The 57,671-nt window shown below is 50.4% G+C and carries 56 protein-coding genes, 1 other RNA gene and 1 pseudogene (1 of these 58 running past the window's edge); 5 read left to right on the forward strand and 53 right to left on the reverse strand.

Going from position 1 to position 57,671, the window contains the following annotated elements; all coding sequences use genetic code 11:
• Positions 1 to 282: 282 nt before the first annotated feature.
• The 5 genes from AN477_RS23125 to AN477_RS26010 all read right to left on the reverse strand — a co-directional run bounded on the left by AN477_RS23125 (position 283) and on the right by AN477_RS26010 (position 4,617).
• Positions 283 to 1,161 carry a hypothetical protein gene (locus AN477_RS23125; protein WP_054971540.1) on the reverse strand — a complete coding sequence of 293 codons (879 nt, stop codon included), beginning with the start codon at positions 1,159 to 1,161 and terminating at the stop codon, positions 283 to 285.
• An 883-nt stretch (positions 1,162 to 2,044) separates the two neighbouring features.
• The gene (locus tag AN477_RS26005; protein WP_083486606.1) at positions 2,045 to 2,422 is read right to left on the reverse strand and encodes a DUF4260 domain-containing protein; all 378 of its coding nucleotides are present in this window, start codon (positions 2,420 to 2,422) and stop codon (positions 2,045 to 2,047) included.
• A complete protein-coding gene (locus AN477_RS23130) occupies positions 2,419 to 3,015 on the reverse strand; it encodes a TetR/AcrR family transcriptional regulator (RefSeq protein WP_054971541.1) in 597 nt (198 codons plus the stop codon). Before AN477_RS23130 ends, AN477_RS26005 begins: the two co-directional genes overlap by 4 nt.
• A 15-nt stretch (positions 3,016 to 3,030) precedes the next feature.
• Entirely contained in the window at positions 3,031 to 3,726 is a 696-nt protein-coding gene (locus tag AN477_RS23135) for an MBL fold metallo-hydrolase (RefSeq protein WP_054971542.1), read from the reverse strand.
• A gap of 546 nt (positions 3,727 to 4,272) precedes the next feature.
• Positions 4,273 to 4,617, reverse strand: a complete 345-nt coding sequence (locus tag AN477_RS26010) for a GNAT family N-acetyltransferase (RefSeq protein WP_169787951.1) — start codon at positions 4,615 to 4,617, stop codon at positions 4,273 to 4,275.
• 195 nt (positions 4,618 to 4,812) lie between these two features.
• Here AN477_RS26010 and AN477_RS23140 point away from each other — a divergent pair, with 195 nt between their 5' ends.
• From AN477_RS23140 to AN477_RS23150, 3 genes are all read left to right on the forward strand, one after another.
• Entirely contained in the window at positions 4,813 to 6,285 is a 1,473-nt protein-coding gene (locus AN477_RS23140; RefSeq protein ID WP_157062143.1) for a spore germination protein, read from the forward strand.
• Positions 6,285 to 7,406 carry a GerAB/ArcD/ProY family transporter gene (locus tag AN477_RS23145; protein ID WP_054971608.1) on the forward strand — a complete coding sequence of 374 codons (1,122 nt, stop codon included), beginning with the start codon at positions 6,285 to 6,287 and terminating at the stop codon, positions 7,404 to 7,406. Before AN477_RS23140 ends, AN477_RS23145 begins: the two co-directional genes overlap by 1 nt.
• A gap of 77 nt (positions 7,407 to 7,483) precedes the next feature.
• Entirely contained in the window at positions 7,484 to 8,491 is a 1,008-nt protein-coding gene (locus AN477_RS23150) for a Ger(x)C family spore germination protein (RefSeq protein WP_169787952.1), read from the forward strand.
• A gap of 330 nt (positions 8,492 to 8,821) precedes the next feature.
• On the opposite strand, the gene AN477_RS23155 is transcribed toward AN477_RS23150, so the two are convergent.
• The 7 genes from AN477_RS23155 to AN477_RS23185 form a co-directional block, all read right to left on the reverse strand.
• Entirely contained in the window at positions 8,822 to 9,181 is a 360-nt protein-coding gene (locus tag AN477_RS23155; protein WP_054971545.1) for a hypothetical protein, read from the reverse strand.
• 49 nt (positions 9,182 to 9,230) lie between these two features.
• Entirely contained in the window at positions 9,231 to 9,536 is a 306-nt protein-coding gene (locus tag AN477_RS23160; RefSeq protein ID WP_054971546.1) for a hypothetical protein, read from the reverse strand.
• A 99-nt stretch (positions 9,537 to 9,635) separates the two neighbouring features.
• The gene (locus AN477_RS23165) at positions 9,636 to 10,043 is read right to left on the reverse strand and encodes an NUDIX hydrolase (protein WP_157062144.1); all 408 of its coding nucleotides are present in this window, start codon (positions 10,041 to 10,043) and stop codon (positions 9,636 to 9,638) included.
• A 230-nt stretch (positions 10,044 to 10,273) separates the two neighbouring features.
• Positions 10,274 to 10,870: a class I SAM-dependent methyltransferase gene (locus AN477_RS23170; protein ID WP_054971547.1), complete on the reverse strand. Its 597-nt coding sequence runs from the start codon at positions 10,868 to 10,870 to the stop codon at positions 10,274 to 10,276.
• Between the two features lie 243 nt (positions 10,871 to 11,113).
• On the reverse strand, positions 11,114 to 11,584 hold the full coding sequence (locus AN477_RS23175) for a hypothetical protein (RefSeq protein ID WP_054971548.1): 471 nt from the start codon (positions 11,582 to 11,584) through the stop codon (positions 11,114 to 11,116).
• A 518-nt stretch (positions 11,585 to 12,102) separates the two neighbouring features.
• Complete coding sequence (locus tag AN477_RS25590) at positions 12,103 to 12,351, reverse strand: DUF4870 domain-containing protein (protein WP_245631944.1); 249 nt, start codon at positions 12,349 to 12,351, stop codon at positions 12,103 to 12,105.
• 564 nt (positions 12,352 to 12,915) lie between these two features.
• Positions 12,916 to 13,917 carry a hypothetical protein gene (locus AN477_RS23185; RefSeq protein WP_054971549.1) on the reverse strand — a complete coding sequence of 334 codons (1,002 nt, stop codon included), beginning with the start codon at positions 13,915 to 13,917 and terminating at the stop codon, positions 12,916 to 12,918.
• Positions 13,918 to 14,113: 196 nt separating this feature from the next.
• On the opposite strand from AN477_RS23185, the gene AN477_RS23190 reads away from it, so the two are divergent.
• Positions 14,114 to 14,491 carry a hypothetical protein gene (locus AN477_RS23190; protein ID WP_054971550.1) on the forward strand — a complete coding sequence of 126 codons (378 nt, stop codon included), beginning with the start codon at positions 14,114 to 14,116 and terminating at the stop codon, positions 14,489 to 14,491.
• 427 nt (positions 14,492 to 14,918) lie between these two features.
• On the opposite strand, the gene AN477_RS23195 is transcribed toward AN477_RS23190, so the two are convergent.
• From AN477_RS23195 to rpsU, 32 genes and pseudogenes are all read right to left on the reverse strand, one after another.
• On the reverse strand, positions 14,919 to 15,557 hold the full coding sequence (locus AN477_RS23195) for a FusB/FusC family EF-G-binding protein (RefSeq protein ID WP_054971551.1): 639 nt from the start codon (positions 15,555 to 15,557) through the stop codon (positions 14,919 to 14,921).
• A 923-nt stretch (positions 15,558 to 16,480) separates the two neighbouring features.
• A complete protein-coding gene (locus tag AN477_RS23200; RefSeq protein ID WP_054971552.1) occupies positions 16,481 to 17,401 on the reverse strand; it encodes a CPBP family intramembrane glutamic endopeptidase in 921 nt (306 codons plus the stop codon).
• A complete protein-coding gene (locus AN477_RS25330) occupies positions 17,398 to 17,826 on the reverse strand; it encodes a VOC family protein (protein ID WP_054971610.1) in 429 nt (142 codons plus the stop codon). Before AN477_RS25330 ends, AN477_RS23200 begins: the two co-directional genes overlap by 4 nt.
• A 21-nt stretch (positions 17,827 to 17,847) precedes the next feature.
• Positions 17,848 to 18,321 (reverse strand): annotated as a pseudogene (locus AN477_RS23210) (GNAT family N-acetyltransferase); the annotation flags it as partial.
• Between the two features lie 52 nt (positions 18,322 to 18,373).
• Positions 18,374 to 19,231 carry an alpha/beta fold hydrolase gene (locus AN477_RS23215; RefSeq protein WP_054971553.1) on the reverse strand — a complete coding sequence of 286 codons (858 nt, stop codon included), beginning with the start codon at positions 19,229 to 19,231 and terminating at the stop codon, positions 18,374 to 18,376.
• Between the two features lie 26 nt (positions 19,232 to 19,257).
• Entirely contained in the window at positions 19,258 to 19,797 is a 540-nt protein-coding gene (locus tag AN477_RS23220) for a histidine phosphatase family protein (protein WP_054971611.1), read from the reverse strand.
• Entirely contained in the window at positions 19,794 to 20,258 is a 465-nt protein-coding gene (locus tag AN477_RS23225) for a hypothetical protein (RefSeq protein WP_054971554.1), read from the reverse strand. Before AN477_RS23225 ends, AN477_RS23220 begins: the two co-directional genes overlap by 4 nt.
• 117 nt (positions 20,259 to 20,375) lie before the next feature.
• Positions 20,376 to 20,624 (reverse strand): hypothetical protein, encoded by a 249-nt coding sequence (locus AN477_RS23230; RefSeq protein ID WP_245631945.1) that lies wholly within the window; start codon positions 20,622 to 20,624, stop codon positions 20,376 to 20,378.
• A 428-nt stretch (positions 20,625 to 21,052) separates the two neighbouring features.
• The gene (locus AN477_RS23235) at positions 21,053 to 21,427 is read right to left on the reverse strand and encodes a VOC family protein (protein ID WP_054971556.1); all 375 of its coding nucleotides are present in this window, start codon (positions 21,425 to 21,427) and stop codon (positions 21,053 to 21,055) included.
• A gap of 77 nt (positions 21,428 to 21,504) precedes the next feature.
• Positions 21,505 to 21,771: a GrpB family protein gene (locus AN477_RS23240; protein ID WP_083486609.1), complete on the reverse strand. Its 267-nt coding sequence runs from the start codon at positions 21,769 to 21,771 to the stop codon at positions 21,505 to 21,507.
• 128 nt (positions 21,772 to 21,899) lie between these two features.
• On the reverse strand, positions 21,900 to 22,409 hold the full coding sequence (locus AN477_RS26015) for a CBO0543 family protein (RefSeq protein WP_425388206.1): 510 nt from the start codon (positions 22,407 to 22,409) through the stop codon (positions 21,900 to 21,902).
• A 905-nt stretch (positions 22,410 to 23,314) separates the two neighbouring features.
• Positions 23,315 to 23,759: RNase P RNA component class A (gene rnpB, locus AN477_RS23555), an RNA gene on the reverse strand.
• Between the two features lie 227 nt (positions 23,760 to 23,986).
• Positions 23,987 to 25,093: a Nif3-like dinuclear metal center hexameric protein gene (locus AN477_RS23255; RefSeq protein ID WP_054971560.1), complete on the reverse strand. Its 1,107-nt coding sequence runs from the start codon at positions 25,091 to 25,093 to the stop codon at positions 23,987 to 23,989.
• Positions 25,094 to 25,171: 78 nt separating this feature from the next.
• Complete coding sequence (locus tag AN477_RS23260; RefSeq protein ID WP_054971561.1) at positions 25,172 to 25,930, reverse strand: tRNA (adenine(22)-N(1))-methyltransferase; 759 nt, start codon at positions 25,928 to 25,930, stop codon at positions 25,172 to 25,174.
• Between the two features lie 43 nt (positions 25,931 to 25,973).
• Positions 25,974 to 26,570, reverse strand: a complete 597-nt coding sequence (locus AN477_RS23265; RefSeq protein WP_054971562.1) for a YdcF family protein — start codon at positions 26,568 to 26,570, stop codon at positions 25,974 to 25,976.
• A gap of 212 nt (positions 26,571 to 26,782) precedes the next feature.
• On the reverse strand, positions 26,783 to 27,916 hold the full coding sequence (locus AN477_RS23270; protein WP_054971563.1) for an acyl-CoA dehydrogenase: 1,134 nt from the start codon (positions 27,914 to 27,916) through the stop codon (positions 26,783 to 26,785).
• A 219-nt stretch (positions 27,917 to 28,135) separates the two neighbouring features.
• Complete coding sequence (gene rpoD / locus AN477_RS23275) at positions 28,136 to 29,263, reverse strand: RNA polymerase sigma factor RpoD (protein WP_054971564.1); 1,128 nt, start codon at positions 29,261 to 29,263, stop codon at positions 28,136 to 28,138.
• Between the two features lie 31 nt (positions 29,264 to 29,294).
• Positions 29,295 to 31,100, reverse strand: coding sequence for a DNA primase (gene dnaG, locus AN477_RS23280; RefSeq protein ID WP_054971565.1), 1,806 nt, complete (start codon positions 31,098 to 31,100; stop codon positions 29,295 to 29,297).
• Between the two features lie 448 nt (positions 31,101 to 31,548).
• Positions 31,549 to 34,242, reverse strand: coding sequence for a pyruvate, phosphate dikinase (gene ppdK / locus AN477_RS23285; protein ID WP_054971566.1), 2,694 nt, complete (start codon positions 34,240 to 34,242; stop codon positions 31,549 to 31,551).
• Positions 34,239 to 35,060, reverse strand: a complete 822-nt coding sequence (locus AN477_RS23290; RefSeq protein WP_083486610.1) for a pyruvate, water dikinase regulatory protein — start codon at positions 35,058 to 35,060, stop codon at positions 34,239 to 34,241. The genes ppdK and AN477_RS23290 overlap by 4 nt, the downstream gene beginning before the upstream one ends.
• 44 nt (positions 35,061 to 35,104) lie before the next feature.
• The gene (gene ccpN / locus AN477_RS23295; protein WP_245631946.1) at positions 35,105 to 35,788 is read right to left on the reverse strand and encodes a transcriptional regulator CcpN; all 684 of its coding nucleotides are present in this window, start codon (positions 35,786 to 35,788) and stop codon (positions 35,105 to 35,107) included.
• A 184-nt stretch (positions 35,789 to 35,972) separates the two neighbouring features.
• Positions 35,973 to 36,770, reverse strand: coding sequence for a DNA repair protein RecO (recO, locus tag AN477_RS23300; RefSeq protein WP_054971568.1), 798 nt, complete (start codon positions 36,768 to 36,770; stop codon positions 35,973 to 35,975).
• 36 nt (positions 36,771 to 36,806) lie between these two features.
• On the reverse strand, positions 36,807 to 36,947 hold the full coding sequence (locus AN477_RS24075; protein WP_157062145.1) for a YqzL family protein: 141 nt from the start codon (positions 36,945 to 36,947) through the stop codon (positions 36,807 to 36,809).
• Between the two features lie 130 nt (positions 36,948 to 37,077).
• A complete protein-coding gene (gene era / locus AN477_RS23305) occupies positions 37,078 to 37,995 on the reverse strand; it encodes a GTPase Era (protein ID WP_054971569.1) in 918 nt (305 codons plus the stop codon).
• Positions 37,992 to 38,519, reverse strand: coding sequence for a diacylglycerol kinase family protein (locus tag AN477_RS23310; protein ID WP_054971570.1), 528 nt, complete (start codon positions 38,517 to 38,519; stop codon positions 37,992 to 37,994). The genes era and AN477_RS23310 overlap by 4 nt, the downstream gene beginning before the upstream one ends.
• A 7-nt stretch (positions 38,520 to 38,526) precedes the next feature.
• A complete protein-coding gene (gene ybeY, locus AN477_RS23315; RefSeq protein ID WP_083486613.1) occupies positions 38,527 to 39,036 on the reverse strand; it encodes an rRNA maturation RNase YbeY in 510 nt (169 codons plus the stop codon).
• Entirely contained in the window at positions 39,033 to 41,147 is a 2,115-nt protein-coding gene (locus AN477_RS23320) for an HD family phosphohydrolase (protein ID WP_054971571.1), read from the reverse strand. Before AN477_RS23320 ends, ybeY begins: the two co-directional genes overlap by 4 nt.
• A gap of 21 nt (positions 41,148 to 41,168) precedes the next feature.
• Complete coding sequence (locus AN477_RS23325) at positions 41,169 to 42,152, reverse strand: PhoH family protein (RefSeq protein ID WP_054971572.1); 984 nt, start codon at positions 42,150 to 42,152, stop codon at positions 41,169 to 41,171.
• A 231-nt stretch (positions 42,153 to 42,383) separates the two neighbouring features.
• Positions 42,384 to 43,595 carry a sporulation protein YqfD gene (locus tag AN477_RS23330; RefSeq protein ID WP_054971573.1) on the reverse strand — a complete coding sequence of 404 codons (1,212 nt, stop codon included), beginning with the start codon at positions 43,593 to 43,595 and terminating at the stop codon, positions 42,384 to 42,386.
• Positions 43,592 to 43,888, reverse strand: coding sequence for a YabP/YqfC family sporulation protein (locus tag AN477_RS23335; protein ID WP_054971574.1), 297 nt, complete (start codon positions 43,886 to 43,888; stop codon positions 43,592 to 43,594). The genes AN477_RS23330 and AN477_RS23335 overlap by 4 nt, the downstream gene beginning before the upstream one ends.
• 1,008 nt (positions 43,889 to 44,896) lie before the next feature.
• Complete coding sequence (locus tag AN477_RS23340) at positions 44,897 to 45,337, reverse strand: GatB/YqeY domain-containing protein (protein ID WP_054971575.1); 441 nt, start codon at positions 45,335 to 45,337, stop codon at positions 44,897 to 44,899.
• Between the two features lie 19 nt (positions 45,338 to 45,356).
• A complete protein-coding gene (gene rpsU, locus AN477_RS23345; RefSeq protein WP_054971576.1) occupies positions 45,357 to 45,536 on the reverse strand; it encodes a 30S ribosomal protein S21 in 180 nt (59 codons plus the stop codon).
• Between the two features lie 153 nt (positions 45,537 to 45,689).
• Here rpsU and AN477_RS23350 point away from each other — a divergent pair, with 153 nt between their 5' ends.
• The gene (locus AN477_RS23350) at positions 45,690 to 46,628 is read left to right on the forward strand and encodes a Na/Pi cotransporter family protein (protein ID WP_054971577.1); all 939 of its coding nucleotides are present in this window, start codon (positions 45,690 to 45,692) and stop codon (positions 46,626 to 46,628) included.
• Between the two features lie 149 nt (positions 46,629 to 46,777).
• On the opposite strand, the gene deoC is transcribed toward AN477_RS23350, so the two are convergent.
• The 9 genes from deoC to hemW form a co-directional block, all read right to left on the reverse strand.
• Positions 46,778 to 48,073, reverse strand: a complete 1,296-nt coding sequence (gene deoC, locus AN477_RS23355) for a deoxyribose-phosphate aldolase (RefSeq protein ID WP_054971578.1) — start codon at positions 48,071 to 48,073, stop codon at positions 46,778 to 46,780.
• Between the two features lie 12 nt (positions 48,074 to 48,085).
• A complete protein-coding gene (mtaB, locus tag AN477_RS23360) occupies positions 48,086 to 49,594 on the reverse strand; it encodes a tRNA (N(6)-L-threonylcarbamoyladenosine(37)-C(2))-methylthiotransferase MtaB (protein WP_083486614.1) in 1,509 nt (502 codons plus the stop codon).
• 5 nt (positions 49,595 to 49,599) lie between these two features.
• Positions 49,600 to 50,499, reverse strand: coding sequence for an RsmE family RNA methyltransferase (locus tag AN477_RS23365; RefSeq protein ID WP_054971579.1), 900 nt, complete (start codon positions 50,497 to 50,499; stop codon positions 49,600 to 49,602).
• Positions 50,496 to 51,536 (reverse strand): 50S ribosomal protein L11 methyltransferase, encoded by a 1,041-nt coding sequence (locus AN477_RS23370; RefSeq protein WP_054971580.1) that lies wholly within the window; start codon positions 51,534 to 51,536, stop codon positions 50,496 to 50,498. Before AN477_RS23370 ends, AN477_RS23365 begins: the two co-directional genes overlap by 4 nt.
• A 192-nt stretch (positions 51,537 to 51,728) precedes the next feature.
• Positions 51,729 to 52,859, reverse strand: coding sequence for a molecular chaperone DnaJ (gene dnaJ, locus AN477_RS23375; protein WP_054971581.1), 1,131 nt, complete (start codon positions 52,857 to 52,859; stop codon positions 51,729 to 51,731).
• Positions 52,860 to 52,978: 119 nt separating this feature from the next.
• A complete protein-coding gene (gene dnaK / locus AN477_RS23380; RefSeq protein ID WP_054971582.1) occupies positions 52,979 to 54,814 on the reverse strand; it encodes a molecular chaperone DnaK in 1,836 nt (611 codons plus the stop codon).
• Between the two features lie 143 nt (positions 54,815 to 54,957).
• On the reverse strand, positions 54,958 to 55,623 hold the full coding sequence (grpE, locus tag AN477_RS23385) for a nucleotide exchange factor GrpE (RefSeq protein ID WP_054971583.1): 666 nt from the start codon (positions 55,621 to 55,623) through the stop codon (positions 54,958 to 54,960).
• 97 nt (positions 55,624 to 55,720) lie between these two features.
• Positions 55,721 to 56,770 (reverse strand): heat-inducible transcriptional repressor HrcA, encoded by a 1,050-nt coding sequence (gene hrcA / locus AN477_RS23390; protein WP_054971584.1) that lies wholly within the window; start codon positions 56,768 to 56,770, stop codon positions 55,721 to 55,723.
• 118 nt (positions 56,771 to 56,888) lie between these two features.
• Positions 56,889 to 57,671, reverse strand: partial view of a radical SAM family heme chaperone HemW gene (hemW, locus tag AN477_RS23395; protein WP_245631947.1) — the 3' portion only. It continues 420 nt past the right edge of the window; only the last 783 of its 1,203 coding nucleotides appear in the window; the start codon falls outside the window, past its right edge — the gene reads right to left on this strand; it ends in the stop codon at positions 56,889 to 56,891.

Below are 57,671 nucleotides of genomic sequence, written 5' to 3' on the forward strand. Positions count from 1 at the left end.
CGATTCGACGTGTCAGTTAATAATTCTGTGAAAAATGTTTCAAATATGAAAGTAAGAATCGAAAAAACCGATAGGGAGTACATGCTTTGCGATACACAGTGACTCTCGTTCCTCGGCTAAACTGCCCAATAGCGACGTTTCAAAGCCGCCAATGGGATCGAATATTCATGCAATACTCGTCAGACGGTGCTCTCAGGTCTGGATACGTAACTTTGTTTGTCAGTTCACTTCATGCATCTCTAAATCACAAATTTAACAAGGTAGAGACAAATACGCCCCTCCCTAGTTCAAGTCTGTTTCTCCCCTGGCATCAAGGTACTGCCATAACACTTGTACTGATTTAAAAGTGTCATCCTTTGACCAATGTCCAAGTTGTCTATATGCCTTTGCCAACTTCTTAGACACATCGGGAAGTGCAGCCTCTGGTATTGTGCCCTTTGACTGAACACCTCTGTATCCACCGGCACTAAACAGATAGCTGACTGCCTTATCGATTCGTCCGGTATCAACGGACTTACCGTCTTCAAGCAGATACGGCAATTTCCACGTCTTTTTGTCTCTCAAGTCGCCTATGTATGCAAATGAGGTATAAGGCAATTTAACACCGTGATGCGACTTAAACAGTTTTGGGTCAGTCGCTTCAATACCGTGCTCAATGTCCCATTTCGTATTTTGGGGAAGCTTAGACAAACCATAGTGTGTAAAGTAAAATGTTTCTTCCGCAGCTTCTTGTGCGTCCACCCTGACCACGACTTTAACATGTATTTTTTCTGAGTCGCGTTCCGCAAGTAGCAGCGACTCTGCATCGAACACAAAAAGGTATTTGGCTTTGTGTCGGTCAGCGTAATTTGCAGCCTGGCGCAAGGCACTAATAAGGACAGCCTCGTTGCCGAATGCACCCCAGTCTTTTGTCTCGATGACAGCCAACTTTATGCCTTGATAGACAAGCAAGAAATCTGCAAAATCCGTTTCTCGATCAATTTGATCCGGCTCATAGCCGAGGACATCAGTGAGTAGTCGTTCGAGGACTGAGCGGACATCACTCTCATTGAGAGAGCGCCCACTTTGGCGATGTCGCTCCGTTGCAGATCGATAGGCACGAAATCCTGCCCATGCCTCACTAATTTGTTGTCTGGTCGATAACTCAATTTTGGTCGCCATGATACCCCTCTCCTCATGTCCTCACTTGTATTTATATGGTATCACAACTATAAAATTAGATTGAGTAGTTATTCAGTTAAGCTGCACCGGGTAGCTTGGGCACCTTGCGGTGCCCTCGCCCCCTCAGAACCGTGCGTGACCCTTTCGAGTCACACGGCTCAAGCCACCTTGCTGGTACGCTTGGTAACCCGTGACGCGGTGTGCGACTCCCCGCATACTCTTTCGAGTGTGACCCGTTGGCTCGTCTCTTGGACGGATAATGGGTTCATAACAGGTCACTCCATTCGCCTCGTGCCACAAGATTCCCAGTTTGGTCACCCCGGGCAAGTCTGCACGCTTTCGCGTCGGGACATTGGCATCACTGCCGTCCCTATCCGCTCCATTACAGAACGGCGTTAGCTTTTTGCCCGATCTTCTACCCCCTGGGGAGTTCCGCTTCACTCACGCTCTGCTTACTGTTCATAGTGAACAGACCCCGTGGGGCTTACCAAGTTTCGCCGACAACCCCTTAATCAGATGTTTAGGTGCCCCGACTCCCGCGGTAGTCCTCGGAACTGCGAATCGGTAAAAAGGGAGTACCGATCCCGACTACTCACCTTTTGGTACAAGCGTATCAGGGAATTTCGCTTGTTCTGCATGACGCGGTTTATAAGGGGTTCACTTTCATTCACCATGCACCTGCAACCTAGCTCCGGACCGAATATCCCTATCAGCCTCGGCTACATTGTCCCGTGAGCTTTGCAAGACGGCGTTACCACCATCCCACGTCACGGTAGGTTCGCGGTCGCAGTTCTGACCGGATGGGTTTTCACCATATGATTATCGACAACTTACATGTCGCAACCCGTTTGTCCAAGAAGGCTAGCAAAAGGTAGCCCACGTTTTAGTCACAAATGTAATTTATCGTTGTGAGTCTGCCTAGACCTGTCCCAGATGAGTTGTCTTGATATTTCAATCCAAATCCTAACGAGCGATCAATCGCTATGTGCGCAGTCCATATCAATCCAAGCATAGCCCAGATCTCATTCTCGAACATTAATCCAATGCCAATACACAACAATGGGAACACGTATGTGTGAAAGAGATTGTAGCATCGTGCCCCTACTCTTGAGCCGAAACAATAACCCAACATAGCCAAATCCGGTAATAGTACCAATTCCAAAAATGTTGACCATGGGAAATGGTGGTCATAGTAAAACCACATACTAACAAAAACGACCACAAGCGACTCCAACCGCAACGATGTTCTCATGTTATTCATTCCAGTTCGCCTGCGCACTGTGCAGCTTGCATTTTCGAATGCAGTCCCAGAAGAAATGTGTCGATGAGAAAACGGTAGCTATCATCCACACTGATGGGCATTTTGAACCCCTCATTTCGTTCTAATGAGATGAATCCGTGCACCATGCTGCGAAAACTGCGTACGGCATGAATGGAGGTGTAGTCGTCCAACCCGTAATGCTGAAAGACTTGAACGACAGTTTCGACTAACCTTCTCGCTGTTTGCTGCCATTGCCCTTCCTGCGGGTCGGAGACTCGCTGAACCGCTTCATATAGCCCCGGATGGGATCGAGCGAACGCCAAATACTCTTCTGCTAAAGCGTAAACGGCATTGTCACCGGATTTTCCAATCGCTGCCCGCGATATTACGGAATTCAGCAGATCACATCCGTGTATGGCGAGTTCAATGCGTAAACCAGGAAGTCCATCGATATGATTGTACAAAGAAGGCGAACGGATCCCCAGCTTCTGAGCGAGAGTCGCCAAGCCGAGGGATTCCAGACCTTGAGAATCGACAATCTCGGTAGCAGCTTTCAGGATGGTTGGCAAATCAATTCTTGTTCGTTGCGACATGTCGATTCCTCCATATTAAAGTCCAAGGGCTCTATCAATGAGCTCCACTGGCTGAGCTATCATGTTTCCATGTCCAACGGCGAGTAATTCGGGTTGATATTCACGTATTTTACGGGCGCTTTCCATACCTAACTCTTTGTTCCAAGTAGCCATAGCAGGAAACGGAAACAAGGGTCTCAGTTGTCCTGTTACAGCAAAACCACCTCTCGTTTGAAAAGCATCCCCGGCAATCAAACACTGCGTTCGCGTATCGAGGAAGGACATTGAACCAGGGGTATGCCCAGGTGTCCAAATAGCAAGAAGCGATCCAACCCTGCTTCCATCATCCAAAAGCACGTCTGGCGTTGTTTTGATGGTATGTGGCTTGGGAACACCTCCTCTAATAGGGGTACCTGGTTCGCTCGGATCAAGCGTCCGATCGCCGGTCAATAAACGAGCGTCACGGCGGGAGATATAGACGGGAACATCCGGAAACATTTGTTTTAGTTTATCCAGTGCCCCGATATGGTCGGAGTGAGCATGGGTGAGAACGATGCGGCGAATTACTTTTTCCACCTTCCTAGCGGCAGCTGCAATTCCATCTGCACTGTTCGGAAGCGCGGCATCGATCAGTGTCAATCCATCCTCTTCCTCCACGAAATAACAATTCACGGGGAAAACACTCGGAAGAAACGTCAATTGATACAAATGTCTCTGTTTAATCATTCGCATTACAGATTCACCTCTGTCTTTCTAGGTTCAATTAAAGCTAACGATGTTTACAATTTAACTAATGATATTAGTTTTGTCAAGGATGTTTGTGTTCTGAATGTCAATCCATAAAGAACTATCAAAACGGCTCGTTATTTCCAGAATATTTGTTGTGCTGTCTTTTAGCGACAGATTGCCTGTTTAGTGTAAATGCGTCGTTATGTAAGAAAACTGGGCTGGTTCATTCCCCAACAGGTATTCTCCATACCTTGTATAGGGGTGAACCATCGTCGTTCATTGATGTTTCACTAGTGCACGTCAGTTGCGACAAGAATGGATTTGCAGTTGTAGCGAGCTGGTGCCAGTCGAGTAAATGCGCTATCCATTGGGTCAGCCTCGTTCGGAAGGAAATTGAGATAGAATCTCTATCAGTTTCACAGGTAGAGTCGCTACTGCAGACTCCTGCCCGATTGCGTCGGAACAGTGGCCGCACTGCCACTGTATATCCATGCAATATGACAGACGATCCTGTGCCACAGTATCGCCTCTGTTAACACGAGACGACTATTAATCGCTTTCTGGATTCAGTGAAAGCCAGTGAGTTGCATTATCTGGCTCATGATCCGTTGAAAATCCTATCGCTCGATAGAACTGGTCTGCCATTGGATTATCTGTTCTTAGGCTCAAGGTCGTATACAACCGTCTTGCTTCCATAATAACGTTGGAAACCAATCGTCGGCCGACACCATATTTCCGAAAATCAGTCTGCACGTATAGCCTGCGAACTCGACCCACGTTACCGAATTGTGAATATGGATCTCGATTCAGTCCGCATATTCCGACAATCTGAGTCAATTGCCGGGCAACGAACAGTGCCTCTCCGTCACGGTCGAACCGATTTGCTCCACTCACATACTCATCGTAAATTCACACGTGTTGGAACACATCGATGCGACTGCGGTATCTCCAATTCATAAATTAATGCATAAATAATGCGCTGTCGGTAATCATAGGTGGTGGAAACGAAACATTCTTGAGCATTTATATATGAAACAACGTGTCCATCTGATTTAGGACAAAATAGCTTACCACCAAGGTGATGCAAAGTTGCGGAGCAAACGAGACAATGGTAATAGAATTGCTGCACATCATAATGCAGCAATTCTGTCCTTACAATCGCTAACAGACATTCTTGTCGGCATAGACGATGCGGAGATCATCAAACAAGAAGCTTTCGGGTCAAGAAAAATTGGACTTATATACATAAGAACATTAGTCGATTTAGAACGATTGAATGAGTCTATTATTAAACCGCTAAAAACTCGTCCGACTGCTCCTCTTCTCCAGTGTGTTGAATCAGCAAACGTTAGCCAGTTCAACACCCTAGAACAGGCTGAACGAAACCTGATGAGTGGTTGTGTACTCGTGAATGACATGATTGAAAACGTGTGGTGGGCGATTAAACTTCCAACGTCATTGGGACGTTCCGTCCAGCCATCTGATACTGAATCTGTTGTGTACGGAGCCAAGGAAAGCTTTACTGAACAACTCGATCAAAACATCACCCTGATCCGGCGTCGACTGCCAGTGGTTGCACTAAAAACGGAGAAATTTTCGATTGGTACACTAAGCAATACATCTATTGTACTGATGTATCTGGAAGGCATCACAAACCCAAATTTTATAAAAATTGCACGTTCTAAAATCAAACGCATTGACTTCGACCAGTTTCTTGCTGACTCTCAAGTTGCAGCATTCATGGATGACAACATCCATTCAGTTTTTCCTCAGTTTCTTTCAACTGACCGCCCCGATCAATGTTCGTGGTCTTTAGGACTTGGCAAGGTCGTAATCCTGGTGGACGGTTCTCCATTTGCCTTAGTTGCTCCAATTACCTTCTTTCACTTATTTCAGTCCCCAGAAGACTATTTTCTTCGGTGGATTGTAGCCAGCCTATTCCGCTCTACCAGGTACGCTAGTTTTCTTCTATCTTCACTCTTGGTGCCTCTGTACGTAGCGTTGACTACGTATAATTACCAAGTGGTGCCTATACAAATCCTTGGCGTGCTACTGGAATCGAGGAGTCGGCTACCTTTCAGCCCGTTTTGGGAAGCATTGTTGATGTTGGTTACGCTACAGATCCTAAATGAAGCAAGCCTTCGAATGCCAACAAAAGCGGGGCAGACATTGGGTGTGGTTGGGGGAATTGTCATCGGTGAAGCTGCGGTTACAGCTGGCTTTGTAAGTAATGTGCTCATCGTTTTAGTCGGCATTTCGGCAATTGCGTCGTTCTTAGTGCCTAATTACCAACTGGCAAAATCTAACACGGTTTTACAGTTCCTACTTCTCATCCTCGCTGCGCTATTCGGTATTTTCGGAATAGCTGTGGGTTTACTGGTAATCCTCGCTCATTTAAATGCCTTAACATCATTACGACAGCCATATCTCGCACCCGTGGCGCCCTTTTTTGCCCGGGAGTGGTCCGATCTCTTCATCCGTGCCCCTCTTCCGTGGCAAAGTACTCGTCCAAAATCTCTAGCTCCACTTCAGAGGTGGCGGATGGGTGGAAGGAAATCGTGATGACTCCACTTTCATTGTTCGATAAAACCACGACCTTTGGCGGTCTATACGTCACCTTATTTGTGAATCGTATCCAAATGCTCTACTTCGTGTTGATCATGCCAGCCGTATTGATCTACCCCTATATGCTCTGGGCAATTCTAGCTGTTGGAGTCTTATCACAGATTAATCTGACACTACTCTCAAAGTGGATATCCTCAACAACAAGACCCAGGGGATATCATGAGTTCGTTGAGCGATTTGGTGAGCTTACAGTTCGAATCTTCGCCCTTATGGGGCTTTTTATCATTCTGATGCGAGTAAGTGTCATTACACTGGGATATGTTCATATCATTCACAAATTCATGTTTCCCACCATGGATAAGAAATGGCTGATCGGATTCATTATTTTGGCAGGATGGTATGTTGCGTCGAAGGGAATGGAGAACACGATACGTTTTGTTGTGATCGCGTTTATCTGCGGAGTTTGGGTCATATTCGGTTATATTCCGTTCTTTTTTCCTCCAGTTGCTAGTCTTCACGATTTATATCCACTCATCCCTCCAGCATGGACCAAACAATCATGGGAGGCACTATTGTTCATCTGGTCATCTTTTTCAGGTCCCGAGTATTTAATATGTTTGCTTCCATGGCTTGAACAGACCCAAAATCCGCTTAAAGCATTATCCATTGCAAACACTATGTCCACATTGGAGTACTTGGTTATTTTCACTGCATCCATACTATTTTTTGGCTCTAGCTATTTAAGCAAATTGAATATTCCTGTCATACATATGATTAGATACATCCAGACCCCCATCTTCGAGCGGGTTGATTTGATTTTGATTTCTTTCCACATGTTCCATTTCGTGTTTGCTATAGGCATCTTACTTCTTTGCTTCTTTGGAGCCACCCGAGTCGCCCTCGGTCTGTCAGATAAGCACCCTAGCAGAGTGGGCTTCTCACTAAGTTTCCTGATCATTTTACTCGGCACGCTTGCTGTAAATAGATGGTTCTGGAAATCAGCATTCGAGGAGAATATATGGACAAAACTGCAGATCTGGGTAGGGGCTGCTACATACACCTTTCTCCCAGTTGTTCTGCTGTTGTCTAATGTTCTTAAGAGGAAAGTGGCAGAATGACAAAGTTTTGTAGGGGATGGACAACGATTGTGATAACGTGGTTCAGTGTACTATTTGCCACAGGGTGCACTCCCTTCGTGAGGACCCATACAATTGAGGAAATTGCCCCTGTGATTCTCTGGTCCGTCAAGGAAGGCGGAAACAATCATCTGAGTATCAGTACCGTGGTTCCACCAATTGTTCCCGAAAAAAAGCAAGTGCTGACGGTTCAAGCTGATCTATTGGAGCAAGGAGGTAAAAGGTTCAATCTGAAATACGACAAGGAATTGGTGAGTGGACAAGTTCGTATGGTGTTTATTGATGAACAACTCGCACGAAAGGGTATTGGGGATCTCATCAACACTATGATGACAGATCCTGACATCTCGCCAAGGCTTTTTATCGTCGTTGTACGTGGGGACTTTGATGGATTTCTAAGACAACAACTCGAGCAACAAAAGCCCCTTGACTACAGCCTCTATCTTGATCTGCGGCATTACGCCAAGGAACAGTCAGAGATCAGTATGGTGGATTTGCATGAGTTTACGAAAAAATTATACTCACCGTTCTCTAGCCCAATTGCTCCCATGTTCAAAGTTGAACCCGATACTTTGACGTATGAAGGAACTGCCGTGTTCAGTCACGATAAATTGTTTACTAGTTTGTCGCAAACGGATGATGAGCTATTCCAACTGGTCCAACGCGATAGCAGAATTTCCACGATAATCCTCCCCGAGTTGTCCATCGCTTTAGGTCATGTACGTTCGCATGTTCAAACGAATTTGAATCAGAATCGCTCTCAAATTTCCATTAGAGTTGACCTCTACGGGAGAATTCAGGAGTACAATGGAACTAAGAACTTAACGAACGCTAATGAACTCGACTCCCTTAACGCCGAAGTCGAGTCATATTTGCAACGTCATACGACGCAACTATTGACCTCTCTTCAGCAACAGAGACTCGACCCTCTTCAACTCGGAACACTAACCCTCCATCCATTTTCACCACCGATGACTGAAGAAGAATGGCTGTACCGGTGGGATAACCTCAAGGTTTATGTCGATTATCATCTTCATCTTGATACACTTACCAATGTTACTGCCTAGTTTGCCAAATCATTGAATCACTCACTCAGGTAATCTCTCTCGTAACCCTTGTGCCTTACTACCGAGAGCAGATTGACTACAAAGATTTGCTATACTGTCTCCTCACAACCGACACAATGTTTGCCCAGCCTTAGCCCAGTGTCACCGATCATTTATCTTTATGGAACCAGACAGTGATTAGCTACCCCACGACCAAAAACCCCAGAACCATGGTTCCGCTGTCCTGTCCACACCAGATAGGCACCAGGTAACTCCCACTCTCTTCAACCATGAGATTGTGGATAAAAACGCAGTCCCTGGAGTGCTTATCAAACAAACCTGCCCGTTAATTCAGGAAGATTTTTGACTTGAATTGAGTTGAACCTGTGTTGCAACAATGTTTATTTCGTCCCCTGAGTTGAGGAGGAGTTTTGTTCTAAATTGCTCCGTCTTCAACTTCCCGTCTTGTTCAGTAGTCAGCGACACACAGTAATATCCTCCGCCCCACGGCTCATTTATGGGTACGTGCAGTTCAGTAACGCCTGAAAAGGTTAATTCGACTTCGCTCTTACTTTCTTGTTCGATCCGTACATCGTGGAGGTACACGACAACCTGGTTATCCTTATAGGAGACTCGAATATCTCCAAGTTCAGCATCATGAAAATACAAGTTGTCGAGAGAAGAATGATTGCTGGAATGGAAGAGTTCCAAAATGCTCAACCTCGCTGTAGTCGTAATCCTTCTTAAACTATGCTGCCCGTTAGTCCTGTAAAAACTTTCGCCAAGATTGGTCACTGTACCCGAACTGGTCTCTACCCGATTCCGTAATGTCGAACCAAAAGTCCTCAAGCAATAGGTCATCGCTGTTTTCGAATGTAACGTTGTCAGGGGAATCAATTATTTTGATTGCACCTTGTCGCAACAGGTCACTTAGCATTTGGCGAATCTCAACACGGGATAGGCGAAATCCATTATGCATCAGCCAGTTTTCTACGTGGAGGATGGTGTTTGCTTCGTGTTGGAACGCACCTAATATGCATTTTTGTAATGCAAAGTCGTACGTCATAATCCATCACCACCTCAATCGTTATTGTACTCTTCTGCCCGAAACTGACATAAGCACACGGTAAGGAAGGTTGCATACTTATCCAATACTCAGATGTGCTTAGGTTTCGCTGTTAGTCAATTGGAGTAGGAACTCTCTATCTTCCGGAAATGCCAAGTTCAACGTCATGAGGTCATTCCAAGATTTCCATGCAACCTGATGAATTAGTCCATCGGGGTCTTGGATGCACGCATTTCCTGCGAAAACGGTGGCTTGAAAATAATGCACTTCAACATTCCACCCGTACGACTGTCCTCGCTTTTCAAAGAGCTCTTTACCAACATGAACCCTATACCCAGTCTCCTCCCACACTTCCCGAGCACAACACTCTTCAAAAGTTTCTCCTGGCTCAACTCCACCAGATGGAACAGACCATTTGGGTTCCTCATCAGGTTTGCCTTGGAACACCATCAGGACTTGGTGATTTTCATTCAAGCAGCAGGCGGCTGCACCACGCCAGAAGTTCACTCATACGTACCCCATTTCTGTCAATGTCGAGGCTTGAATGCGTCTCTTTCCGTCGCTCTACTGCCCAAGTTCAACAGGGGTTCAGCCCCACCATTGCATATTAATACACTCAACAAGGGTACGTATGGACAGATACCCCACCGCAGTATGTTGAAGGACCGCGTCTGCTTTCTAGGTACAATGAGTTCTCAAAAAGATGTCATTTCCTTTGATCGAACACTAGAGAGTAGTTACGGTTGGAACTTCTGATACAAACCTTCGCAAACGACTTTTGGTTCACTGTAGTGTTCGACCTGGTGCTCCTTAAGCTCAATTTCCGTCCATCCACACAGTAGTTGACGGCAATCATCAAGAGAAAAATAGTATCGTTCAATTGTTTGTGGTGCCATCACATGCGGGTCGTGAATTGAATTTAGCCTGAAGAGAAATAAGCCGTTCTGACGGAGTAATCGCGAAATCTCAGTCATGATGTTACTGAGTGTTCGCGGGTCAAAATAGTGCAAGGAAAGGCTTGCAAGAACCATGTCAAACTCTTCATCCGGGAAGGGAAACGGTTGACGCGTATCCCACTGTAAAAAATGTCCTTTTGAGACCTCTTGTTTAGCTAATTCAATAGCGGTCTGAGCGTAGTCCGTCCCTGTTACGTCAAATCCAGATTCAACAAGGAATTGAGTTTGCGCGCCAGTTCCGCACCCAATGTCGAGTATCCGATGCATGTTCGCTTGCTTTAGTTGGGGTACGTATTCTTGAACCCATGGAAAATACGTCCGTGTCAATCGATGAACATTTTTGAAGTGTTTTTCCCACATCACTTTACCTTGATCCAAGACATCGCCCACCTCTCCGTAAACCCCAATCACTAAGAGAGTACAGTACAAATGATGGAAAAAACAATCTGAAAATCTGATAATAAAAACTATATAATGAAGGTGTCATTGGATAATATTTACTAAACCAACCTGCCCTTTGGCCCCGTAAAGCGTACTTACTGAACACTGCATTTTCATGCAGAATTCTTGAACAGTGGCTTATGAGACATGCGCCCCCGTATGTTCAAGAAGTTGCTGTTTTTACATAGTCTTGGCACTGTTCTTCTTTGCTTCAACAAACCTTTTAAGTCCACTTGTCACTGTGATGGGATTTTGCTGAGCAAGCAGAGCAACTTTCATATTTTGACGAAGTATAGCATCTACATAATCATTTTGGTTCACAGGATTCCGAAATTGAATCCATATCTGCCCAGTTGAGAGACCGATGATGGGCTTGTAGGACATTGGTTTTCCTTCTCTTAGCTGAGTTAAAACGTAGTTTATTTCTGACCTATTTTCGGTTGTGTATCGAGTTTGCGTTCCATGTACTGGCTGGTAAACAATGTCCATTTCCATGGGGGTTTTATAAACATTCCAAGACGCAGTCGTTACATCATCTTGCTTGAATGTGAATGGATTGAAATAATAGACACGATGAATGTGCCAGACTACAATGCCGCATAGGATGACCGCTAGCAATCCTAAGCTTAAAGTCCATACTCTTCTCCTCATGAAGACAACCACCTTCCTCAGCTCATAGAGCGTTATTCAGTTCTACTGCCCAAGAGCCCTACAACAACAACGATAAAGGCACTGCATATTCATTCACCGCCGTTGCGCCTGGTCCATTACATTGTGTTCCCATCGATCCAATCACGAAGTACCCTTACACCGTCATTCTTTACGGTCAGGTATCGGGGTCATCATCTCACGGCTGCCACAATTTGGACACGTGATTAAACGGGCACCCATCCGGTGTGGGGCAAATGCGAACGTCAAACCCGAAACCTTAAAAGCACAACCGCAAATTGGGCAATCAAAGTGAACTTTTTTGTTAAAATAAACCATCACAACAGCAACTAATGCGATTATGATAAGAGGAGCAAATGCTTGCATCACAGTAAATGACACCCCCGATTTTTGAATAGCGATATCCCCAGAGTACCATCAGTCTCCATCGATTCTATAGCAGTTTTCTGCTGCCCGCATAGTGAATATGCACTCGTGAGCCAGGTCAATCCCATACCGGATCAGCGAATGAAACGAATCGTCAGAGGATATCGGTAATGTTCCCCATTATAAACTCTGACTGTGGCAATGATGACAAGCACTATCTGAAAGACGGCTAGCGTAAAGAGTAGGAGAAATCCAATCAAGATGAGGCACAACAGACCAGCAATAATTGCATAAAGCAGCAGTGATATCTGGAAATTGAGCGACTCTTTACCCTGCTCGTCAACAAACGGGGATTGATTCCTCTTGATCAGCCAGACAATCAAGGGTCAAAGAACCCAACCCAATGGGACAATCCACCCTGCAAAGGCTGCCAGGTGGCAAGCCATAGCCCAGTCCTTCTCTTGTGGAGTCACAGTATCCCCCTTCCAATAGATAATTTGGCATAGACCGAGGTCCATGATATGGATGATGGATGACATATGCCAACTGTCAACCTAATGATACGTCGAGGTTTTAAAGTCTTCTGCCATCCGGTTACACCTCCACGTGCTGATGGATGAGTCGGCCCGTTGAGGTAGAAGACAATCACCTCACCATGACGTCGAACACAGTCGATCCCGCTGTAATGGGAGAGTTCGGGTCGGCGCCTTGAAACGCGGCATGAACACTCGCTGGGAGAAACGAAAACCCAGATTGCGATATACAACCCAAGCAAGAGCGCCGCAATGACCGCGTACAGGTCAATTCTCGGTACCATTCCGACAACGAGGTTGATTTGTTGTACATGCATGCAGAGTATTTAATCTCAACCTTCGGTAAATCCCTTATAAACAGAAGAACCACCCCCTGCGGTCACCAGCCAATCTAGGGGGTGGTTATCTTTTTGCTTATTTATTGCTGTTAACTACAGCCTCTAGTGCCCTAACTGGGTCACCAGGTCTTTGCAGTTGGTACACTTTGTTGCCTTCCTGCCAGGCAATCGTTGTATCACCGGTCAGTGCAGATACGTTCGAGTTTGTGCTTTCGACAACAATCACGCCTTTGGTCCTCGGTGCCGGAAGCATGTGCGTATGCAAGTACGAGACGACGTTCTTCGCAACCTGTTCTCCATCCTCGTTGTTTGTATAATAGAGCACATCGATGGTCCAATTCCCTTCGTGCCACTGCAATCCATTATTACCCTGTTTGCCTGTGCTCACGTCGGATTGCGCGGTGATGCCGTCACCCAGATTGACCGAACTGGCGTTGAATTTCATGAAACTGAAGTTGCTCTCGATAGTCGTGACCGCATTCAGTGCTTCTGATGAAGTTGGATAGGACTGCTCAGTGATTGGGCTGTTCTGTTGGGTCACCATCTGCCAATCGGACCCATTCCATGTTGCATGCATCATCCAGTACTGGTTGAGAACCTGGTCGATGTAATAAATCGGTACGTACGTTGTTTTAACGCCCGATGCCGGGTCCTTCGCGACGAGCTTCGGAATGTTCATGGACGGGGCGCTTCCGCTTACCAATGTGACTTGCATTTGACCTTTTGGAGCAGTAAGCGGTTGCGCCTCCGGATTCCCAAGGGCAGCGCCTGTGACCCATCCGGATGGGTCACTTACAAACGTTAGCGAAGTTCCGTTCCAACTGGTTTGAAAACCTGCCTTCGTGAGCACCTGTTGCAGGTAGTAAACTGGGACCCATGTTGTTTTCGATCCGCCCCAAGGGTCTTTTGCGATCACATGTTCAGGATTTGAGACATTTTGTCCATTAAGATAAATGTGCGTGGCAGCCATCGTGTTCCCAGACTGTATTGCCGCCATTGCCGGGACCGCCGCCAGCCCGGACGCCAGAGTGACACCTGCCAGAACCAGACCTGATACCGCGTATCTATTGAGTTTCATCAAAGCACTCTCCTCTTGTTTTGGAACTGCATCGGAAACCATGCGCATGTTCATTTGTGTCTTGCTTGTCACATCGAGATAGACGTCGTCAACGCATAAAGGTTACATAAGTTTGCAATGAAAAAATTGGATCACAACATAAAAATGCCTGCACATTGACTGCCATGCTGAATTGCATAGTTGTGGTGGGCTTAACATGGCTGTCGTTTTACGGATACAAGACACAGGGAGCGTCGGAATTGCTGTCCAGGCAGTGAGCACTTCAGATACGCGATTCGATGTTGAAGATTTCTCGGGAACAACGTTTGGGGATGTGCTGAGGCGATTAAGTCGCAAAGGCCATGGACTAACCTTTGTCACGGACAAAATCTTCGTCGGCACCAAGACAGCACGTAAGAAGTTACTGGAAGTGTCCAGACATCAAGCCAGAGAATGTCGCATCGACATGTTTGCAAGAAAGGATGTTGAAGATCTGTGGTGTATCGATGGCTTTTGGACCGTCATAAAAGGTGAAGGGCAGGGGAATAATCATACACGCACGATTCCTCATACGGCTGAACTCAAGCCTGCTTAGTGAGAGATCATCCCTACGTTTCAACCTTTTCCTCAGTCCAAGCACGACGAAGAATTTCATCCACTGTCTCCTGGGGAGTTTGGGTTGAACGGTCAATCCACAATCGTTTCTGCAATACGAGCGTCGAGACCCACACTGCATATTCATTCACGGACCAAAGAACATAGTTTTGGACATGTGCTCCAGTATAGAGGTTACAATAAGGCAAAAGCGTGATCGACAAATTCAAGAGATGGCATTATACAGTTTATGGGTTGAGGTGGTATCAAACAAACCTGCCTTATTGTGCAGCAATGCGTGTATTCCGACCGTTGCACGTATATACGGAATTGTAACTTAGGGCGCTTTGGGACGCCCTAAGTTACGCTACACGCTCTGGACTGCTATAAATCGTGGATAAACATATGGGAGTCTCACTTCTAATAATTTAACGTTGTCGCTGCGCCTGTTCTACAAAAAATACAAGACCTTTAAGCGAGGTCATCGCCGCGTTGCAGGTGATAGTATTTAGACACATGTGGTTTCCAACAGTCGTGTAGTTGGACGCTTTTGCTACGGTGGTAACCAAACCTACGTCCTGCCCGCTATGATTGCACACACAGCAAACTCCAGGACGGTTCAAAGACGTAATCCTGTTTCGGATACCGATCAACTTCCCATTATGTCGGGTCACCACAAACAGAGTATTCGTGGCAATGTCACGCCAGCCAAAATAGGATAACTTACTCCAGTTGACTTCCGCTAAATCCGGAAGCGGAAGCTTTTTGACTTTCGGAAACAGTTTACGGAGATTGTCTGGTTCAAGCACCGGAAATGGAATAACGTACGGTTCGAGACGCTGCATGAACTCACCGATCTCGCTTTGCCCCTTTACGTCTTCCATTCCGTCAAACAGTCTGATTTCTGACGGACCCAACTGCGGAAACATGGATAGTACATTGTCCCGAACGCCCAGTCTGTGAGCTGCATAGACTCTGTAATCACCTGCGAAATAAACGGTCTGAAGCAACTGATTTAATTGAACTCGGATGTAATTGAATTGGTGTGGGCATATAAATTTTTCCATCGTACGTCTGCCTCCTAAAATAGAAAAATCACAGGATAAACCTCCTGTGATACGGACGCAGATTCCCATTCAGATACAATCCAAGGACCAACGCACTCCTATGCAAAGTAAGACCAACAGGACAGAAAGCTCCTGCGGATTCTCCAAGGCGAAACGTTGGTTATCTCTGAAAGTTGACGTTGCGTCACAAAACCCAACTTCCTTGGGGAAAATCAAGGAATAGGTGCGTACCGCTTCTCCACTAAAATCATTGCACGGTGTCGAAGTGTACGTATTCTGTTGGGGCAAGCAACCCGGACGAGACTTGCATGTCCTTGAAATGTGAATGGTGTATAAAAGGGATATCCACGGAAAAAGACATACGTATCCCGTCTGCGTCGTACCAAGTTTTTACGCATAAAGTTCCGCGCAACTCGCTTGGGTTACAAGTAGCAGACGTGAGCCGCCATGCCGATGAATACCTCCCCGAAATGCAATATCAAACTTATGATGCAATTCGCTGTCAATTCCGTCAAGAAATCAAATAATAAAGAGCAATCAGACGGTCGCAACGAAAAGCATCTATGGCTCTCCTTGTCATTGAAAAATACAACATTTGTCGGACGCTGATTGTTGGTTCGTCCATAAGTTATCCATCCAACGGCTGGTACATTACGTATAATTTCGGAACAAAATACCCTCACAAATCTGACCAGGCGGGATATTCTAATCAGATATCTCTACGCCGTCGAAACTTTCGTCAACATCTTCATATGACTTCTTGATCGAGTCAAGTTTTACGGTGGATACATATTCCCCATTGTATTGATACCTAAATTCCAACAACTTATTGTCCTCTACATCAATAACGCGCCGGTCGGTCTTAGTTCTTGCCTGAATGTTACAGAATTCTGCGTCAGTGACCCACGTTTTAGGATTGATTGTTATGCATTCACATCGTTATTTTTCATCTTAGGATTGCCTGAACGCTTTTTCGTCAGACGAGAACAGACTCTGATAACTTCCGCACCTAGAATCCCAATGCAGAAGATTTGAATTTCGCCAGGCATCAACCATGACAAATGGAGCATGAGCATCCACCCTCTACCTGGTGCCTCAAATGGATGAAAATCCATGAAACAATGGAGAAAGCCTACCCAAAGGAGTGAACGACAACGCCATGCGATTACGCCAAGTGTCAAACCGAAGAGAAAGTCCTGTCCCATTGCAACAAAGAACCCCTGTGAAAAAGGTGCTTGTGCGCTAACAAATGCAATTTCCGCCCAATGAAACAGCGCAAACATAAATGCTGAAATGACAATAGCCCATACAATCCCGACCTTTTCTTTCAGTACCCGTATCAAAATTCCCCTGAAAACCCACTCCTCTGACATCGCCGTTATAAAAAAGGTTAAAAGTCCAATCCCATACCTAGCTGTTAATATGATGTTAAACGGAGACATGACTGAAAACGATATGGCTAGGCAGCTACAAATAGCAACCAATCGTAAAGTCCCACGCGCATAGCCGAACACGGGACGAAGTCGAAACGGTTTTGCAACCATGAAATAAAACATCGCAGTGAACAGCGCGTAAATAGAATATTGAGGAATCTCACTAAGCAAGGAATATAAGTCGCCATTTGGATTGAGTGATGAATTTGAAAGTAATCCCTCCGAAAATGGGAAAACCACAAAGAACGCAAGTGCTGATAAGCCAAAAGCAGCAACCGTGTAAGCAATTAAAGTACTTCTGAGCGGTGATCCATAACGCCTGTTCATGCCTATCGTCAACTCCAAGAGTCCTCCTTCAGCATTGTGGAGAACCTTCGCTACTGGCTTCGTCTGCTGTGTTGTATCGCTCATTTCCAGACCTTCATTCGTTGTGCAAGGGTGCCCGTGTAATACTCAAGCTGCGTGCCGTCGGGATCGAGAAAGTTGACGGTCCAGCCGCCTCCCCGTTCAACGGGACCTCGTACAATCGCGGTGTTGCCTGTCCGCAGAACTTCTACCATCGCATGAAATCCGTCTTCGGCGATGGATAGAGCCACATGGTCGACACCGAGTTGGCGTTGCTGTATTGCCAACTCTGCTCGCTCTTGTAAGCAGATCCACGCCATGCCCCACTCCAGGTAGGCGTCCCGCCGACCTTGATGAACAAGCTTCATGCCAAGCATCCCACTGTAAAATTGAAGAGATCGGTTCAAATTCGCTACGTTGATGGTCACGTGGCTGAAGCCCTTCGTTTCGGAGAACAAAGCGTACCCTTCTCCTCTCAGCAGCAAGATCATATGTACTTCATCCCATGATCCCGTTGCTGATTTGAGCGCATTCGGCTCGATTCCATAGGTCTGAAATCCAACCGACTGGTAAAGGGAAATCGCTGCGTCGTTGTCTCGGTTGACACTCAGCCTTAGTTGTTCCAAGCCGTCAAGTTGCCTGGCCCTGCAAACTACCTCCGTTAGCAAGTCCCGACCGACACCCTGCCGGCGAGCATCTGGCGCTACATACATGGCGACAACGTTGCCAATGTGGCGCATCTTGGGTGAGTGCTCCCGTACAAGCGTTGCGGTCCCGACAAGGTTATCATACCTGTCTTCGATGAATGCGCCGAGCGTGAAATGGTCAGCATCTGGCTCAAGCTGAGATGCCACCTGCTCGATGGACTTCAATAGATAGTCCTCGTATGTGATTGCGAACGCCTCTGGATTCGTTCTTAGTGCTTGAATTCGAAGATCTCGATATGTGGCTGCATCCATGGCTGTCAAGATACGGATGTTTGTCATACCGAATGCTCACATGTCTCACAAAATTCATGAAACTGCGTATCCGTTGAGCTCATATCGTCACCCCATCTTTGGGTTTGAGGAAGGCCCCCAATGTGTCTGCAAATTTGTCGGATTCCTCGAGAAATGGGTAGTGATTACTTTCCTCAAACACGGTCATCTCAGAGTTTGGCATGAGGTCACTGATTTCTTCGGAACACCGGATCGGGCACTGCACATCATGCCTGCCACACATCACCAAGGTACGGGTACGGACGTTTGGCAACTCACCCGTCAAATCAAATTTTGGAAAATCATGTCTTGAGAAATGGGCCAGTCTGACAGGTGCCACGCTCTTGCGGACGTTGCCTGAAAAATACTGGGAGTAGTTCTCTGGCTTGAAGAGCGACAATTTCGTTGTCTCCTGACCATACGTTTGCATTTGCTCTATACTGATATCTATCCGCAACTGTAGACGCCGCAACTCTTGCATACGCTCATACAGCGGATGTTCCGGATTGTAGATACAATCAGCCTGGCCTGCATAATCCTTGGACGCGGCAGCTCCTACGATAATTAGGGATGAAAGGGATTCCTGATGTCGCACCGCATACATGAGGCCCAACATGCCACCGGTTGAATGGCCAGCGAAATCCCATATCTGAAACCCGAGTGATTTTCGAATTGCCTCCAAATCCTCTACCGTTTCTTCCATGTCCAGATCCGTTGGATTGTCGGCCTTTGGAGAGCGGCCTGCCTCCCTCAAATTCACGATAATAGTTTTTCTATGTGGCACCATCGTATTCGCGAAGCGGTCGCCGGTCTCGTTGAATTCGGAGTATAGATGCGTGACGGCCAGCGGTTTTCCTGCCCCCCGCACAAATACTTCGAACGTCCCACGATCCGTTGGGACAAACACCCTCTCCCACATAGATTCACCTCCCTGTGCTCGTTGCATTATTTCCACAATCGCTCTAAAATCGTTTCCGATTCGTTGACAGTAACCCGATACACATCCGGATTGGTAAGCGTTGCCCATTCTTGAAACCCGAATCGTTCATCAAAGTGTCTCAACAGGAGCGTCATTAAATTCCCATGCGTTACGAGCACAACGTTACGATGATCCCGCGCCAGGACTTCATTCACCACCTGCGTGGCCCGGTCCATCGCTTGCGCGCTGGTTTCTCCCCCATCATACGACAGCTTAAAATCCATAAATGTTTGTTCCAGGCAGTCTAACCAGTTGTCCAATGGCTCCGAACTCAAAACCCTTTCGGACAATCGAGGATCATCATACACCTGCAGACTGAGAGCTTCTGCTAGTGGCTCGATGCTTGTTATCGCTCGCACATAGGGACTCGAGATGATTGAATCTATCTTTTTGTCCTTGAAAAAATCTGACAGGCGTTCAGCTTGTTTTCGGCCTTCCCACGTCAGGAGAGCATCGGGCTCCTGACCTTCAGCCGAGCAGTGGCGTACTACATATAGACGCTTCATCTCCATCTCTCGATCCCCTCCAAGGTCACTCGTCGATTGCGAAAATCGGTTGACGTAAGATAGCAGCCTTTTCGTGCCACAACGAGACATGAGCTTTCTCCCCGAACAGATGTGGTGTGTATCGAAGCCAAAAGATTGACTACGTACTGTTGCAGGTACTTGAACATTTGCGAGACTGGGTTGCACAGAATCCCTTCGATCTCGCTCTGGTGAGCCTCTATCTCATCCACTAGAAGACGCACACTTTCAGAAGAATTGTGTCCATCGATGATCATGGCGAATTCCCATTCTCCACTTTCGTCAGACCAAGCCAAAGCCCCATCTTCATTTTTATCCGCACCAGCATTGGTGTTACCGCCATAGACGCCAATGTGCACTCGCCCTTGGGAGTACACTAACGGATCGTCAAGGTGGGGTTCATCAGACCCAATCCACCGAAAGCTACACGTTGATTTTGTCATACGTCACCTCCGGTTTCACGGCTACGTGTCTCCTACTGACAACAACTTTGCTATAGGTTAAACGTGTTTTTAATGGTCTTTGCAACTGCTTGTGGGCTCATATGTGTGTTGTTTATCCTAATGTAGGTTCTCTCTGGTGATTTCGCCATCTACGGAATTCAGTCTGTGTTTTTCAGCGGTCAATTTCAGGTCGTGCTCCGAACGTTTGACATCTCGCTTTGAAGGTTTGTGTTCAAGCGGATGGGGAGTCTTGTTACGCTCAAGCCTCACTTCCAAGTCGGCTTCAAGCTCCACAAGATACACCTGTCCACCTCTGTCTTCAAACGTGCTACAAATTCTATCCACGTACGCCCAGTCATTTTGCAAGTCAAGGCCCCACACATAGGTGAATATCAGACCATACATTTTACTGGAGAACCGTTTAACACCTTCCACCACATAAACCCAGTCTAACTGTCGGCGGTTCCTCCTAGTCAAACTTTCACGCACGTATAGCCTTGCATCCGTTATCACTGATAGGTAAAGTTTACCTGATCACGTTTACGATAAATAGAGTGAATTGCAAGGAGCCATGTTTGGGGTCTCGGACATTGAACGGGAAGGCAAAAAGACTGCAGATGATGTATGTTTGTACAGGTGTTTAGATTTGTTAGTGGGTCTTGGAAGTTCATTCGTGAAAGTGTGGATTGCTTCAGTACACAAAACCTTGAACCAGAGGAGACACCAGAGACCATCTCGAGGCTGTGAATTATGATTTGCCACTGGTGCCCCAATCCCCGAATGGCACGCCACTCTTATTCGGTGGGCCTTTCCTCCTGAATCGCAACAGTGTTGCCTTCAGAGTCAGTGAAAAATGCCATATACACCGTGATATCTCCCAACTTCCCTATCTCGTGGGGCGTGCCATGGAATTCCACGCCTTTTAACTGCAATTCGTTGTACGCTTCCTGGACATCATCAACCGTGTAATAAACTACGGAACCAGGATGGTCAAATTCAGGCTTCTCTGGAACACTGAGCATGAGACGTACATCTCCGCACATGAAAAATGCCATGCGATTCGTTTCCCATACAAATTCTAGTTCCAATATATCTCGATAGAACTGAACTGCCCTGTTCAAGTCGTTTACTCTGACCGAAACTTGCCCCACGCTCTTTAGTCTCGTCATGCATATCCTCCTCGAAAAGACTTCTAAACCTACAATAAATCATCGTTCGTAAAAAATCTTCTCAAAGACCGCATGAACTAGGTTCGGTGTTGGTCCTGATACCAGATCAGCGCCCGTTGTTCAATATCTTTTACCAGCCCGTCCTTGCCGGCTATATACGATTCAACATCGTATGGAAACCGCTCTGCCAGCCGTCGTTTCAAACCCCCGTATGCTTTCACTGCATCTACGTGGGTTCGCAGATAATCCCGAAATGCCAAGTGGCGTTCAATTTCAGGACTTCCCTCTTGGTAGACATGAACGTGTTCTGAGCGAACTATATCTGCAAGAAGTTTCAGCTTGATTTAGCAGATGCTCGATAAAGTATCGATAACGTTGGCCTTGACGCTTAAATAGCTAAAGCAGTTTTGACTTTGGGACAGTCGGCTTTTTGTGATTGGCCTCTTTTGTTATTAACAGTCTATGTGTGGGTTCATTTCATCGAACTTACTGGGACATGAAACATCAGTACCAGCGCAATCGTCGCGAATAGTGACAAGGCATACGTTAGAAGTGGCTTTTTGTAATGTAACCGCAGCATCGAAAATGCAACGATATCAAACGCAACTGAATACCCAAATATCCACCCATGTTGGTAAAGGAGTAAATGAAGATACGTCAGAACCCATTCGACACATGACCATATGCCTGCCCACAAAAGAATGTAGAGGATTTGCCACCAACCTTTGGGATAATGTGGAAGGTAAATTAAAAGTGTACATGGGTAAATCACGAACATAACTAACAGACTCACGCCAGTATCATTGGGTAATGGGAACGCTGGAGTGTATACCCACAAGGTGTATTTATAAGTCATTAAGTTGTACACCAAGTCACACGTAATCAAATAAAGGATTGTGGACTGATAGTTCCTCCAGTTGCGCCAGTCTCCCCATCGCCACGCTATAAGTATCCAAATTACAGACGCAATCAAGTGAAACATGTCTAACACACCCTAAAATTTGTATGTAAATCTATCCAACCGTGGGTCTTTTCCTGTCTTATCGGCTTCGGTCATAGGTCGTTGCCAGAACCACAGTCAGCCTCGTCTCGAATTGTTTACAAAACGTTTCGTAATTTTCCAATTCCCGTACAAAATTAGTAAAATAAACGGATAAGCAAAACCAGAGTACATAAGACTCCAATTGCGATAGAACAGAACGCCAATATGAACAGTTGCCGATTCATAACACAGTAGGAATGCGTCGTTTCCCGGAATATATAATAATTGTTTCCACAACTTTGACGTAGGGAAAAAGTTAAGGAAGATTGCGTTGTACAATGGGTACAACCCAAGATAAAAAACCAGTGTTTCCCAACCAATTACACCTGTACCAAAAAACCATAAAGTTTAAGCTTACGGTCAAGATATGTATCAACAAGACAGGCAAAGGCTATTGCGAACCACCCAGTTGAATACATTTGAATCCAAGTTATTCGTTTAGGCATCACTACGATTGTTGCGATGAACGTGGCGACTGTCACCAATAAAAGAAGCAACGGTGGTTTCACCACCTTCCCACATTGGTACCACCTGAGTATACTTTTCCCTTCCACACAATGTGGTAATACACCCATGTAAAACAGAAATCACAGGTTGGTTATTTGTTAGTAGCGACTGCGTGAACAATATGACCGATTCTACCTGTGGGCACGGCAAAGAAAGGGGCGCAGTAGAGTTATAGAATTGGTAGATGTTAGGTGGATTTCGTGAGAGCGGCGGTATCAGGCAGCAAGCACGACTCAATACCCCATATGGGTATACATGTTGAGAGTATTAAAAAACCGCACCATCTCGGGCTTGTGCCCTGACAATGATGCGGTAACCCCGAAGGGTATGTAACTGAGTTGGAAAGCAAGCCTGTAAGCCGAGTTCTGTTCTCCTGTGCTGCAATCGGCATCTACGCGCCCGTATGTGGCATTCACCACACGCGGCACCCCCATGCCTCGCACGTTGGAGCGGCAATTATCTATCTAGGCGGACTGTTGCCAGCCAGCTCAAGCGACCTACCCGAGCGCGTGACGGGCAGCCACATGCGCGCTCCTATCCGGTCTTGCTCCAGGTGGGGTTTACCTAGCCAGCCTGTCTCCAGACTGCTGGTGCGCTCTTACCGCACCGTTGCATCCTTGCCTGTGCGTGAGACGAGCTCACGCCATCGGCGGTCTACATTTCTGTGGCACTATCCCTAGGATTGCTCCCGCCGGACGTTATCCGGCACCCTGCCCTATGGAGCTCGGACTTTCCTCCCGTGCGGCCTTTCGGCACTGCACCGGCAATTGCCCAGCTTACTTTCCAACATCGAATCAGCACCAATGAGTATATCCCATTCGTGAGGTGCACTCAACCTATAAAGGCTGTATGTACTGGAACTCTGTGATTCCCTTGGAAGTTTATGCACAAAATGCTCTTCGATGTGACACAAACTCTTAGATTGGAACACGAGCAGTGTGTTTACATTCCTGTCACTGCAGATTCCAAAGACTGTACGTTTCAAGCCCAGTCTTTTTTAGGCCCAGTTTCTAAATCCATCGGAAGGGGTCCTCCTGGACCGTTGTTTCAATGACTTCTACGCCTGTTTGTTCTCGAATCCATCTGGCTGCTTCCGTAAGGACAGGAACCTCGAGGGCAGCGTGCGTTCCGTCAATGATGGACAATCCGTCATGTAGAGCTTCAGCAACAGTATGGTGGTCACAGTCTGACGTGACCAAAACATCTGCCTTTTTGTGAATGGCTTGCTTCGCATATCGGCCACCAGATCCGCCGACTACAGCGATGCGTCGAATCAACCTGTCAGGGTGCCCCGAGAACCGAATGTGCCTAAGCCCCAGTTTGTCTCGAACAATACCCGCAAAATCAGAGAGCTTCATCTCTGTATCCAAGTCTCCAACGCGGCCAAGACCACTTGCCTTCCCCATCAGTTCAAGCGGGTACAGGTCATATGCTACTTCCTCGTAAGGGTGCGCATCAAGCATCGCACGTACAACTCTCTCAACAAGCCCCTCAGGCACAATCGTCTCGAGCCGCACTTCGTCAGCATGCTCTACAGTCCCAGCCTGTCCAATGTACGGGCTGGTTCCTTCCCCAGGAAGAAACGTGCCTATTCCCGGTGTATTGAACGTGCAATGACTGTATGCGCCAATATGCCCTGCACCGGCTGTGCAAACAGCGTCGAGAACTTTCGCATGGCTGTCTTTGGGAACAAACACGACCAGTTTACGAAGTTGCTCATTGCGCGTTCGTTCCAGGATATCGACTCGTTTGAGTCCGAGCATCCTGACAAGCACATCGTTCACTCCGCCACTCGTGATATCCAGGTTCGTGTGTGCGTTGAACACGGTCAAATCAGCTGTAATTGCCTGTGCAAGTGCCTTTCCCCGCGCACTCCCTGTGTCGATGGACGTAACGGGTCGAAAGAGCATTGCGTGGTGCGTCACAAGCATATCCGCCTGCATCGCAACAGCTTCCTCAATAACCTCAGGATACGCATCGAGCGCAACCATCACCCGTCTCACGGGCTTATCGAGCCGGCCAATCTGCAACCCTATCTTATCGCCATCCATCGCGAGTTCAGGTGGAGCAAACTCGTCCATTACTCGTATCACATCTGCGACTGTAATAACTGACACCAAACCCCTCCCTCGATACCGATGTTGCAAATCTTCACCCTTTTGGCCGTTGAGCGCCTAGGTAAGTCATCCGATGCCTCAAGAACCACGACCTGTTCGGTTGATCCACGACTCCATTTCGTGCAGTTGACCCATCAGTTCACGTTTCCGATCCGTTGTTGCGCCCCCTGCGTCACCAGACAGACTTTGCACAATACTTCTCCAATGGACAGCAGCTGACTGAACAACACCAAGGACGACATCATCGTTGTGGCGTGCCAGGTTCATCGGACCAAACTCCAGAGCCAACCAACCGCATCCCTCACGGATATAAGGCTCGTACACCTTATTTGCGGCGGCAGACGTAGACCGTCGGGCCAAGATGAGTTGGTAACTTCGTCCGCCTTCTTCAATCATTCTCTCGTCTGAAATTTCAAATCCATAGTGGATCAGGCTTCTCCGCAACTTCGACCATCCGTTCATCGGCTGTAAGATGAGCGTCTCTAAACTGGTGAGGATCACGGCGCCCTCGTCCAGAATATCAGCCATCGTAGCGCCGCCCATGCCGGCCATGACAACCGTGTCTACTTCACCTTGGTTGACGGCTTTTAGTCCGCTGGCCAGACGCACGTCGATGCGTCCTGCGAGCCCTGCTTCTAAAACGTGACTTTTTGCCGTTTCGTAAGGTCCTCTAGCGACATCTGAAGCAATCACGAAGTCGGCCATCTCTTGCCTGATGAGATAAATCGGCAGAAGTGCGTGGTCGGTTCCCACATCAAGCACACGGGCACCTCGCGGCACCCATGCTGCAATCTTCGCAAGTCTGTCAGACAGCCCCGCGATTACTTGTTCATTCAAAGCACACGTTCCCCTTTGTTACAGCCATATTCGGCTGATGCCCCTATTCAGGCCACACAGACTGCCCACTCACATTGTACTTTGCGCGTGCAAAAACTTCACGCACAGCAGACCGCCATTCCCTTCGGGTAGACGGTGAGGCAAACCCAGTTGCATTCATATCCAACTGTTTCGCAACCGCCAAGGCGCGAGGTAAATGATAGTCACTGGTTACAATGATGGCTGACGTAAATCCATTGCGCTTCATGACGAGCTGACTATTGCGCAGGTTCTCCCAGGTATCGACACTGGTCATCTCTTGCAGGACAACTTCCGGAGGTACACCATTGAGAATCAGAAAACGCTTCATGGAACTGGATTCCGAAACTGTTTCGTCCTCGCCTTTGCCGCCGCTCACGATGAAGTGCTGAACAAACCCAATCCGATACAGATGAAGCGCCGCACGCAGCCTCCCCGTGAGAACGCGTCCGGGTTGGTAGCCGCGTGTATACGCACCGAGAACGATGGCCACGTCGGCTGGCTCCGGACGCGTATGTAAACCTCGTTTTTTCAAAAGTCTCGCAGAGTCTGTCAGGCTCTTGATGACTACGATGCACACCAAGACCAAGGCTCCGATAACCATAAGAATGGTTGTTAGCACTCCGTCACCCCCGACACAGACGGAGTAGACAGTAAGCAGACGACTTACCGCCCGCTCCGCTATATTGTACGGAGGTAAAACGAAATTTAGACATGCTTGTGATGAACTGTTCCCTGCAGGCTGAGATGGTAGTTGGGACTAGCGATGGAAGTCAGCAAGTGCTTCGTAAAACGGGCGTCAGCATCTGCAACGTCCAACTCATGACGCCTGGTTTAGCAGCCGAGTTGACGGGCAATTACCAGTCTCTGAATCTCAGACGTCCCTTCGCCAATTTCAATCAATTTTGCGTCACGCAAATGGCGCTCCACCGGGTACTCCTTCATGTAACCGTTGCCCCCGAGGATTTGAATGGCTTGGTTACAGGTGTCCGTACACATCTCTGAAGCGAACAGTTTCGCATAAGACGCCTCAAGAGTGTACGGTTTACCTTGGTCTTTCAACCATGCAGCCTTAAACACCGCATTACGAGCGAGATCGATATGCATTGCCATGTTGGCGAGCTTATGTTGAATAGCCTGGAAACGCGAAATGGACTGTCCAAACTGATGACGTTGTTTGGCATAGCCGAGGGCGGTCTCAAATGCGGACCGGGCAATGCCTACTGCCAAAGCAGCAATCGCGACGCGTCCACCGTCGAGGGTGGAAAGAAACTGTTTGAACCCTCCGTTCAGAGGCCCAAGCAGGTTCTCCGCAGGGACACGGACATTTTCCAAGATGAGCTCAACGGTGTTCGAGGCACGCATACCCATTTTGTCATAAGGCTTGCTAGTCGAAAAACCTGGTGTATCTGTCGGCACGATGAACGCACTGATACCACGGTTCTCTTTGTCTGTTACAGCTGTCAAGACAACTGTCTTTGCATAGCCGCCATTCGTAATGTAGATCTTGTTCCCATTAATAACCCACTCGTCGCCATCCAACACCGCTGTCGTGCGGGTTCCACCTGCGTCCGACCCAGCGCCTGGCTCCGTCAGCCCGAACGATCCGATGCCTTCTCCAGACGCCAGCGGCGTCAAGTATGTTTGTTTTTGAGCTTCAGTCCCGTACAAGAGCAGAGGCACGCACGCTAGAGACACGTGAGCTTCATAGCTCAGGCCTGTCCCGCCGCAGGCATGCCCAATTTCCTCAACAGCCAAGCAATAGCTGATATTGTCTGCGCCTGCACCACCATACTCTTCCGGAATGGGAAGGCCGAGAAAACCGAGCTTGCCCATCTTTTGAAATACTTCAATAGGGAACCGAGATTCTTTATCCAACTGCGCGGCTAGCGGTGCGATTTCTGCTTCGGCAAACTCACGCACTGCACTCTGGATCATGGCTTGCTCTTTTGTCAACTCGAAGTTCAACAGTATACCCTCCTCCATATTTGCAGTTTCTATTATACCTGCATCTGCGTGCTGCGAAAACGCTTCCACGCAATATGTAAATTTTCTCCTCTCATTCACTACAAATAAAAAAGGCCCGAAGGCCCTCCGTTAGAGGGTCAACCGGGCATGGCGCGGCGATGCCTGGTCGACCATTAGATTCAAATATCTCTTGATGGGAATACCAATTCAATGCACAATCTATTCAAGGAAATCCTTCAATCGTTTGCTGCGACTCGGGTGGCGGAGCTTACGCAGCGCCTTTGCTTCAATCTGACGGATCCGTTCACGCGTCACGCCAAACACCTTGCCGACTTCTTCCAGGGTCCGGGTACGGCCATCGTCGAGTCCAAAGCGTAACCGCAATACGTTCTCTTCCCGCTCGGTAAGCGTGTCGAGAACATCTTCCAATTGCTCCTTAAGCAACTCGTATGCAGCGGCATCGGCTGGTGCAAGAGCTTCATCATCCGGAATAAAGTCACCAAGATGAGAATCGTCTTCTTCGCCAATCGGGGTCTCGAGTGACACAGGTTCCTGAGCAATCTTTTGGATTTCGCGAACTTTATCAGGACTGAGATCCATCTCAGCAGCAATCTCTTCAGCGGTTGGTTCGCGACCCAGTTCCTGAAGCAATTGCCTTGAGATGCGAATCAGTTTGTTAATCGTCTCAACCATATGCACAGGAATACGAATCGTTCGGGCCTGGTCAGCGATTGCACGCGTAATAGCCTGGCGGATCCACCATGTTGCATACGTACTGAACTTGTAGCCTTTACGATAATCAAATTTCTCAACAGCCTTGATGAGACCGAGATTTCCTTCTTGAATCAAGTCGAGGAACAGCATCCCGCGACCGACATACCTTTTTGCAATACTAACCACCAAGCGCAGGTTTGCTTCAGCTAGGCGACGCTTCGCTTCTTCGTCTCCGTCCTCGATCCGCTTTGCGAGCTCGATTTCTTCAGCCGCAGAGAGCAACGGCACACGCCCGATTTCCTTAAGATACATCCGAACCGGGTCACTGATTTTCACCCCAGGTGGCATGCTGAGGTCATTCAGGTCAATCCGCTCATCGTCCTGAGGGCCTTCCTCATCCTCATTCGAATCTGAGTCATCATCCCGTTCATTCAGGATATCAATGCCCAATTCCGAGAGTTGATCGAAAAACTCATCGAGTTGATCGGGATCCAAATCGTGTTTTGCAAGGCGATTGACGATCTCTGTGTATGTCAATGTACCCCGCTTCTTGCCAATGGCCGTCAGCGCGGCCTTATCATCCTGAAGGGTAAGTCCACGTTCTTCGCGGGCTTCTTCCGTTACATCTTTCATTCGTCCCCGCCTCCTTTACCCCGACCAAAGATCACGCATGCGGTGTCTTGAGTCGAGTAATTTCCGTTTGTAAATCCTCCACTTCCTGTCTACACGCCAGCACATGTTCGCTCTCACCAGCAAGCTGTGCCTCTACGAGTTCCTGCAGTTTATTTCTGTACCTGTTTTCAAGTTCCTGCAGTCGCAGTGAACGAACACAATCAGTTAATAACGCCGGATCGAACCCAGCGGCATCTCCCACCGCCAGAGATGCAGCCAGCTTGCGCAACTCAGTATCCTCAAGAGTCTCCACAAATCGCACTGGTGAACCCTCCGGACACTCTGCCCGGTAGGCGTATAAGCGAGCAAGCAGAGCCGTTTGCTGCGCTAAAGGCAACTCCATCACTTCGTGCTCCAACAGCCAATCGTAGGTCTCCGGGTACAGCAATAAACTTTGGAGAATATGATTTCCTGCCCGCACATCTGCTGACACCAGGTTTGGATTAACAACAGCGTTCTGGGCAACAACCTTATGTGTAGTACGGCGTTGTGAATCCTTTGCCAGCATTTTGAGCTCCTGATGCAATGCATCGAGGGACAAGTGAAACTCTTGAGACAGCTTCTGCAATTCCTCGTCACGCTCGATCGGTGACGCTCGCTCACCGAGTACTGTTAACGCCTTACGGATATAAGCCGTGCGACCCGCCGGGCTTTCCAGGTTGGCTTCTCTGCGCAGTCCCTGAATGAGGAACTGAACTTCAGTGAGGGCCTGGACCTGAAACTGTCTGACGAACGCTGGCGCCCCGAACTCCCTGGCGAAGTCATCCGGGTCCATGCCCTCCGGAAATTGCACGACGCGGCACTCCAAGTGTGCGTCCCGGGCCAGGCTTAGCACTTTGTGCGTCGCCCGCTGCCCTGCCTCATCGCCGTCATACGCAACCGTGAGACGGTCCGAATACCGCTTTAACAGCCGAACGTGCTCCTCCGTAAGTGAGGTACCCATACTGGCAACACCAGACTTCAAACCCGCTTGCCATGCCGAAATCACATCCATGTACCCTTCAAAGATGACTGCAGTCTGCGTCTGACGGATGGATCTCTTTGCTGCATGCAGGTTAAACAGAACGCTGCTCTTATGGAACAGAGGCGTTTCTGGTGAGTTCAAATACTTTGGCTTTGCTTCCTTTTGCATCGCCCTGCCGCCGAATGCCACGACCTGTCCCCGACCATCACAAATTGGAATCATGACACGGTTACGAAAGCGATCAACCACTTGATTGCCCAAAGCCACAGCCAAGCCCGAGTCAACCAACAGTTCTGAAGCAAATCCTCGTTTGCGGAGAAAATCGACCAGCCGTCGTTCCGTGTTCGGAGCGAACCCCAGCCGAAACTCAACCATCGTCGTTTTTGAAATTCCTCTGTTTTCCAAATACGTTAGGGCTTGCACACCAGCACTCGAATTCATTAGAATATAGCTATAATATTTGGCTGCAAGCTCATGTGCGTCCCTCATCGCTTGGTATCGATCCGTTTCAGACTGTGACGGCATCGTCTCTTCCAGCGATTCAGGAAGCTGAACGTTAGCTCGTTCAGCAAGGCGTACAACTGTTTCAGTGAACGTCAACCCTTCAATGTCCATAACAAAACGAATCACAGTTCCACCTGCTCCGCACCCGAAACAGTAGTACATCTGGCGTTCGGGTGAAACCGAGAAGGATGGACTTCGTTCGTTGTGAAATGGACACAAGCCAACGTATGAGCGCCCAGAGCGTCGAAGTTGTACATAGTCTCCAACGACGTCAATGATATCGACTCGCTGTCGTAACGTCTCGACAAATTCTTCTGGGATTTGCCTCATCCCATCACCTTCTTGCGCATAGCTCCGTTTTTACTGCAGATATGGGATGGCGTAGAGGTAACAAATCGAGTGTTCCGCTACTAATGAAAAGTATTCTACAAAGAACTTCACTTTCCTCCTTCGTTTCGAAAATCGTGCAGACCAGCCGCCATAGTTCGACAAACGCTCGATTAACCTGATTTGCTCCTGCTTTTTAGAAACAACCTCTAGTATCGACGCGGACAGCCAAATTTATCCTCACGATCTTCCTTGCATTCAAGTGTATGGGTTTTTGTCAACCCTTATGATGAAGAAAATCACGAAAATTTTTCTAGGCTGAAAACATTCGGGAGACCCTTTTGCGTGGTCTCCCGAATTTCACTGATAAACCGTTCATCCTTCGCATTTCTTGATTATATTAACGTCATGTCGACATTGCCTCCGCATAACACCTGGTCTAAACGAACCTTTAGTGAGTAACGCTTGCGACACTGTTAGTGCGGGACTGCGCTTGCTTTAGGGCAGCCTGCGCTGCCGCAAGCCGAGCGAGCGGAACTCGGAACGGAGAACAGCTGACGTAATCCAGCCCCGTCTCGTCGCAGAACGCAATGGAACGCTTCTCGCCCCCATGCTCACCGCAAATACCCACTTTCAAATTCGGACGAGTCCTCCGTCCGCCTTCTGTGCCCATCGCCACGAGCTGTCCAACTCCGTCTGCATCGAGAACCTGGAATGGGTTTTGTGGTAAGATGCCGCCGTCCACGTACTGATGGAGAAATTTTCCTTCCGCATCATCGCGGCTGTAACCAAATGTGGTCTGTGTCAAGTCATTGGTGCCGAAGGAGAAAAATTCCGCCTCCTTGGCAATTTCCGCGGCTGTCAGTGCTGCCCTTGGCACTTCAATCATCGTGCCTACAGGGCAATTGATGGAGAATCCGGTTTCTCCCTCAACAGCTTGACGGACTTCCTCGACCATCTTGCGCATTCGATGCAGTTCTTCGACGTGTCCAACGAGCGGAATCATAATCTCCGGCTTCGGAGTGTACCCGTGTTGCTGAAGCTCTGCTGTCGCCTGGAATATGGCACGAACCTGCATTTCGTACACCTCGGGATGGGTCAGCCCGAGTCTACAACCGCGATGGCCAAGCATTGGGTTTTGTTCGTGTAATTCGCGAACCCGGCGCAACATCTGTGTGGCAGCACTGAGGTCGCTCTGCGTTTCTTCGTTGTCCAGATCCCAAGCTGACCGTTCCCGCAGCATCGCTTCTCTGGCGATGAGTTTTTCGAGATTGGGTAAAAACTCATGTAACGGTGGGTCAAGCAGGCGGATGGTGACGGGAAGCCCATCCATCGCCTGTAAGATACCGTAGAAATCCCCTTGTTGCATCGGCAGCAACTGGTCGAGCGCATCCTGTCTGTCGATCGGGGTCTCAGCGAGGATCATCTGTTGCACAACAGGCACTCGGTCTGCCGCCATGAACATGTGCTCAGTCCGACAAAGTCCGACCCCGCCAGCGCCAAATTGCCGCGACTTCAGTGCATCCTCTGGCGTATCTGCGTTCGCACGTACGCCGAGTCGACGAATCCCATCCGCCCAATCGAGCAATTGGTTCAATTCCTCGGACAACTCTGGCTGCGTCAATGGAACGTCGCCCACAATCACTCGTCCGGTGCCGCCGTCAATCGACAACAGATCGCCCTCTCGAAGCACAGTCTCGCCAACTCGAAGCATCTTCGAAACGGTGTCAATTTGAAGCGAATCGCAGCCACAGATACAGGGTTTGCCCATGCCGCGGGCAACAACCGCTGCGTGACTCGTCATACCGCCACGGCTCGTCAGAATGCCCTCTGCCGCGAGGATGCCATGGATATCTTCCGGTGTGGTTTCCGCCCGTACCAAAAGTACACGTTCTCCGCTTTGCGCCCTCGTCTCGGCATCGTCCGCAGTAAAGGTGATAACCCCTGATGCGGCGCCCGGTGACGCAGGAAGTCCGGTTGCGATGACTTGCACCTTGGCATTCGGATCGAGGCGTGGGTGAAGCAGTTGATCGAGTTGATCCGGATCGACCCGCGACACTGCCGTTGCCCTGTCGATGACGCCTTCTTCGACGAGAGCCACCGCGATTTTGACCGCTGCCTCGGCGGTGCGCTTAGCTGTCCGCGTCTGCAACAAGTAGAGGTGTCCCTGCTGAATGGTAAACTCAATATCCTGCACGTCTTTGTAGTGCTGCTCAAGAGTGTTGCACAATTCAATAAATTGATGATATACCTCGGGCATTTCATCACGTAAGTGGGCAATCGGCTGCGGGGTGCGAATCCCTGCCACCACATCTTCACCTTGCGCATTGATGAGGTATTCGCCAAACACGCCTCGCGCTCCGGTGGACGGATTTCGCGTAAACGCCACGCCCGTACCGGAATCATCACCGAGGTTCCCAAACACCATGGTTTGAACATTGACCGCGGTTCCAAGGCTGTCCGGAATCTCATGAACTTTGCGATACACCTTTGCACGTGGATTGTCCCACGACGAGAACACCGCACCGATGGCCATAAACAGTTGAGTGAACGGGTCTTCCGGAAATGCTTCACCTGTCTCTCGTTCCACAAGCACCTTGTAGCGACTGATAACTTGCGCCAAATCATCCGCAGTGAGTTCCTGATCAGTCTTCACACCGGCAATCGACTTCACGTCGTCGAGTATCTGCTCAAACCGAATGCTGTGAATTCCGAGCACGACGTCACCAAACATCTGAATGAACCGACGATGGCAATCCAGCGCGAATCTGCGATTGCCCATTTCCTCTGCCAATGCCTCGACAGTGTGGTCATTCAAACCGAGGTTGAGCACTGTATCCATCATGCCAGGCATGGAGATGGGAGCACCTGAACGCACCGACACCAGCAACGGTGGGTTTCCGCCGAACTTGCGGCCGACAGTCTCTTCAACACGTGCGATGGCGTCAATCACCTGCTGTTTCATTTCCTCTGTCAGCTGGTTTACTTTTTGATAGGCATGACAGGCTGATGTCGGTATGGTAAACCCAGGAGGCACAGGAAGGCCCACTCGGGTCATCTCTGCAAGGTTCGCGCCTTTTCCGCCAAGTACGTACTTGTCTGGCTCTGCTGCTTGATCAAAACCGTACACCCATACTGTTGTCATTTTGCGTTCCCCCTTTTGGCTACGAACTCGAGGACCACACCGGCGGTCTCCTCGACAGCCTTGTCACTGACATCGATACAAGGGCAGCCGAGACGCTTCATCACCGATTCCGCGTGCTCCAGCTCAAGCAAGATGCGTTCGTGACTTGCATAAGTCGCCTCCCCGGTCAGACCGAGTGATTTTAAGCGTTCCTTGCGGATCATATTTAATTTGTCCGGCCGAATCGTCAGGCCGATGACCTTGCGTTTGTCTCGCAGTCGGAAAAGCTGTTCTGGTGGCGACACCTCTGGAACAAGAGGTACGTTTGCCACCTTCAGTCCCCGATGAGCGAGGTACATCGAGAGCGGGGTTTTGGATGTGCGAGAGACTCCAATTAACACAATGTCCGCGCGTTCAAGCCCTCTGGCGTCGCGGCCATCATCGTACTTAACGGCAAACTCAATCGCCTCAACGCGCTTGAAATAATCCTCATCCAGTTGGTGCACCAACCCCGCCTTATGGGCTGGCGGCCTGCCGAGGACCTGTGCAAACACATCCAGGACAGGTCCCATGATATCGATAGCCTGTACCCCTAACTGACGAGACTTTTGCACGAGATACTCCCGCAGTTCGGGAATTACAACCGTAAAGGCGATAATGGCATTTTCCTCTTTCGCACTTTGCACAACTTCGTCGAGAACGGTGTTCTCATGAACGTATGAGACGCGCCGAAGCTCGACGTGCCCACCGTCAAATTGGCTAGCTGCAGCTCGGACTACGAACTCTGCGGTTTCCCCGACCGAGTCTGAGACGATGTAGACGATTGGTGTGCTCAACATGCTGCTGAACCCTCCTCTATGTAATGCCGCCTGCGGCATCGGTATCAGACCTCGCGATACTGTCCAAGCTCGACAAACGCACGTGTAATGGTTGTCTTGCTGACGCGACCGACAACTTCTACATTCGTCCCGGCAGCAGACTTTGTCGGTATGACAGGCAGCGAATCGACCTGATGCCGCATCATCAGCACCGCAGCATCGTATAAGGACGCCTCGGAGCTGACCGTTACCACGTTGGGCAGGCGAGTCATAGCCAGATTGACAGGGATTTCGTGAATGTTTCCACCGCCGATAGCCACTTTCAACAGGTCTTTCCGGGAGACGACTCCCTGCAAATATCGTTCCTTCAGGACAATCAGACTGCCTACGTCCTCCATGAACATGGTCACAGTCGCATCGTAAACAGAGATGGTCTCTTGAACCGCGATAGGGACAGACTGGTAGTCTGAAATCCGCATTCTCGAAAGCACATCGCCAAATAAATCCGCATTCTTTTTCCCACTGTAGAAGTATCCAACACGAGGCCGCGCTTCCACAAAGCCGGCCATCGTCAGGATGGACAAATCCGGCCGAAGTGTAGCTCTTGTGAGAGACAACATCTCTGCGATCCGTTCTCCTGTAATGGGCCCATGGCTCTTCACAATGTCGATGATGGTTTCTTGCCTTTTTGTGAGTTCGATGGGAATCACCCCCGTCCATTGTGACATACTAATGATGTATTGTGCCATAATCAATATATCATATTTCGTGAACTGTGAATATGCGCATGAAAAAAGCGGAACCCGTGCCTCTCGGCTGCGAGTTCCGTCTTTCTTCGTATTCTATTCTGTTGTGATTGTCTCGCCTAAAGTCTCGTAATCGACAGCGTTCGGCCATGACAGTTCGACCCTCGCCATTACACCCACAAGCGGCCTAGTCAGTCCAAAGTGCATCAATGCTGTCGACAAATTCTCTGGACTTCAGTGAGAGGCCCCCGTAATCAGCGAGTTGATAACGGAGGACATTTCGAATCACCTCAGCTGTGTTCGGACTCAGCCGAATTTGCCCGATCCGTTCCCAAGGCAGGTTGCGGAACTGTGCCAATACCTTCGGCACCGAGGAGGGGACGGGAAATGCCCCCCGTCGACCAGCGTGAAACGACCCTTGAACGGATTGTTGTTCTAACTCAACTTGGCAACTCGGGCACAGGAAGCCGCCCTCCCCAGGAGCATAAAAGACTGTTTCCTGAGCCAATTCGGTATGACACCGTACGCATTGGTTCCAAATCGGGCTGGCACCGAGAAGATGCAACACCTTTGTTTCCCAAATGCGTGCGACAATCTGTGGATTATCCCGGCCGTCGCGCAGCCTGTCGAGAGCAGCACTAAACCATCGATAGACTGCTTCACTCCCATTTGGGCGTTCCTCCCCAACAGCAGCCACCAGCTCAGAGAAATAGGCCGCGTAAGCAGCGAGATCGAGCTGCTCACGAAGTTTTCGATACGCATCCACAACCTCGAGTTGTTGGATGTTTCCCATGCCGCGGCCTTGATACAAGGTATACACAGCCTTTACGCAAAGCTGAACACCACCAGCTAGACGACTTTGCGGCTTTTTGGCACCCCGCGCCATAGCGGCTATCGTTCCGCTTGGTGTCAGCAGCGTAACAATTGCATTGGTTTCGCCATAAGGGATGGCCCGGATTACAATGCCTTCCGTATTGTACAGCAATGCCTAGACCACTCCCAGATTGGCGGCGGCACCCGTTCAGGTCTCGTCTACGTCCACATCCGTTGATTGTCCATCTTGCAGGTCTGTTCCATCCACAACACTCTCGTGTCGTTTGTACAGCAGATATGCGTCGATGTCACCTGTTAAGGTGAAGTAGCGCCATGAAAACTCCCGCACCGAAATCATCCCCTCTGAAGAAGACTTACTTTCAGCTGCGTGGTGTCTAGGGGTGCCTCACCATATAGAGTCCCGCTGCCCAGTATCGATATACTATGAATCAAGTGGTATTTACGTCTGGAGGATCGCCTCAGCGTTCCTCGTGAAAGCCAAAACGATGCAGTAAACTGGGGTCGTTGCGCCAGTCCTTCTTCACCTTGACCCATAGTTCCAGGTAAACCTTGTTGCCAAGCAATGCTTCTAGCTCCTGCCGAGCCATCTGCCCGACCTTTTTCAGCATTGCGCCCCGCTTGCCAATCAGTATTCCTTTCTGGCTGTCGCGTTCGGTGTAAATGATGGCGTGTGCATAAACAACTCCAGACGTATCACGCCGTTCCAGTTGCTCGATGTCCACCATGACGGAGTGTGGAACTTCCTCCTGTGTCAGACGAAGCACCTTTTCGCGGATGACTTCGGAGATGATGAACTGTTCGGGATGATCGGTCACCATATCCCTCGGGTAATACTGGGGTCCCTCGGGCAAGTATTTCACGAGCGCTTTTTTTAGAACATCCAGTTGAGTCCCATCCTTAGCCGAAACAGGAATCATTTCCGCGAAAGGGTATTGTTTAAGCAACGCATCCATCATGACAAGGACGCCGGGTTTTTCCACGGCGTCAACTTTATTCAGAATGCATACAACGGGAGTTTCCACAGCCTTCAGACGCTCAATGATATATGCATCGCCAGAGTGGTTGGGCTCAGTCACATCGCAGACCCAGCATACGACATCTACTTCTTTGAGTGTACTTTCCGCAGTTTCGACCATAAATTCTCCGAGTCGATGTTTGGGTTTGTGTATGCCAGGTGTATCGATGAATACAACCTGCGCATCGTCAGTCGTGAGCACCCCTCTGATCTGGTTTCTGGTCGTCTGGGGACGATGGGACATGATCGCGATTTTTTGCCCAACCAACGCATTCATGAGCGTGGACTTTCCCACATTTGGGCGGCCAACCAGGGCCACGAAACCGGATCGAAAGGTGGTTTCATTTTCTGTTTTCGTCATGTGCGATTCCTCCTTTCCAAGCCAAGACTTATCCCGCCCCACAGGACGAGAGTAACAAGCGTGATCAAACTTTCTATCGCACCAAGAATGTTGTGCATTGAGAACAGATAAAAGTGCCATTTCCAAGTGGCCGCGCCGAGCAACACTGCCACTGCTAGGGCCCCAGTGCTCGAAACGAGAACAGCACCGGCTGCCGCATCTTTGGCCCATTTGGCAAATTCGTGATATCCGCCTTCCGTCACCAGGTCTGTGAGATGTTCAATTGCTGTATTGATAAGCTCAATTGACATCACAACGGCAATGGTGACGATGGACAGCGTCACGAGCCAAAGAGCGGGTCGCACGCAGAGATTCCAAACAAGGACAGCCATACCGGCTGTCCAATGTATCCGGAGATTGCGCTGAAGTCGGAGACTGCGAACGGCGCCCTGCTTCGCGAAGACGAACGCTGAGAACAAGCTTTTACGCCATTTTACAGCTTCTCGCTCGAGATTCTCATCCGTCTCGATGCCAGACCGCCGCACCTGCGAATCACTCCTCGTTTGGGACGCTGAAATGGGCGTCTCGGCGGAGGCCGACGTCCGCTAACACAAGTTCCTGCAGCCGGGTCATCTCAGCTTCTGACGCTTCATCTTGATGGTCGTAACCGAGCAGGTGCAAAAATCCGTGAACCATCAAAAACCCAATCTCACGTTCTGCGGAGTGGCCGTATTCTTCTGCCTGCCGCAACGCTGTCGGTACACTGATCACGATGTCACCGAGCGGCTCGAACTCAAGCTCGTCCAGTTCCATCAAATCGTCTTCATCCTCACCCTCGCGCAAAGCGAAGGATAAAACGTCGGTAGGTCTGTCGACATCCCGATACGCCTTGTTCAGTTCATGGATCTCTTCGTCCGTCACGAGAGAAACAGACACTTCTCCAGACACCTCGAGCGCACGAGCCGCTGCCTGCAGAACCTTTTCCACGAACGCCTCATCGACACGGAGATGTTCGGGAAGTTCGCAGCGAATATCGAGATCGACCTCTACGCGTTCAGTCATTTAGCGACTTCCTTTCGAATTTTGTCCGGATCCGGATATTCAATCCGGGAATGATAGATCCCCTTTAAGGTTTTCATAAAGGCACCAACCATTGCATCCAAGTCCTGCAAGGTCAGGTCGCATTCGTCCAATTGGCCGTCTTGCAAACGGTCACGAATGATCTTCCGAATTACGCCTTCAATCCGCCCTGGGGTCGGTTTCGACATGCTGCGGACGGCGGCTTCGACCGCATCGCAGATCATTAAAATGGCGTTCTCGCGCGTCTTCGGTTTCGGTCCAGGATAGCGGTAATCGTCGACGTGAACCGATCCGTTTTTATCCTGCTCCCTCGCCTTGTTGTAAAAGTACCACAGAATGGTGGTGCCATGATGTGTCGCACAAATGTCCCGAATCGGCTTTGGCAGCCCGGCCTTTTCGAGCATCTCGAGACCGTCCGTCACATGTGACGTAATAATCAGGTGACTGAGGCTTGGCGCAATCTTGTCATGCGGATTTTCCTTCGTCATCTGATTCTCCACGAAAAAGGCAGGGCGGCGCATCTTACCAACGTCGTGGTAATAAGCGCCGACGCGGCAGATGAGCGGATCGGCCCCCACAATTTCCGCTGCAGCTTCGGCCAAATTGCCGACGATCAGGCTGTGATGATAGGTGCCTGGCGCCTCCATCAACAACTTTTTCAGCAAAGGATTCCCTGGATTCGAGAGCTCAAGCAAACGGATCGGTGTGAGCAGTCCGAATGAGTTTTCGAAAAACGGTAGAATGCCCATAGTTAAAATAGCGCTCACCAAACCATTGAGTCCCCCGATACCGAGGTGCACCCACAATGAGTGCAGATTTGTTGTCCTTGCAGGCAGGAGCAACTGCATGGCGAGAATGGCCACGATGTTCATCATCGACACAAGAAAGCCTGCGCGCATGAATGTCCCGCGGTGTGTGACTCGTTCCACACTGTATCCGCCGACGAGCGATGCGACAACCCCGATGAATGTGAACCAGAAATCGTACCCCATCGCAGCCCCAAACAACAAAGACAGGAAAAAACTTGTCACGACGGCAAGTGACGCATCGACGAGGACTGTAATCAACATGGCCCCCATTGAGATGGGCATCAAGTACGCTGCCGACGACGGTCCCCCACCGTTAATAATGTCCTTCGTCACTAAAATCAAAATGGACATTAGAGCGAGAATCAAGATCAAGATTAATAAAAGCAGATTGTCGATGCGACGCCGGGATGGCCGGTGTTCAATATAGACTCGAAGCAAGCCGACGGCAATCAACATGAACAGAGCAAACCCAATCAAGATGCTGTAATCGGGATGCGTTCCGTACAACCCGACATCCTTCAATTCCGAAAGCACCGTGGAAGTAATGACACCGCTCTTCGAAACGATAACATCACCCTGATGGATGTACACGTCTGGCGTTTCATTGGCCGCTTGCTGCCGCTTCTGCGTCGTCTCTTGCGTCTGTTCCTTCAGGTTCGGTTGCAGTACATGCGTAACGACATCCTGAACGACAAGGCGTGAAACGTTGTCCAAGTTGTCACCGAGCATTGCCTGATCCACAAGCAACGACGCTTGGCTCATCGACTCTGACGTAAATTCGGTGCTGAGCAGGTTTGAAATAATGCTGTCAGACACCTGCTTAACGTTCAGAATTTGCTGCGGGTCCATGGTAAGCAAAACTTGCAAGGTTGAAGCAGATACCTTTGGCGGCGCATAAAGCTTCAGTTGATTAAAGGTTGATGTCGAAGACAAAGACGGATTGCCGACAAGTTGGATAGCCTTATCGTACAAGGTATCCGCCTCTGCCTTTGCATTAATTTCCTTGGTTGGATCTAACGTGAAGATAGGCTGTACCGCCGCCATGGCGGCCTGTTTCGCCTTGTTTGTCGCAAATGTGTTCACAGCTGTAATAGGTGCCCGAATCGTGAGAGGGCTTGTCTCATTGACTCGAAAGTCGTAGGTTGGCGGCAAGACGGTCCCAATCAACACGATATATAATACGACACCAAGTGCCACATACAGTCCGTGACGTATCCGCTTATTCTCTCGAAACTTCTCGTCATCCAAAAACTGTCGAATGGCGAGCATCCACTTTGACCACATAGGTAAAGATCCCTTCGTCTATCAGGATTGCAGAGGGTTCGAGCTCGCATTCTGTTTGTCGTACGCTTCGATGATCTTCTGTACGAGGTGATGACGAACCACGTCAGCCCCTGTGAAATAGTGAAACTTGATTCCGGGAATCGCGGTAAGAATTTGTGCAGCTTGGATAAGGCCAGATGGACGGCCTCGTGGTAAGTCAATCTGTGTGACATCACCTGTAATCACCATTTTGGAGCCGAATCCAAGTCGCGTCAGAAACATTTTCATCTGTTCAGCCGTTGTATTTTGCGCTTCATCAAGAATCACAAATGAGTCGTCGAGCGTACGCCCACGCATGTAAGCGAGCGGGGCGATCTCAATGTTGCCGCGTTCCAATGCTCTCGCAACCTGTTCAGCACCGTACATGTCGTACAGGGCGTCGTAGATGGGACGCAGATACGGATCAACCTTCTCCTGCAAGTCTCCTGGTAAAAAGCCAAGATTCTCCCCCGCCTCAACGGCTGGTCGAGTCAGTACAATCCGTTTCACATCGCCGCGTTTCAACGCCATGACGGCCATGGCTACAGCGAGATATGTCTTACCGGTTCCAGCAGGGCCAATCCCGAATACAACGTCATGCTTTCTGATGGCATCAATATAGCGCCGCTGCCCGAGGGTTTTTACCCGAATCGGCTTACCGCGCATGGTGACAGCGATCTCTTCCGTGTACAAAGGAACAAGTTCGTCAATCTCACCTTGTTTCGCCATTTCAATGGCATATCGATAGTCGCCTTCAGACAAATGTACGCCAAGCTGCGCCAACTGTGTAACAGCGCGCAAAACGGCGTACATTTCGTTGACCGCCTCTTCTGTTCCGGTGAGGCTCACTTCGGTTCCGCGCGTGGTGACCTTTGACGCGAACGCGTCATCTAACAAACACAACAGCGCATCGTTCGGCCCAAGCACTGCTACAGCCTCATCATTGTTTGCAAATGACCATTTTCGAACGATGATGTCTTGCGCCAAAAGGGCACCCACTCCTTAGTTGGATTGCATGCATTTTATGCTTTATTACCTCGTCAAGATTGCGTAATTCAGCGCTTCAATAATTCATTCTCGTGCGTCATCACTGCGTCATTCTAGTGCGTCAGGATCGCACAATTGATGGCATCAATGCTACGTCGCTTCGTCAGGATTGCGTAATTCACCGCTTCAATGCTTCGTCAGGATTGCTCAGTTCATGTCATCATTGCTTCGTCAGGATTGCGTCTTGCCCGGTTCGGTCGTTTGCGGCGCCGGAATCGGGGCAGCGGTACCAATATCCTCTTCGGTCCGCGTCAAGATGGTTGCATATAGCTTACCATGGGCAACTTCTGTATGTAAAACAGTTTGCCCCAGAATCGTTCGGTCTTGCCCAGGTTTGGTAAGCACGTCCTGCCGCGCCAGCGCCAGCGCGGTCGCAGTGGCAGCATCTGTTGATTTTGTCACATCAGCTCGAGTTGATTCATAGCGGGTCACTTGTCGCCACACAACAGGGAGCTCATGGTTCCACAGCTTCCATCTCGTATCAACCTCTTCGTCATAATACGCTGGATAATTCGGATTGCGCCAACCCCAAACGCGAAGGTTCCACGATCCAATTTGCAGTGTATCAAACTTTACAGCCTGACCCGTCAACTCGTTTTGATTGACATGAAGGGGTACTTCCACCTCCGACCGGTACCACACCTCTGCCAGAACAACGCCTGACGCAGGAACTTCTTTTGAGCCCTCCCCAAGCGCCCCTGAAATCAGAAGTGTCCCCGGTTGAACTGTTTGCCCCGGAACAACCTTGACGACGCCTCGTGTGGCGAGGACTCTTCGAATGACAGCAGGTCGAGCCGCCACAATATTATGCGGGTTGTCCTGTGAAGCAGCCACGCCCGATATCTTCTTAAGTGCCTGAATTCGAACTTCGGTGCCAACGACGTTGACGCCAATCCACATCATGTTTGGCAAGTGATCGAGCAGTATGGCTTGCATTTGATTAACATCAGGCAGTGTCTGTTTCAAGGCACCTTGATACACGCCGATCTGGCGCGCGGCATGTGCTATGGCAGCGGCGTCTTCGGGATCGACACCTGTCACTTGAACGCGCCAAACCACAGACTGGCAAGCAAAGAGAATGACAAAGAAGAGTGCGACGCCCACGGCCATACTCTTTCTGTGCCGCAAGCTCCAGAGAAAAAAGGGGAGCCCAGCCTTCCGAATGTACTCGATCTCGACCCCATACTCGTCGCAGACGCGACGTACTGCATCCCAATCGGATCGGGAAAAGCCCGCTCTGCATACGTCACCATGGACTCTCAGTTCGTAAAGTGGGACACCGGACTGAGTCAGGGTGCGCACGACATCACTCACCCTAACGCCACGAAATTCAGTGTACAGATACCCCAAAAACACATGCTCGACCCTCGGGACAAACTTCATTTGGCCTGCCCCCCAACCGGTTGATACGTTAATTTGTGCACTTCTCCCTCAACGTGGATCTCGCGCCTCATCACCATCGTTACAACAAAGTCCCGACCCTCTATCATCAATCGTTGTGAAGGAAGTTCAATCTCAATCAAGTTTTCCGCAACGCGCACGAGCTCTGTTGCGTTCTCGACAATCACTTTGCGTCCATCCAGGCAAGTCACCCTGGCTACGTTTAACAGGGCATCTGGCGGTAACCCCAGCCAGTCTGTCGTTGCTTGTGACAGACGTTGTTTCCACGAACTCATGACCGTCCCTCCTTACCCTTCCGGCGGGCGGGCTGCCCAGTGTCGACCGTCTCATCTCGTCTCAAAGGCCAGGCCTGCCGCAACTGGGGTGCCCAACTGGGGTGCCCAACTGGGGTGCCCAACTGGGGTGCCCAACTGGGTGGATGCTGACGGACCTGTCCGATAGAGACATTCAGTCCATTCATATGATGCTGGACGGGCAACTAGTACCGTGGAGAGTGTCGAGAGGCCGGAAGGAAGGAGTGATCGGGGTGTCTTGACCGCCCCGGCAGCCTACCGAAGAAGCCAATAGCGACTTATGTGGGGCTGACCGACTAAGCTTAGTCGGTTCCAGCCTCTTAATCGGGTCCGACAGGCTTGCTTAGTCGCTGTGACCGACTAAGGCCGAGCCCTGGTCGCCTCCGGGAGCCGGTTAAGTCGCCCAGACCGACTAAAGCTGGGCCCACCGCCATAGCTTAGTCGGTCTCAGCCTCTTAATCGGGTCAAACTGGCTTGCTTAGTCGCTGCCACCGACTAAGACCCAGCCATGGTCGCCTCCGATGCCCTGTTAAGTCGCCCAGACCGACTAAAGCTGGGCCCACCGCCATAGCTTAGTCGGTCTCAGCCTCTTAATCGGGTCAAACTGGCTTGCTTAGTCGCTGCCACCGACTAAGACCCAGCCCTAGCCGCCTCCGATGCCCTGTTAAGTCGCTGTGACCGACTAAAGCTGGGCCCACCGCCATAGCTTAGTCGGTCTCAGCCTCTTAATCGGGTCAAACTGGCTTGCTTAGTCGCTGCCACCGACTAAGACCCAGCCATGGTCGCCTCTGATGCCCTGTTAAGTCGCCCAGACCGAATCCCACATCCCACATCCCACTCACACCCATGCAAATGAAAAGAGCTGCCGCATTTGTCCATGTTGCCATGGACTCTTGCGACAGCCCTTATGAAACGGCCATCAATAGATTGACGAGTACATCAACAGGTGCATCTCTGCACCTGACAGATTTTGCCGAACTGTTGCCAATCCTACAAGTGAGACTGGACTGCCTGCTGCACGCGTTTTCCGTCAGCTCGGCCGCGCACCTTGGGCATCAGGGCCGACATCACCCGTCCCATATCTCCCTTGCCGGTAGCACCGACTTCTGCAATCGTCTCCTGCACCACCTGCGAAAGCTCCTCGTCAGACAGTTGAGACGGCAAGTACCCTTGCAGTATCAGAATTTCAGCTTGTACTGCCTGAATCAAATCCGACCGTCCAGCGCTCTCAAACGCCTGGAGGGAGTCTTGGCGTTGTTTGAGTTCCTTCTGAACAACCGAGAGAATCTCATCGTCGGTGAGAGGTGTTCCCGTTTCAATCTCCTTATTCTTGACGGCCGCTCGCACCATGCGGACCACTGACAAGCGCGTCTTGTCCTTGTCCTTCATTGCTTGCTTCATGTCCTCTGACAATTGATCAGCCAGACTCATGTGCGTCGGCCCCCTGCTCTTAGTACTTGCTGCGCTTTTTCCGTGCTGCCTCGGCTTTCTTCTTCCGGGCTACGCTAGGCTTCTCGTAATGACGACGTTTCTTGGCTTCAGCCAATACACCATCACGAGCGGTCGCCTTCTTAAAGCGTCGGAGTGCGCTTTCCAAAGATTCGTTCTTACGAACCTTAATTTCGGACATGTTTCTCCCTCCCTCCGACTCCTGCAAATCGTCAATCAGACGTATTATAGTATAGCAAAAAAAATGGTGTCAAACTGCTTCCAAAACGTTATTTCCTTCAAGACATGAGTTGTCCCACTCAGTCATACCTTGTTATGACTGGAGGTGGACTGCATGTGGGGCAGTTTTGCGATTGTTATTCTGTCATTGATTGCCTTTCTTGGAGGCTTAAGGGTTATGAGACAAGGCCTCGAAGGCATGGGCGAAGGACGCCTGCAGTGGTTGCTGCGCCGATTCGTCAAGACACCCACAAGAGGCATTGCCACTGGTGTCGTCGTGACCGCTGTTCTACAAAGCAGCGCGGCTGTCACTGCCATCACCGTCGGGCTCGTAGCAGGCGGCACGATGGCCTTCAGGGATGCCCTTGGCGTCGTTCTTGGATCAAACGTAGGGTCAACTATCACACCCCAGCTCCTAACACTGAATCTGTGGGTCTTCGCGTTGCCCTGTCTGTTCATTGGAATTATCGGATTCCTGTCCGGCCGATCCGGTTTGTACTACCCCAGCATGGCGCTTACAGGTTTTTCCACGATTTTTATCGCTCTGCAAACACTCCCACTTGGGCTGCACCCGCTATCGAAGGCACCAGCATTTCACAACGCCTTGCAAACAGCAGGCTTAAACCCCATCCTCGCCGTGATTGCAGGAATGGTGACAAGTGCGTTGCTTCAATCCAGCACGGCCACAACTGTGTTCACCATGGCGCTCGTTGCAGAGTCTGCAATTCCACTCGACGGGGGGATCGCGATTGTGCTTGGCGCAAACGTAGGAACATGTCTCACCTCTGTTATCGCCGCTCTTGGGCAGTCCAGAGCTGCACAACAGGTGGCACTGTCACACGTCTTGTTAAACATCGGCGGGGTCGTTCTCACCTTGCCCTTCCTCGGCTGGTTCAGCAGCTGGGTGGCAACCCTGACAAGCAACCCAGCGCAGCAAATCGCAGATGCACACACCATCTTCAATGTGGCTTGCACACTGCTTGTGTGGCCCGTGACAGGCCCTTTTGCCGCTCTCGTGGAGCGGTTGTTACCCGATGGGCAAGCAGTAAGCTAACACCGCCCACAGAATCCAGGCCCGACTACCTCATACACCAGGCTCGCAAAGCAATCCAGGCCCGACGCCTCATACACCAGGCTCGCAAAACAATCCAGGCCCGACTGCCTCCTACACCAGGCACGCAAAACAATCCGGGCCCGTCCCGACTACTCGCGCACCAGTGCCACACCTGAACTCGTTCCGAGGCGTGATGCTCCATAGCGCAGGAAATTCATCGCTGCCTCACGCGATCTCACGCCGCCAGCAGCCTTCACACCCTTTTGTCCGGCAATCGTCGCCATCAGTGCCACATCTGCCAGTTTTGCTCCTGAAGGTGCGAAGCCCGTGGACGTCTTAATAAAATCGGCTCCGGCGGCAAGAGCAACGTAACTCGCCATCGCAAGTTGCGCGAAGCTCAGGAAGTGTGCCTCCAAAATCACCTTTACAGCCACGTGCTGGTTCTCTTCAGCCACCGACATGACCGCACGAACGCGCTGATACACAGCAAACACGTCGTCCTCTCTCATCGATCCGACGGGGATAACCATGTCCACCTCACGCGCTCCTGCGTCCACCACCGCCTGTGCCTCAGCCCTCAGTGCCGCCACGTCAGTGGCCCCCAGCGGAAAGCCAATCACCACGCACGGAATGACAGATGTGTCGGCGAGCTCAGCAGCTGCCAGGTCGATGTGCTGCGGATTCACACAAACCGCTCGAAACTTGTGCTCGGCAGCTTCCTCACACAATCGCAAGACTGAAACGACGCTCGCTTCCGGTTTGAGCAAAGTATGTTCGACTGCTCCTGCCAAAACATCTGTCGTGGTCGCAATTTGCTTCGGGAGTGTTCCTTGCTTTAACGGCTTCGGCACACTCGCAAGCCACTCCGGTGCCACCACAGCCAATTCCGCTCTGACGGCATCAATCAGTCGATACACCAACGGCTCGGCCTCTCGCCAAACGCCGTCGATCTCGATTTGGGGTGCTTCAGCACCAAGTTGGCGAAGTCGCGTCTCAAATTGTTGCTCATGCCATGCCCAAAGTACATCGGCCTTGTCGAGAATAAATGACCAATTGGCATAACCCTTTTCTGCATGCAGCGTTTTCGCCTTATCGAACGGGACAAAATATGCCCCATTAATCTCTTCGACCTGCGCGACAGGGTTATCCTGTTCGTCGATCTCCTCCATCAGGAACAGCCGAACCTGCTTGCGAATCTTGTGATCGCCCCGAGTCACCTCATATTCTATGCGCGACAACGGAGCGAGGATCCGTGCTTCAATCCCCGTCTCTTCGCGTACCTCACGAACGGCGGCATCCTCCCACACTTCCCCAGGGTCAAGATGACCCTTTGGAAACGTCACATGTCCGTAGGCGTCATCTATCAACAGTACCTCCCGTACACCCTCTCGAATCCGAAAAACGATGCCTCCGGCGGCTCGTTCAATCTTCAACTTGGCTTTCATTCCGACTCCTCCTCACCCAGCATCAGCCTGAAACGACGGCGTTCCCGCAAATGACTCGCCTGCAGCCGGCGTATTGCCGTCCAACTGCAGATCTTCGGCAACTGTAATCTGAGATTCAAACTCCCCATACTGAAAGGATCCCGATACATCCGTCAGGCGTACCTTGCACACTTCACCCATGATCTTCTCCGGTTCAACGCCTTCCGGAACACGAAATGCGACTTTCAGGTAGGTATCTGTATGTCCCATGAGCCAGAACCCAGGGCGTCCCATCGGGCCTTCTCCACGCCGCTCTGGTGCATCTGGCAGGTGATACGGTTCCTCTGGAATGACCTCAACGGATCGACCTAACCAGGTTGTTGCATAGTCCACAACCAGTGTCTCAGACAAGGCAATCAGACGTTCCGTTCTCGCCTCTTTCACAGCATTCGAAACCTGATCCGTAAACTTCGCGGCAGGCGTCCCCTTGCGTGGCGAATACGGGAAAACGTGGAGTTGTGAAAAGCCCAGGTCCTTGATAAGCTGCTCCGTATCGTCGAAATACGCATCTGTCTCGCCAGGGAAACCGACAATGACATCGCTCGTCACAGCGAGTTCGGGCAGGGCTTCCCGCAGCTTCCGTATCTTTGCAGCATAGTCTTCCACCGTGTAGTGTCGGTTCATCTTTCGCAACACCTGGTTGTGACCTGCCTGTAGCGGAATATGCAGGTGCCGGCATACCTTGGTGGAACGGCCGAGCACATCGATTAACATATCGTCGATCTCGCTCGCTTCAATGGAACTGATTCGGATCCGATACAGTTCATCGATCTGTTCGAGGTCCTGCAACAAATGAGACAGGCGATACCCGTTCAAATCCGCACCATAACCACCGGTGTGGATCCCGGTTAAAATGATCTCACGGTAGCCAGCTTTAGCGAGTTTTTGCGCCTGAGCAACAACCTTCTCGGGTGTCCGGCTGCGAATGAGTCCTCTCGCGTACGGGATGATGCAAAACGTACAGAAATTGTTGCATCCATCCTGAATCTTGAGGTTCGCCCGCGTACGATCCTCGAAATACGGGACATCCATCTCTTCAAATTCCCGCGTCTTCAGAATGTTGCCAACCGATTTTTGAGCGGTCAGCGTATCTCCAACCGGCTTATTACTTAGCGGCATCGATTCCATGGGATTCTGTTCGCGCTGCACGTCCGCCACAAGGTCCACAATCTTCGTTTTGCGGTCGTTGCCCACAACGAGATCGACACCGGCAATGGCTGCAATGGCATCCGGTGCCATTTGGGCGTAACAGCCGGTGACAGCGACGACTGCATTCGGATTCGTTCTGACTGCGCGTCGGATCATTTGACGAGACTTCTTGTCACCGGTGTTGGTGACCGTGCAGGTGTTAATGACATAAACGTCAGCTTCGGTCTCAAAGTCTACCTGCTGATAGCCAGCATCTTGGAACCGGCGCCAAATCGCCTCTGTATCGTAAAAGTTAACCTTGCATCCAAGCGTATGAAACGCCACTGTCGGCACAGTCCTCATCCCCCCATGGCGTGAAAGTGGTACAGCACAGCTGAAGCGGCCACCAGTCCCGCCGTCTCGGTGCGTAAAATCCTTGGTCCCAGTGTGACTGGAACACCACCGATCTGCTCCCGGAAGGCCTGTCGCTCCTTATCATCCCAGCCGCCTTCAGGTCCCACACAGAGCACGACCGGGCGCAGGCCATCTGCAGGCCCGGCATTGGCCACCCCTGCGTCTCCAGCCCCACGTGGCATCTCTGTGGTGCCCTCAAGCCCTGTGGTGCCTAGGAGCCCATCCTGACGTGCGACGGCGCCACGAGCTGATATAGGTCCCTGTTTTGACGCAGCGTAAGCTGTCAGTGTCTCTTTGAGAGACCGAACCTCTTCATCTTCATCTAAAAGCAAAACAAGGCCAGGCGCAAGTTGCTCCACCCAGCTTTTCAGTTCGACCCATCTTGCTGCGTAAGAGACATCCGGTACCAGATCGCGCTGCGACTGTCCTGCTGCCTCCCGAACCACCTTGCTCCAACGTTCCAGCCGCTGCCCCGCCTTCTTGCGATCGAGATGCACCACCGAGCGACCGCTCTCGTAAAGGAGATAACCTGCGAGTCCGACCTCGGTACCGTGCTGAACAATAGATTCTGCCTTGTCCGCCTTCGGCAGTCCCTGAATCAGGTACACCCGCACAACAGACTCATGTGAAGGCAGTTCCTGCTCGATGCGGCACTCAACCGTCCCGGCCTTACCGTCGATACTCTGTACAATGGCCAGGTACCCTTTCTCACTGGCGCCAATCGCAATGGTCTCCCCTTCCTGAACTCGGAGGACACGTGACAAGTGGTGACCATCCTGTCCTGTCACCATCACCAACTGACCTACGTGAAGCTGCTCTCTGTCGAGAAATACACGAGGATTCATGATACATGCTCCGCGATTAAAACAACCCAATCGTCTTTATCTTTGCGATCCGATACTCTAAATCCGTGTTCAACCATCGCCGCCGCCACTTTGGCGGCCTGTTCCTGAACAAACCCCGACACAAGCAGTTTACCGCCTGGCGCAAGGCTAGATTTGATGACGGGCAGGTGCAAGATGACGATGTCTCTCAGAATATTAGCCACCACAACGTTCCACGCCGGCATCTGTGCGAGGTCCTGAGAACAAAGAAAACCTTTTGCAAGCGGCGTAACAATCCCTGTTTCAGTGACCACCGGCGTCGGATCCACGTCCATCGGCGCAAGGAGGTTCCCGTTTAAGACTGAGACGTTGTTCTCGACACCATTGCGGCTTACATTTTCGCGCGCAGTGGAAACGGCGACCGGATCGACATCCATGGCCAGGACTTCACCGGCCCCGAGTTTAGCAGCCGCAATGGCAAGAATCCCAGTACCGCAGCCCACATCTAACACCCGTGCCCCATCTGTCACCACTTCTTCGAGGCTCTGCAGACAGAGTTGGGTCGTTTGATGTGTGCCTGTCCCAAAAGCCATGCCTGGTTCAAGGATGATTGGGAGCCGCTGTGTCAACGCATCATCGTCAGCCATCGCTTCCTGATCCCATTCTGGAACAATAACGAGCCTGTTGCCAATCGGAATCGGGTGGTAATCTTCCTTCCACGCTGACGCCCAACTGTCTTCGTCAAGGACGAGACAGGAGACTTGCTCTGGAACGTCCTCGACCATAAGCCCTGCACCCTTCACAAGGCGCAGAGCAGCCATAGTACGTTCCGTCGCATCTGCCTCTGAGATCGGTTCAGGCAGATAAAAGCGGACCACCACATCGTCCGTTTGAAGCAGACTTTCATCAAGCCATTCCCCGTATTCCGGATGCAGCGGGGCCTTGTCAAAGACCCCTTCAACAGCCAGACCCTGTACTTCAGGCCAGTCCAGAATGACGGCACACAAGGCTTCACTGGCTTCTTGCGGGACTTTGCACGATACCTCCAACCACTTCATCGACTCACCTCATTATAATAAGCCGATCCAACTCTTCTTGGATCGGCCAACGTTCGGGAAACTTTCAGAGCAAAACAAAGTACCAACTCAAGCAGGCCGCATGAAGGCCCAATCAACCTGAACATATGAACATCCCAACACTCGGACATCAACGTCCATCACCGTGGACATCAACATCCCAACACTCGGACATCAATGTCCAGAAAACGCGCTCTTCATCCTGTCGAGTAACGACCTCGCTTGCTCATTGGTATTCTCCCCAAGCTCATGTCCCAACTCGCGGAGCAACTCTCGCTGTCGGTCGTTGAGGTGAGTCGGTGTCATCACATGTACGCGCACGTGTTGATCGCCGCGCTGTGTAGAGCCAAGTCGAACAATCCCCTTACCGCGCAGTCGGAATGACGTGCCTGTTTGAGTTCCTTCCGGGATACGCAGCTTCACGGGGCCGTCAAGGGTTGGAACCTCGACCTCATCGCCAAGTGCTGCTTGCACGAAAGACAGCGGGTAATCCACGTACACATTCGTTCCATCACGTTCAAACAAATCATGCGGTCGAACGCGAATTACGATGTGGAGATCGCCCGGTTGTCCGCCGTTCGGGCTGGCCTCACCAGCACCCGGAATGCGCAACGTTGTTCCGGTGTCGACACCTGCAGGAACCTTGACCTTGACCGTGCGCCTTACACGTCGGCGACCTGCGCCGTGACAGTCCGGACAAGGAACCGAAATATGCTTGCCACTCCCCCGGCAAGCCGAGCAGACCTTGCGGTTCACCATCCGACCAAACGGGGTGTTAACGGTTGTCTGCTGTTCACCTGTACCATGACAGACACTGCAGGTTTCGACTTTGGTTCCTGGTTTAGCGCCATCACCGCCGCAAGTCGAACAGGTTTCAGTCCGAGGGATTTCAATTTCTTCCTCTATGCCAAACGCTGCCTCCTCAAAATCCACGGCAAGCTCGTACTCCAAATCAGCCCCTCGCTGCGGACCGCGACGTGCGCCGCCACCGCCGCCAAAGAACATGTCAAAAATGTCCCCAAAGCCGCCAAAGTCCTGGAATCCGCCTTGGCCGCCAAAGCCACCGCCACCCATCCCTTGCATCGGATCTTCATGACCAAACTGATCATAACGGGCGCGTTTGTTTTGGTCAGACAGCGTCTCATAGGCGTCTTTGACTTCCTTAAACTTTTCTTCCGCGCTCGGGTCATCCTTATTCACGTCCGGGTGATACTGTCGGGCGAGTTTGCGGTAGGCCCGCTTGATCTCATCCGGGGACGCTGATTTATCAACACCCAATACCTCGTAGTAGTCCCGTTTGCTCAACGCCTACATTCTCCTCCCACAGTGTTGTTTGCGGACGCAGGTGCGTGGCAGACCATTTTGTCTGCCACGCTCCATCTGATAAAGTTTTCTCCAGTTCAGCCTGGCGAGGTTTTCTGACATTATTTCTTGTCGTCGTTGACCTCATTGTATTCCGCATCGACAACGTTGTCGTCTTTTTTCGATCCGCTATCACCGTCTGAACCAGCACCAGCCTGACCTCCAGCTTGTTCGTAAAGCTTGGTGGACAGCTTATGCAGAACCTCAGTCAGTGCATCCGAAGCGCTCTTGATGGCATCGGTGTCTGAACCGCTCAGTGCATCCCGCAGTGCCTTTTGCTTTTCTTCCGCTTCGGACTTCAGGCTGCTATCAACTTTGTCGCCGAGGTCTTTCAGGGTCTTCTCGGTCTGATAGAGCATCTGGTCAGCCTGATTGCGGATCTCGACCTGCTCTCTGCGCTTCTTGTCTTCGTCAGCGTTCAGTTCCGCCTCCTTCATCATGCGGTCGATTTCATCCTTAGACAGACCGCTCGAAGAGGTAATGGTGATCCGCTGGCTCTTCCCTGTGCCAAGGTCCTTCGCCGAGACATTTACGATACCGTTGGCATCGATGTCGAACGAGACCTCAATCTGCGGTACGCCGCGCGGTGCCGGAGGAATGTCTCCGAGTGTAAAGCGGCCAAGGGTCTTGTTCCCTGCTGCCATCTCGCGCTCGCCTTGAAGAACATGAATCTCAACAGAGGTTTGGTTGTCCGCAGCCGTCGAGAAGATTTGGCTCTTCGTTGTCGGGATGGTTGTGTTGCGATCGATCAGTCGAGTAAACACGCCGCCCATGGTCTCAATACCGAGAGACAGCGGAGTCACGTCAAGCAGTACAACGTCCTTCACATCGCCCGTCAAAACACCAGCCTGGATAGCTGCACCAACAGCTACCACTTCATCAGGGTTAACGCCCTTTGAAGGGTCCTTGCCAATCAGTTTCTTAATCGCTTCCTGTACGGCAGGGATACGAGTCGAGCCACCGACGAGGATAACCCTGTCAATCTGCGAAGAGCTAAGACCCGCATCTGATAAAGCCTGACGGGTTGGCCCGAGTGTAGACTCGACCAGGTCGTGCGTCAGTTCTTCAAATTTTGCACGGGTCAAGCTGACTTCCAAGTGCTTTGGCCCAGTCGCATCGGCCGAGATGAACGGCAGCGAGATGGTCGTTGTCAGGGTTGAAGACAACTCTTTCTTCGCTTTTTCCGCTGCGTCTTTCAAACGCTGCATGGCCATCTTGTCGCCACGCAGGTCGATGCCGGTATCCCGTTTGAAGGTATCCGCGAGAAAATCCATCACGCGTTGGTCAAAGTCGTCACCACCGAGGTGGTTGTTACCGCTGGTTGCCTTTACTTCAAATACGCCGTCACCGAGTTCGAGAATCGAAACGTCGAATGTGCCACCGCCAAGGTCAAAGACCAAAATCGTGTGCTCGCCCTCTTTATCGAGCCCGTATGCGAGTGCAGCAGCGGTTGGTTCGTTGACAATACGGAGGACATCGAGACCGGCAATCTTTCCGGCATCCTTCGTGGCCTGACGTTGGCTGTCGCTGAAATATGCCGGCACTGTGATAACAGCCTGCGTCACGCGTTCACCGAGGAACGCCTCCGCATCCGCCTTCAGCTTCTGCAGAATCATTGCAGAGATCTCTTGCGGTGAATAGCTCTTTCCATCAATGGACTCTTTGTGGCTGGTCCCCATGTGGCGCTTAATGGAGATGATTGTCCGGTCCGGGTTGGTAATCGCCTGACGCTTTGCGACATCACCCACCAGGCGCTCCGAAGAATCCTTTGAAAATCCCACTACAGACGGGGTGGTTCGGTTTCCTTCCGTGTTAGGAATAACAACTGCTTCTCCGCCTTCCATGACCGCTACACAAGAGTTTGTGGTTCCAAGGTCAATCCCAATGACTTTTGGCATATGTAAGCTCCTCTCTGTGTCTACTGCATTTCCATAATTGCGACGGATGGCTTAGACCGTCTTGTCTGCCGTCGCATCTCCTTCGGGCCCTTCTGTTTCATCAGCGTCACCAGCACCAGCGTTCGCTTCCCTTCGCACTGGCGTTATACGCTCACCTTCACCATCGCTGGTCGCAACACTTTATCGTGAATCATGTAGCCTTTCTGAAGCTCCTGAAGGACAACTCCAACTTCTTGCCCTTCTACAGATTCCTGCATAACAGCTTCATGAAACTGAGGGTCAAACGACGTACCGACTGCGTCCATTGGATGCACACCTTGCTGTGTCAACACGCCAACCAATTGTCGGTGAACCATCTCGATCCCTGTCTTGAAGTCTTCTGAAATGTCCTTACCTTCTACCGCAGCGAACGCTCGTTCAAAGTTGTCCACGACGGGCAATAATCCCTCGAGCACCTTCTTCGCAGCGAATTTTTGAAGGTCCTCATGTTCCTGTCTGGTCCGTCGCCGGAAGTTATCAAAGTCTGCAAGGGTTCGGAGCAACTTCGTCTCGGTGTCCTGCAACTTTGCGGTCAACTCCGCTTCTCGTGCACTTTCTGCCGAATCATTGCTGCCCTCTGCACTGTCAGCATCAAGGACCTCCGCTGCATCTGCGTTTGTGTCGACCTCGCTTTGGCTTTCGGGCTGTGTCACGTCTTGTGCTGCGGCCCCCGCTTGGCCGGACTGTGCGTCAGAGCCGTTTCTCTGCTGCTCGGCTTCTTCTGCATGCTCAGTCTTTCGCGGTTCGGTAGACTGGTTTTGTTTCGCCAATACGCCCGCCTCCTCCGACGTTTCGCGGTATTTGATGGGAATCATTCTCATGAATCATGCTCTAATGACTGCTGGGGTAAGTGAATCGGAATCCGGCTTACCCCGAATTCCCATGCATTCGTTCGTTCATGGCTACGGTCAGCGCCTGGGAAACCATGTCAAGAATTTGAATCACTCGACCGTAGTTCATCCGAGTAGGCCCGATAATGCCAAGACTTCCAACTGGTTGACCACCTGCTGTATAGGCAGCAGATATAACCGTGCAATCCTGAAGTGTCGGATTGTCATTCTCCATGCCAATCCGCACTTGAATTCCGGGCCCATCGACTGTAACAACACGCTGCAGACCAGAGCTCTCCGCCTTTTCAAGCATCTCGAGCAACGGCCGTACCTTGTCGACATCGCGGAACTCCGGCTGATCGAGCATCTGCATGGCGCCGCCGACGTAGACACGTCCGCTGTCTTCGCCAGGGACCCGCCCAAACTCATCGAGCAGGCTGATAGCGTCCTCATAATGTTCCAGCGTGCTTGCCATCTCCGTAGCCAGTTCCCGGTACACGGATGATTTGAGCCGAGTCATGGGCACGCCGTGGAGTCGATGGTTCATCAGTTCAACCATCCGTGCAACTTCTTCAGAGGATATGTCATCTGACAATTGCACTTGGCGATTTGACACACGGCCTGTGTCGGTTACGAGAATTGCGACAGCTTTGTTGTGTCCAATCGGGATGAGTTGAATATGATGAATCTTCTCATTGTTTACCTGCGGACCAAGGACGATTGCCGTGTACTGGGTCAAATGAGACAAGACAATGGAGGTCTGTTGAACAACCCGCTCCATTTCGTCCATTCGTTGCCGAAACAGTTCTCGAAGCGCACGCACAGCTGAAGAATCGAGGTCTAAACTTGGTTGCAGGTTATCTACGTAGTAGCGGTAACCCTTTTGGGACGGAATCCGTCCGGCTGAGGTATGCGGTTGGTCTAGAAAACCCAGTTCCTCAAGGTCCGCCATTTCATTGCGAATGGTCGCCGGACTCAAATGAAAGTCCTGGTTTTTAGACAACGTTCGTGATCCAACCGGTTCCGCAGAGCGAACATAGTTTTCCACAATGGCACTCAAAATCATCTGTTGCCTTGGTGTCAGCACGAACGCTCCCTCCTTGTCCTCGTTTGGTTCAGTAGTCTAAGTCCACCCACGTTATTAGCACTCACTCCACTCGAGTGCTAAATCCTCATCAACAAAGTAGCAAGTGTAAAGGAAAATGTCAATCTGATGTTAGAGCTCCAACGAACTCTTCAAACACCAAATTCGCGATCGGCCAAGCCTTTTCGGTCAGCCGGACAACCCCGTCGCGGTATTCAATCAAGCCCTGCGTCACTAGGCGCTCCAGTTCATCTGCGAATACTGTATCCATGGGCACCCCGTGACGTGCCAAAAACTCTGCCGCACTGACACCGTCTTTGAGGCGCAGGCCGAGCATCATTGTGTCCTCAGCAGACTCTTGCGGCGAAACCTGATGGTCATCTGCAATCGGGCGTTTCCCTTCACTGATCATGCGTGCATAGTCGGTCAAACGAGTGACGTTTTCGTAACGGACACCGCGTACGTACCCGTGTGCACCAACTCCAGCTGCAAGATAGGGCTCGTTTCGCCAATACACCAAGTTGTGGAGGGCTTCCTCTCCTGGAACGGCGAAATTACTCACCTCATAGTGGACCAATCCGTAACCGGACAGACTTTTCCGTACAACGTCATACATGTCAGCTTCGGTGTCTTCGCCCGGCAGCGTAAGCAAACCCGCGTCTTGCCAGCGATGAAACGGTGTCCCTGGCTCCACCTTCAGCCAGTACGCAGATACGTGCCGGACCCCAAGTCGTACAACCTCAGCGATGGCTCGCTCAACCGATTCAATTGTTTGCTCCGGCAACCCAAACATCAAATCAAGGTTGATTCGAGAGAACCCGCTTTGTTTGGCTAGCTCAACACTCGTCCGGACGGCATCCGTATCATGTGTCCGCCCAATGGCCATCAACAGGTTTTCGTCAAA

Origin of the sequence: Paenalicyclobacillus ferrooxydans (assembly GCF_001399675.1) — a bacterium.
Classification (GTDB): Bacteria; Bacillota; Bacilli; order Alicyclobacillales; family Alicyclobacillaceae; genus Alicyclobacillus_B; species Alicyclobacillus_B ferrooxydans.

Coding starts and splice junctions, on each gene's coding strand:
- AN477_RS23200 (WP_054971552.1), bottom strand. CDS start 17,401: ATGAGCGATACAACACAGCAGACGAAGCCAGTAGCGAAGGTTCTCCAC.
- AN477_RS23125 (WP_054971540.1), bottom strand. CDS start 1,161: ATGGCGACCAAAATTGAGTTATCGACCAGACAACAAATTAGTGAGGCA.
- AN477_RS23330 (WP_054971573.1), bottom strand. CDS start 43,595: ATGAAGTTTGTCCCGAGGGTCGAGCATGTGTTTTTGGGGTATCTGTAC.
- rpoD (WP_054971564.1), bottom strand. CDS start 29,263: ATGAAAGATGTAACGGAAGAAGCCCGCGAAGAACGTGGACTTACCCTT.
- rpsU (WP_054971576.1), bottom strand. CDS start 45,536: ATGTCCGAAATTAAGGTTCGTAAGAACGAATCTTTGGAAAGCGCACTC.
- dnaK (WP_054971582.1), bottom strand. CDS start 54,814: ATGCCAAAAGTCATTGGGATTGACCTTGGAACCACAAACTCTTGTGTA.
- AN477_RS23130 (WP_054971541.1), bottom strand. CDS start 3,015: ATGTCGCAACGAACAAGAATTGATTTGCCAACCATCCTGAAAGCTGCT.
- dnaG (WP_054971565.1), bottom strand. CDS start 31,100: ATGAGGCAAATCCCAGAAGAATTTGTCGAGACGTTACGACAGCGAGTC.
- AN477_RS23370 (WP_054971580.1), bottom strand. CDS start 51,536: ATGAAGTGGTTGGAGGTATCGTGCAAAGTCCCGCAAGAAGCCAGTGAA.
- AN477_RS23350 (WP_054971577.1), top strand. CDS start 45,690: ATGTGGGGCAGTTTTGCGATTGTTATTCTGTCATTGATTGCCTTTCTT.
- AN477_RS23290 (WP_083486610.1), bottom strand. CDS start 35,060: ATGTTGAGCACACCAATCGTCTACATCGTCTCAGACTCGGTCGGGGAA.
- AN477_RS23365 (WP_054971579.1), bottom strand. CDS start 50,499: ATGAATCCTCGTGTATTTCTCGACAGAGAGCAGCTTCACGTAGGTCAG.
- AN477_RS23340 (WP_054971575.1), bottom strand. CDS start 45,337: ATGAGTCTGGCTGATCAATTGTCAGAGGACATGAAGCAAGCAATGAAG.
- AN477_RS23195 (WP_054971551.1), bottom strand. CDS start 15,557: ATGGAAAAATTTATATGCCCACACCAATTCAATTACATCCGAGTTCAA.
- AN477_RS25330 (WP_054971610.1), bottom strand. CDS start 17,826: ATGATCTTGCTGCTGAGAGGAGAAGGGTACGCTTTGTTCTCCGAAACG.
- AN477_RS23220 (WP_054971611.1), bottom strand. CDS start 19,797: ATGAAGCGTCTATATGTAGTACGCCACTGCTCGGCTGAAGGTCAGGAG.
- AN477_RS23225 (WP_054971554.1), bottom strand. CDS start 20,258: ATGACAAAATCAACGTGTAGCTTTCGGTGGATTGGGTCTGATGAACCC.
- ybeY (WP_083486613.1), bottom strand. CDS start 39,036: ATGACTGAACGCGTAGAGGTCGATCTCGATATTCGCTGCGAACTTCCC.
- AN477_RS23320 (WP_054971571.1), bottom strand. CDS start 41,147: ATGTGGTCAAAGTGGATGCTCGCCATTCGACAGTTTTTGGATGACGAG.
- AN477_RS23175 (WP_054971548.1), bottom strand. CDS start 11,584: ATGAGGAGAAGAGTATGGACTTTAAGCTTAGGATTGCTAGCGGTCATC.
- deoC (WP_054971578.1), bottom strand. CDS start 48,073: ATGAAAGCCAAGTTGAAGATTGAACGAGCCGCCGGAGGCATCGTTTTT.
- AN477_RS23235 (WP_054971556.1), bottom strand. CDS start 21,427: ATGACGAGACTAAAGAGCGTGGGGCAAGTTTCGGTCAGAGTAAACGAC.
- AN477_RS23215 (WP_054971553.1), bottom strand. CDS start 19,231: ATGTGGGAGAGGGTGTTTGTCCCAACGGATCGTGGGACGTTCGAAGTA.
- AN477_RS26005 (WP_083486606.1), bottom strand. CDS start 2,422: ATGAATAACATGAGAACATCGTTGCGGTTGGAGTCGCTTGTGGTCGTT.
- AN477_RS23190 (WP_054971550.1), top strand. CDS start 14,114: ATGGCTGTCGTTTTACGGATACAAGACACAGGGAGCGTCGGAATTGCT.
- AN477_RS23335 (WP_054971574.1), bottom strand. CDS start 43,888: ATGAGTTCGTGGAAACAACGTCTGTCACAAGCAACGACAGACTGGCTG.
- AN477_RS23185 (WP_054971549.1), bottom strand. CDS start 13,917: ATGAAACTCAATAGATACGCGGTATCAGGTCTGGTTCTGGCAGGTGTC.
- ppdK (WP_054971566.1), bottom strand. CDS start 34,242: ATGACAACAGTATGGGTGTACGGTTTTGATCAAGCAGCAGAGCCAGAC.
- ccpN (WP_245631946.1), bottom strand. CDS start 35,788: ATGGCACAATACATCATTAGTATGTCACAATGGACGGGGGTGATTCCC.
- era (WP_054971569.1), bottom strand. CDS start 37,995: ATGACGAAAACAGAAAATGAAACCACCTTTCGATCCGGTTTCGTGGCC.
- AN477_RS23160 (WP_054971546.1), bottom strand. CDS start 9,536: ATGACGTACGACTTTGCATTACAAAAATGCATATTAGGTGCGTTCCAA.
- AN477_RS23145 (WP_054971608.1), top strand. CDS start 6,285: ATGACTCCACTTTCATTGTTCGATAAAACCACGACCTTTGGCGGTCTA.
- AN477_RS23135 (WP_054971542.1), bottom strand. CDS start 3,726: ATGCGAATGATTAAACAGAGACATTTGTATCAATTGACGTTTCTTCCG.
- AN477_RS26015 (WP_425388206.1), bottom strand. CDS start 22,409: ATGTTTCACTTGATTGCGTCTGTAATTTGGATACTTATAGCGTGGCGA.